The organism is Mucilaginibacter sp. (assembly GCF_028288185.1).
Taxonomy (GTDB): Bacteria; Bacteroidota; Bacteroidia; order Sphingobacteriales; family Sphingobacteriaceae; genus Mucilaginibacter.
Window position 1 is genome coordinate 173015 of record NZ_JAQBOF010000029.1, and the last position, 56168, is coordinate 229182.

The 56168-nt window shown below is 45.2% G+C and carries 62 protein-coding genes and 1 tRNA gene (2 of these 63 running past the window's edge); 28 read left to right on the plus strand and 35 right to left on the minus strand.

Annotation, left to right across the window (positions count from 1 at the left end; all coding sequences use genetic code 11):
* The 7 genes from JWQ34_RS13105 to JWQ34_RS13135 form a co-directional block, all read right to left on the minus strand.
* Positions 1 to 1737: the 5' portion of a pitrilysin family protein gene (locus tag JWQ34_RS13105; protein ID WP_299357746.1), read on the minus strand. It extends 1065 nt beyond the left edge of the window; the window shows 1737 of its 2802 coding nt (coding positions 1-1737); it begins with the start codon at positions 1735 to 1737; its stop codon lies off the left edge, out of view.
* 13 nt (positions 1738 to 1750) lie between these two features.
* Complete coding sequence (locus JWQ34_RS13110; protein ID WP_299357747.1) at positions 1751 to 2434, minus strand: DUF4369 domain-containing protein; 684 nt, start codon at positions 2432 to 2434, stop codon at positions 1751 to 1753.
* Between the two features lie 70 nt (positions 2435 to 2504).
* Positions 2505 to 2954 (minus strand): protein-disulfide reductase DsbD N-terminal domain-containing protein, encoded by a 450-nt coding sequence (locus tag JWQ34_RS13115; RefSeq protein ID WP_299357748.1) that lies wholly within the window; start codon positions 2952 to 2954, stop codon positions 2505 to 2507.
* Positions 2955 to 2964: 10 nt separating this feature from the next.
* Entirely contained in the window at positions 2965 to 4320 is a 1356-nt protein-coding gene (locus JWQ34_RS13120) for a hypothetical protein (RefSeq protein WP_299357749.1), read from the minus strand.
* 62 nt (positions 4321 to 4382) lie between these two features.
* Positions 4383 to 5756, minus strand: coding sequence for a RagB/SusD family nutrient uptake outer membrane protein (locus tag JWQ34_RS13125; RefSeq protein WP_299357750.1), 1374 nt, complete (start codon positions 5754 to 5756; stop codon positions 4383 to 4385).
* A gap of 36 nt (positions 5757 to 5792) precedes the next feature.
* The gene (locus tag JWQ34_RS13130) at positions 5793 to 9260 is read right to left on the minus strand and encodes a SusC/RagA family TonB-linked outer membrane protein (RefSeq protein WP_299357751.1); all 3468 of its coding nucleotides are present in this window, start codon (positions 9258 to 9260) and stop codon (positions 5793 to 5795) included.
* Between the two features lie 261 nt (positions 9261 to 9521).
* A complete protein-coding gene (locus tag JWQ34_RS13135; RefSeq protein ID WP_299357752.1) occupies positions 9522 to 10559 on the minus strand; it encodes a FecR family protein in 1038 nt (345 codons plus the stop codon).
* A 162-nt stretch (positions 10560 to 10721) separates the two neighbouring features.
* On the opposite strand from JWQ34_RS13135, the gene JWQ34_RS13140 reads away from it, so the two are divergent.
* From JWQ34_RS13140 to JWQ34_RS13150, 3 genes are read left to right on the plus strand one after another with little or no spacing between them, the layout of a single operon-like run.
* Positions 10722 to 11948: a hypothetical protein gene (locus tag JWQ34_RS13140; RefSeq protein ID WP_299357753.1), complete on the plus strand. Its 1227-nt coding sequence runs from the start codon at positions 10722 to 10724 to the stop codon at positions 11946 to 11948.
* Between the two features lie 9 nt (positions 11949 to 11957).
* Positions 11958 to 13265, plus strand: coding sequence for a hypothetical protein (locus JWQ34_RS13145; RefSeq protein WP_299357754.1), 1308 nt, complete (start codon positions 11958 to 11960; stop codon positions 13263 to 13265).
* A 20-nt stretch (positions 13266 to 13285) separates the two neighbouring features.
* Positions 13286 to 15214 (plus strand): hypothetical protein, encoded by a 1929-nt coding sequence (locus tag JWQ34_RS13150; RefSeq protein WP_299357755.1) that lies wholly within the window; start codon positions 13286 to 13288, stop codon positions 15212 to 15214.
* Positions 15215 to 15331: 117 nt separating this feature from the next.
* Here JWQ34_RS13150 and JWQ34_RS13155 read toward each other — a convergent pair whose 3' ends face one another.
* The 5 genes from JWQ34_RS13155 to serC form a co-directional block, all read right to left on the minus strand.
* Positions 15332 to 15898 (minus strand): RNA polymerase sigma-70 factor, encoded by a 567-nt coding sequence (locus JWQ34_RS13155; protein ID WP_299357756.1) that lies wholly within the window; start codon positions 15896 to 15898, stop codon positions 15332 to 15334.
* A 62-nt stretch (positions 15899 to 15960) separates the two neighbouring features.
* A complete protein-coding gene (locus tag JWQ34_RS13160) occupies positions 15961 to 16824 on the minus strand; it encodes a sigma-70 family RNA polymerase sigma factor (RefSeq protein ID WP_299357757.1) in 864 nt (287 codons plus the stop codon).
* Entirely contained in the window at positions 16821 to 17813 is a 993-nt protein-coding gene (locus tag JWQ34_RS13165) for an NAD-dependent epimerase/dehydratase family protein (RefSeq protein WP_299357758.1), read from the minus strand. The genes JWQ34_RS13160 and JWQ34_RS13165 overlap by 4 nt, the downstream gene beginning before the upstream one ends.
* Positions 17800 to 18939 (minus strand): DUF1015 family protein, encoded by a 1140-nt coding sequence (locus JWQ34_RS13170; protein ID WP_299357759.1) that lies wholly within the window; start codon positions 18937 to 18939, stop codon positions 17800 to 17802. Before JWQ34_RS13170 ends, JWQ34_RS13165 begins: the two co-directional genes overlap by 14 nt.
* Complete coding sequence (gene serC, locus JWQ34_RS13175; RefSeq protein ID WP_299357760.1) at positions 18926 to 19984, minus strand: 3-phosphoserine/phosphohydroxythreonine transaminase; 1059 nt, start codon at positions 19982 to 19984, stop codon at positions 18926 to 18928. Before serC ends, JWQ34_RS13170 begins: the two co-directional genes overlap by 14 nt.
* Before the next feature lie 283 nt (positions 19985 to 20267).
* Between serC and fbp the strand changes: the two genes are divergently transcribed.
* Both fbp and JWQ34_RS13185 read left to right on the plus strand, forming a co-directional pair.
* On the plus strand, positions 20268 to 21275 hold the full coding sequence (fbp, locus tag JWQ34_RS13180; protein ID WP_299357761.1) for a class 1 fructose-bisphosphatase: 1008 nt from the start codon (positions 20268 to 20270) through the stop codon (positions 21273 to 21275).
* Entirely contained in the window at positions 21265 to 21762 is a 498-nt protein-coding gene (locus tag JWQ34_RS13185) for an Lrp/AsnC family transcriptional regulator (protein WP_299357762.1), read from the plus strand. The genes fbp and JWQ34_RS13185 overlap by 11 nt, the downstream gene beginning before the upstream one ends.
* On the opposite strand, the gene JWQ34_RS13190 is transcribed toward JWQ34_RS13185, so the two are convergent.
* Positions 21731 to 23095, minus strand: a complete 1365-nt coding sequence (locus tag JWQ34_RS13190; protein WP_299357763.1) for an aspartate kinase — start codon at positions 23093 to 23095, stop codon at positions 21731 to 21733. The genes JWQ34_RS13185 and JWQ34_RS13190 overlap by 32 nt on opposite strands.
* Positions 23096 to 23239: 144 nt before the next feature.
* On the opposite strand from JWQ34_RS13190, the gene JWQ34_RS13195 reads away from it, so the two are divergent.
* From JWQ34_RS13195 to traJ, 9 genes are read left to right on the plus strand one after another with little or no spacing between them, the layout of a single operon-like run.
* Complete coding sequence (locus tag JWQ34_RS13195) at positions 23240 to 23740, plus strand: hypothetical protein (protein ID WP_299357764.1); 501 nt, start codon at positions 23240 to 23242, stop codon at positions 23738 to 23740.
* A gap of 1 nt (position 23741) precedes the next feature.
* Complete coding sequence (locus tag JWQ34_RS13200; RefSeq protein ID WP_299357765.1) at positions 23742 to 24035, plus strand: DUF4134 domain-containing protein; 294 nt, start codon at positions 23742 to 23744, stop codon at positions 24033 to 24035.
* A complete protein-coding gene (locus tag JWQ34_RS13205; protein WP_299357767.1) occupies positions 24032 to 24340 on the plus strand; it encodes a DUF4133 domain-containing protein in 309 nt (102 codons plus the stop codon). Before JWQ34_RS13200 ends, JWQ34_RS13205 begins: the two co-directional genes overlap by 4 nt.
* Entirely contained in the window at positions 24327 to 26762 is a 2436-nt protein-coding gene (locus JWQ34_RS13210) for a TraG family conjugative transposon ATPase (protein ID WP_299357769.1), read from the plus strand. Before JWQ34_RS13205 ends, JWQ34_RS13210 begins: the two co-directional genes overlap by 14 nt.
* Complete coding sequence (locus tag JWQ34_RS13215; RefSeq protein WP_299357770.1) at positions 26759 to 27046, plus strand: hypothetical protein; 288 nt, start codon at positions 26759 to 26761, stop codon at positions 27044 to 27046. Before JWQ34_RS13210 ends, JWQ34_RS13215 begins: the two co-directional genes overlap by 4 nt.
* Entirely contained in the window at positions 27043 to 27693 is a 651-nt protein-coding gene (locus tag JWQ34_RS13220; protein WP_299357771.1) for a conjugal transfer protein TraI, read from the plus strand. Before JWQ34_RS13215 ends, JWQ34_RS13220 begins: the two co-directional genes overlap by 4 nt.
* Positions 27680 to 28273 carry a hypothetical protein gene (locus tag JWQ34_RS13225; protein ID WP_299357772.1) on the plus strand — a complete coding sequence of 198 codons (594 nt, stop codon included), beginning with the start codon at positions 27680 to 27682 and terminating at the stop codon, positions 28271 to 28273. Before JWQ34_RS13220 ends, JWQ34_RS13225 begins: the two co-directional genes overlap by 14 nt.
* Positions 28260 to 28883, plus strand: coding sequence for a TerB family tellurite resistance protein (locus JWQ34_RS13230; RefSeq protein WP_299357773.1), 624 nt, complete (start codon positions 28260 to 28262; stop codon positions 28881 to 28883). The genes JWQ34_RS13225 and JWQ34_RS13230 overlap by 14 nt, the downstream gene beginning before the upstream one ends.
* Positions 28880 to 30004, plus strand: a complete 1125-nt coding sequence (gene traJ / locus JWQ34_RS13235; RefSeq protein ID WP_299357774.1) for a conjugative transposon protein TraJ — start codon at positions 28880 to 28882, stop codon at positions 30002 to 30004. The genes JWQ34_RS13230 and traJ overlap by 4 nt, the downstream gene beginning before the upstream one ends.
* On the opposite strand, the gene JWQ34_RS13240 is transcribed toward traJ, so the two are convergent.
* A complete protein-coding gene (locus tag JWQ34_RS13240; protein ID WP_299357827.1) occupies positions 29985 to 30149 on the minus strand; it encodes a hypothetical protein in 165 nt (54 codons plus the stop codon). The genes traJ and JWQ34_RS13240 overlap by 20 nt on opposite strands.
* On the opposite strand from JWQ34_RS13240, the gene traK reads away from it, so the two are divergent.
* The 5 genes from traK (at position 30069) to JWQ34_RS13265 (ending at position 34078) form a co-directional block, all read left to right on the plus strand.
* On the plus strand, positions 30069 to 30623 hold the full coding sequence (gene traK / locus JWQ34_RS13245) for a conjugative transposon protein TraK (protein ID WP_299357826.1): 555 nt from the start codon (positions 30069 to 30071) through the stop codon (positions 30621 to 30623). The genes JWQ34_RS13240 and traK overlap by 81 nt on opposite strands.
* Positions 30624 to 30755: 132 nt before the next feature.
* Positions 30756 to 31778, plus strand: a complete 1023-nt coding sequence (gene traM / locus JWQ34_RS13250) for a conjugative transposon protein TraM (protein ID WP_299357775.1) — start codon at positions 30756 to 30758, stop codon at positions 31776 to 31778.
* 1 nt (position 31779) lies between these two features.
* Positions 31780 to 32922, plus strand: a complete 1143-nt coding sequence (locus tag JWQ34_RS13255) for a hypothetical protein (RefSeq protein WP_299357776.1) — start codon at positions 31780 to 31782, stop codon at positions 32920 to 32922.
* A 12-nt stretch (positions 32923 to 32934) separates the two neighbouring features.
* Positions 32935 to 33210 (plus strand): helix-turn-helix domain-containing protein, encoded by a 276-nt coding sequence (locus tag JWQ34_RS13260; RefSeq protein ID WP_299357777.1) that lies wholly within the window; start codon positions 32935 to 32937, stop codon positions 33208 to 33210.
* Positions 33211 to 33325: 115 nt separating this feature from the next.
* On the plus strand, positions 33326 to 34078 hold the full coding sequence (locus tag JWQ34_RS13265; RefSeq protein WP_299357778.1) for a DNA/RNA non-specific endonuclease: 753 nt from the start codon (positions 33326 to 33328) through the stop codon (positions 34076 to 34078).
* A 47-nt stretch (positions 34079 to 34125) separates the two neighbouring features.
* Here the strand turns inward: JWQ34_RS13265 and JWQ34_RS13270 are convergent, their stop codons facing one another.
* The 6 genes from JWQ34_RS13270 to JWQ34_RS13295 all read right to left on the minus strand — a co-directional run bounded on the left by JWQ34_RS13270 (position 34126) and on the right by JWQ34_RS13295 (position 35902).
* Complete coding sequence (locus tag JWQ34_RS13270) at positions 34126 to 34359, minus strand: hypothetical protein (RefSeq protein ID WP_299357779.1); 234 nt, start codon at positions 34357 to 34359, stop codon at positions 34126 to 34128.
* 30 nt (positions 34360 to 34389) lie between these two features.
* On the minus strand, positions 34390 to 34575 hold the full coding sequence (locus tag JWQ34_RS13275; RefSeq protein WP_299357780.1) for a DUF3606 domain-containing protein: 186 nt from the start codon (positions 34573 to 34575) through the stop codon (positions 34390 to 34392).
* The gene (locus JWQ34_RS13280) at positions 34575 to 34736 is read right to left on the minus strand and encodes a hypothetical protein (protein ID WP_299357781.1); all 162 of its coding nucleotides are present in this window, start codon (positions 34734 to 34736) and stop codon (positions 34575 to 34577) included. The genes JWQ34_RS13275 and JWQ34_RS13280 overlap by 1 nt, the downstream gene beginning before the upstream one ends.
* A gap of 81 nt (positions 34737 to 34817) precedes the next feature.
* Positions 34818 to 35051 carry a hypothetical protein gene (locus JWQ34_RS13285; protein WP_299357782.1) on the minus strand — a complete coding sequence of 78 codons (234 nt, stop codon included), beginning with the start codon at positions 35049 to 35051 and terminating at the stop codon, positions 34818 to 34820.
* 9 nt (positions 35052 to 35060) lie between these two features.
* Positions 35061 to 35669 carry an alpha-ketoglutarate-dependent dioxygenase AlkB gene (locus JWQ34_RS13290; protein ID WP_299357783.1) on the minus strand — a complete coding sequence of 203 codons (609 nt, stop codon included), beginning with the start codon at positions 35667 to 35669 and terminating at the stop codon, positions 35061 to 35063.
* Positions 35657 to 35902 carry a hypothetical protein gene (locus JWQ34_RS13295; RefSeq protein ID WP_299357784.1) on the minus strand — a complete coding sequence of 82 codons (246 nt, stop codon included), beginning with the start codon at positions 35900 to 35902 and terminating at the stop codon, positions 35657 to 35659. Before JWQ34_RS13295 ends, JWQ34_RS13290 begins: the two co-directional genes overlap by 13 nt.
* Positions 35903 to 35961: 59 nt before the next feature.
* Between JWQ34_RS13295 and JWQ34_RS13300 the strand changes: the two genes are divergently transcribed.
* The 3 genes from JWQ34_RS13300 to JWQ34_RS13310 are packed head-to-tail and all read left to right on the plus strand — an operon-like array spanning position 35962 to position 41383.
* Positions 35962 to 36684 (plus strand): Error-prone repair protein ImuA, encoded by a 723-nt coding sequence (locus JWQ34_RS13300; protein WP_299357785.1) that lies wholly within the window; start codon positions 35962 to 35964, stop codon positions 36682 to 36684.
* Between the two features lie 3 nt (positions 36685 to 36687).
* A complete protein-coding gene (locus JWQ34_RS13305) occupies positions 36688 to 38184 on the plus strand; it encodes a DNA polymerase Y family protein (protein WP_299357786.1) in 1497 nt (498 codons plus the stop codon).
* 1 nt (position 38185) lies between these two features.
* Positions 38186 to 41383, plus strand: a complete 3198-nt coding sequence (locus JWQ34_RS13310; RefSeq protein WP_299357787.1) for an error-prone DNA polymerase — start codon at positions 38186 to 38188, stop codon at positions 41381 to 41383.
* On the opposite strand, the gene JWQ34_RS13315 is transcribed toward JWQ34_RS13310, so the two are convergent.
* The 15 genes from JWQ34_RS13315 to JWQ34_RS13385 form a co-directional block, all read right to left on the minus strand.
* Complete coding sequence (locus JWQ34_RS13315) at positions 41384 to 41650, minus strand: DNA-binding protein (protein ID WP_299357788.1); 267 nt, start codon at positions 41648 to 41650, stop codon at positions 41384 to 41386.
* Between the two features lie 3 nt (positions 41651 to 41653).
* Positions 41654 to 43543 (minus strand): conjugal transfer protein MobC, encoded by a 1890-nt coding sequence (gene mobC / locus JWQ34_RS13320; protein WP_299357789.1) that lies wholly within the window; start codon positions 43541 to 43543, stop codon positions 41654 to 41656.
* Positions 43544 to 43547: 4 nt separating this feature from the next.
* Positions 43548 to 44756 carry a relaxase/mobilization nuclease domain-containing protein gene (locus JWQ34_RS13325; RefSeq protein ID WP_299357790.1) on the minus strand — a complete coding sequence of 403 codons (1209 nt, stop codon included), beginning with the start codon at positions 44754 to 44756 and terminating at the stop codon, positions 43548 to 43550.
* Positions 44723 to 45133: a plasmid mobilization relaxosome protein MobC gene (locus JWQ34_RS13330; RefSeq protein WP_299357791.1), complete on the minus strand. Its 411-nt coding sequence runs from the start codon at positions 45131 to 45133 to the stop codon at positions 44723 to 44725. Before JWQ34_RS13330 ends, JWQ34_RS13325 begins: the two co-directional genes overlap by 34 nt.
* 146 nt (positions 45134 to 45279) lie before the next feature.
* Positions 45280 to 45549, minus strand: a complete 270-nt coding sequence (locus JWQ34_RS13335; protein ID WP_299357792.1) for a hypothetical protein — start codon at positions 45547 to 45549, stop codon at positions 45280 to 45282.
* Positions 45550 to 45595: 46 nt separating this feature from the next.
* The gene (locus tag JWQ34_RS13340; protein WP_299357793.1) at positions 45596 to 46201 is read right to left on the minus strand and encodes a ParA family protein; all 606 of its coding nucleotides are present in this window, start codon (positions 46199 to 46201) and stop codon (positions 45596 to 45598) included.
* Between the two features lie 40 nt (positions 46202 to 46241).
* Entirely contained in the window at positions 46242 to 46547 is a 306-nt protein-coding gene (locus JWQ34_RS13345) for a hypothetical protein (protein WP_299357795.1), read from the minus strand.
* A complete protein-coding gene (locus JWQ34_RS13350) occupies positions 46537 to 46836 on the minus strand; it encodes a helix-turn-helix domain-containing protein (RefSeq protein WP_299357797.1) in 300 nt (99 codons plus the stop codon). Before JWQ34_RS13350 ends, JWQ34_RS13345 begins: the two co-directional genes overlap by 11 nt.
* Positions 46826 to 47056, minus strand: a complete 231-nt coding sequence (locus JWQ34_RS13355) for a helix-turn-helix domain-containing protein (RefSeq protein WP_299357798.1) — start codon at positions 47054 to 47056, stop codon at positions 46826 to 46828. The genes JWQ34_RS13350 and JWQ34_RS13355 overlap by 11 nt, the downstream gene beginning before the upstream one ends.
* Before the next feature lie 226 nt (positions 47057 to 47282).
* The gene (locus tag JWQ34_RS13360) at positions 47283 to 47801 is read right to left on the minus strand and encodes an ORF6N domain-containing protein (RefSeq protein ID WP_299357799.1); all 519 of its coding nucleotides are present in this window, start codon (positions 47799 to 47801) and stop codon (positions 47283 to 47285) included.
* Complete coding sequence (locus JWQ34_RS13365; protein ID WP_299357800.1) at positions 47785 to 48099, minus strand: hypothetical protein; 315 nt, start codon at positions 48097 to 48099, stop codon at positions 47785 to 47787. The genes JWQ34_RS13360 and JWQ34_RS13365 overlap by 17 nt, the downstream gene beginning before the upstream one ends.
* A gap of 7 nt (positions 48100 to 48106) precedes the next feature.
* Positions 48107 to 48364, minus strand: coding sequence for a helix-turn-helix domain-containing protein (locus JWQ34_RS13370; RefSeq protein WP_299357801.1), 258 nt, complete (start codon positions 48362 to 48364; stop codon positions 48107 to 48109).
* Positions 48365 to 48482: 118 nt separating this feature from the next.
* Positions 48483 to 49757 (minus strand): site-specific integrase, encoded by a 1275-nt coding sequence (locus JWQ34_RS13375; RefSeq protein ID WP_299357802.1) that lies wholly within the window; start codon positions 49755 to 49757, stop codon positions 48483 to 48485.
* A gap of 251 nt (positions 49758 to 50008) precedes the next feature.
* Positions 50009 to 50095 (minus strand) — tRNA-Ser (locus JWQ34_RS13380).
* Between the two features lie 75 nt (positions 50096 to 50170).
* Entirely contained in the window at positions 50171 to 52234 is a 2064-nt protein-coding gene (locus JWQ34_RS13385) for an HDIG domain-containing metalloprotein (protein ID WP_299357803.1), read from the minus strand.
* 115 nt (positions 52235 to 52349) lie between these two features.
* On the opposite strand from JWQ34_RS13385, the gene JWQ34_RS13390 reads away from it, so the two are divergent.
* From JWQ34_RS13390 to JWQ34_RS13415, 6 genes are all read left to right on the plus strand, one after another.
* Complete coding sequence (locus tag JWQ34_RS13390) at positions 52350 to 53207, plus strand: SPFH domain-containing protein (RefSeq protein ID WP_299357804.1); 858 nt, start codon at positions 52350 to 52352, stop codon at positions 53205 to 53207.
* Positions 53208 to 53211: 4 nt separating this feature from the next.
* A complete protein-coding gene (locus JWQ34_RS13395; protein WP_299357805.1) occupies positions 53212 to 53724 on the plus strand; it encodes a hypothetical protein in 513 nt (170 codons plus the stop codon).
* Positions 53725 to 53727: 3 nt separating this feature from the next.
* Positions 53728 to 54264 carry a hypothetical protein gene (locus JWQ34_RS13400; protein ID WP_299357806.1) on the plus strand — a complete coding sequence of 179 codons (537 nt, stop codon included), beginning with the start codon at positions 53728 to 53730 and terminating at the stop codon, positions 54262 to 54264.
* Between the two features lie 2 nt (positions 54265 to 54266).
* Positions 54267 to 54440, plus strand: coding sequence for an Arc family DNA binding domain-containing protein (locus tag JWQ34_RS13405; protein WP_299357807.1), 174 nt, complete (start codon positions 54267 to 54269; stop codon positions 54438 to 54440).
* Between the two features lie 68 nt (positions 54441 to 54508).
* On the plus strand, positions 54509 to 55687 hold the full coding sequence (locus JWQ34_RS13410) for an acetyl-CoA C-acyltransferase (protein WP_299357809.1): 1179 nt from the start codon (positions 54509 to 54511) through the stop codon (positions 55685 to 55687).
* 28 nt (positions 55688 to 55715) lie between these two features.
* Positions 55716 to 56168, plus strand: the beginning of a protein-coding gene (locus JWQ34_RS13415; RefSeq protein WP_299357810.1) for a hypothetical protein. It continues 504 nt past the right edge of the window; 453 of the gene's 957 nt are visible here — the first part of the coding sequence; it begins with the start codon at positions 55716 to 55718; its stop codon lies beyond the right edge, outside the window.

Here is a 56168-nt window from a genome sequence, read left to right on the forward strand (position 1 = left end):
GTTATAGTTACCTGCCCCGTTGGCTGAAATCAGCGCGCTGGCATTTGCCGCTGATTGAAATTCGCTATCAGGATATAGGGAGTTTCCGCCGGGAGCAAATGCACTAAAAATGATTTCGTTGTTTTTGAAATCCGTGGGTTTCAGAATAACTTTCAGGCCGTTGCTTAACGTTAAGGTGGTTAAACCCAACTTAGGATCATATTCTTGCTTAACGACTTTACCGGGAATTGGTTGGTGTGCCAGAAGCGGCAGGTTGCTCATCTGGTCATCATAAGGCTTCAATAGTTCCTGTTCAATAGACTTCAACCAACTATTGACCGTTGCTTCATTGGGTAGGGTGCCCGTGTCTTTTTCCGGGGCCAGAAAGATAATATCGCGGTCAATGGCCGTAATATATTGACCCGCTAAACCATTCACTTCTTTCAAGGTAATTTGCGGTAAGGCTTCTTTCACCAGTTCAAATTCTTTGCCTATCCCAGGAGCAGCGATTTCCTTTAGAAAATGCTCCTGGTATTCTTTCACATAGCTTTCCGAATTGGTCTTATCCTTTTCTTTCAGCGCCGTTTCCATACGATTGAGGTAAGCCGATTTCGCCCGGTCCAGTTCAGTAGCCGTAAAGCCAAATTGTTTTACCCTTTCAACTTCCCGCCAGATGGCCTTGAATCCTTTTTCAAGTTCACCTGGTTTGGCGGTGACGCTGGCATCAAAACTGGCTAATCCACCAATAAAGCCGCCAATACCCGCATTGCCGCCGATAAACGGTGGATCGGACTGCCGGGTTAGTTCAGCTAAACGCCGGCCTAACATTTGATTGAACAGGCTTTGTACTATAGCGTCCCGGTAATCTGTAGCTGTCTTTAAAGAAGGTAGTGGGTGTTTAATCATAACCTCTGCTACCGTTGAGGTCATTTCTTTATCGGTTACCGCAATAAAATTGTTTTTGCCAGTCAGCGGAACATTATATTTTACGCGTTTCTTTTCAGCTGCCGGGTTCTTTAAATTTCCAAATTGAGTTTTGATGAGCTTTTCCGTAGCCGCCACATCAATATCGCCGACTACGATCAGGGCCTGCAGATCTGGTCGATACCAGTCATGATAAAACTGACGCAGGGCTTCGGGTTTAAAATGATTAAGTACGGTATCCAGGCCAATTGGCAACCGCTCGGCATAACGGGAATGGTTAAGGATCACCGGCCAGTAGGCCAGGCGCATCCGTTCCTGTGCGCCTTTGCCCAAACGTTTTTCTTCGAGTACCACACCGCGTTCCTTGTTGATCTCTATCGGGCCTAAGGTCGCCTCCTGCGCCCAGTCTCGCATGATCTCAAAACCGTTTTTTAGCAACTCGGGCTTATCCGTTGGTAGCGGCAACTGGTACACCGTTTCGTCGAAACTGGTATAGGCGTTTAGGTCCGCGCCAAAACGTACGCCAGACTTTTGCAGGTAATCCACCAGTTCATTTTTAGGAAAATGCTTCGTTCCGTTAAAGCTCATGTGCTCCATAAAGTGGGCCAGCCCGCGTTGGTCTTCATCTTCCAGGATGGACCCAACTTTATTCACCAGGTATAGATATACCCGGTTCTTTGGTTCGGTGTTATGTCGAACGTAATAGGTAAAGCCGTTCGTCAATCTGCCTGTCTTTACGGCAGGATCCAGCGGCAAGTTCTGTGCTGTAACAAAATTGGTTAGCAAGCAGCAGCCGGCAACGATTAAAATAGATTTTTTTCTGGTTACATTCATTTCGGCTATCTGCTTATTTAAGATTTAGTTTGTTTTGGTAAATTATTCCTTCTGGGCTTTCTTTAACCTTCTGACTTAATGAGGCATATAATGCTTTTAATTCATTTAACCTGTCGGCATTGGTCGGATCGCCGTTGCCCATATATTTCAGGGCTTCGATACTGAGCAGCGAAGTGGGATGCGTTTTGATAAATTGCCTGGGGATATCGAAACACTTTTTAACGGCTTCGAATATTAGGGTATGACGCGTTAGGGTGTCGCTTGATCTTTTATTTACCGCATCTGTGTAGTCCCTTTTAAGTTCATTTATAGCTTCGTTTTGAAGATGGACCGGCTTCCATAAATCGTTTTCGTAACTTACGGCTTCGCTGAGCCCGTCGACCGTTGCCTGATAAGGTCCATCGGGATTGGATATGGTTATGGATATATGACCATTCGCTAAAAATAGTGGTTGATAGTCGGAGCGTTTATTGCCGGTGTAATCGATGGTGAGCACGCCTTGCTGTGGGTGATCAATATCTTTATTCCAGGTCATTTGGCCATTTGTCGTGTGTAGGGTGTCGGTATGGTTGCCCATTCTCATATACAATACAGCAGGTGATGTTAAGTCGGTGATCTTTATGCTTATTTTACAGGTAACCGGCTGGGCGAATAAAGCCAGCGGATAAAGTAAGATCAGTGAAAATATTTTTTTCATATTTTATTTTTAGGCAAAGCCGTAGCTAGACTTTCGTTGTAAAAGCTTAATTATCTTTTGCTGGTGTTTATTATTTTACTGGAATATTAAAACTAATCGTTTCCGGTGGCAGGCACTTTTCATCGTTACAAGCCATATACTCCAGCGTTCCTTTGACTATCGTTTGGCCGGCCTTTAACCTAATCTTTTGCTGAAATACAACTTCGTTTTCAAAATAGAAAACATCCATCTCAAACGCTTTTTCGAATTTCTTGACCGGTTCCGGTTCGCTGACATTTCCTTCTCGCATGATGCTGCTGGATCTTGCCAGTTTAAAAGAAGTTTTTAAAGGCCCGCCTTCTTTTTGGTTAACTGAATAGATGTGCCAGCCTGGTGTTATCATCGCTTTAAAAAACAAGACTGCTTCATGGTCGCCTGTTTTTTTTGCCGCATAACTCCATTTCACCGGTACAAGTATTTGCCCGAATGCAGTGGCGCTCCAAATAAGCATGCAAACCGATATTGTGGTCCTTGATCTCATTTCAATTGATTTAGGGTTTATTGATATAGCCGTTTTCGGTGATCACCAGCATTTCCACTTCCCGTTTGGCTTTTTTGACGACCAAGCCATACTTGTTTAGTGCTGAATTTAATTGATCGATATCGCTCAAAACCTGTTTAGTAATCCACACCCGAACTTGTTCAGGCACGGTTACTTCACTGAGAAATGGAGGATTGTTCGGAACACGGCTGGCATACCAGACCAGGTTTCCTATAATGGCATAACCCGCTGGTCGGTTTTTTACGTCATAGATAGAATCTATCGGTACTTCTTTTTTGAATGGAAAATTAGATTTTAAATTGCCGGAAAGTACCCAACAATCGACTTGCCGCTTTTCTAGGCGCCCGTGTACACCCAATGAATAATCCAGTTGGGCCAAAACATTTTTCCGCACCTCATGTTCAGGCACTGTTTGCAAGAATTCTGCATTATAGCAGTAGGTGTTCTCTTTATTCCATACCACCTGATCTGTTGACGGCGGAAGATTATCTCCAGTTAAACGTCCGTTAGAGCTGTATTTGCTTTTATCCTTGACCTCCAGAATTAATTGGCTAATAGGGAAAGTAGTGTAAGCCTTGTCAAAAGCCCATAAATACATAACAACGACGGGCAAATTAACCATGCTGATCCGCACACGATCGCTGGAATCGCCATATATCGGCTTTGGGTTCCATTTTAATAAAAAGGAAGAACTTACCCCATCGATATGGTTGGAAAATGCGCTGTAGGTGATTAAACGTGGCATATCCTTTATCATCGGAAAGTTGGCTTTGTTGAGCACTATTAATGGGGCTTTATCGTCAAAAGCGTCATATTTTACTGGCCAATCGACAGCCTCACCATTAAGCACCTTTTGAATGTTCTCTTTAGTTACATAATGGTGGTCGGTGATGGCAATGACAACACCTTTCTGGTTAATCCATACCTCGTGAGGTGTAAAAGTATGCGGAAAATATTTCGTTAGCTTTTTGTCACCGTACACGTATAGGAAACCTAACGTTTTACCGATAGGATCTTTCTGTAAAAACACATTGACCTTCTCGCGTTCTTCTGAGGTGACGAATATTGGATAAAGGCGTTCACCAAATACGTTCTTCCTTAACGAATCGAGTTTATGAGCGGTTTCCTTGCAAGGCCCGCAATAAACGGTCGCCAGTTCGATGATCACTAATTTCCCTTTAAGGGCTGAAAGTTTAACAGCAGAAGATTTACTATTCAGCATATTTCCGATTATTATTTCGGGACATTTGTCGCCAACTTTTAATGGCTTAATACTTTGTGCCTTAGCAATATTGGCAATTAATAAGCAAAGTATTGCACCGGCAAAACCTAATTTTAGTTTCATAATGATTAATTTTATAGCCCCAACTTCAAAAATTAAAGCCAGGGCGTGAATAGTGAAATCGTTTATCTCGGGTTCTGTTGCATACCTGAAAGTGCGATCTCTGTTGGTGGGATTAGTAAGGCATAACGAAGATCATTCGGCGGTAAAGTATATGTTTGACCATGAACAGTCCGAGTAAGGGTCTTTGCATAATTGGGGTCTTTATTTAACCGTTTAAGATCGGTCCACCTTAAATTATTGCGACGGACAAGTTCCTTTCGTCGCTCTGCCAAAATGATGTCCAACGCGTTTTTTGCATTTGTGGCATTAAGGGGGACAAAAAAGCCGTTTCGCCACCTTTTTAGCAACAGGGTATTTAAGTCACTCATCGCGGCAGATGTATTGCCTGCCCGTGCATAGCTTTCTGCGCGGATCAAATAAACTTCGTCTGTCGCAATTCCACCATAAGCTCCTTGGTTAGCGTTTTCGTCATAGGCGCCTCTAAAACCATAATATCCATTGGGGTTTTTAGCGAAGAAAAGAGACTTCCTTAAATCGTTGGCATCATAAGAATTGTACAAATCAGCATAAATATTACCTCTAGTAAATATATAGAAACCCGTGGCATAAGATGTATTATGGAAAATATCTTCTGCATTAAATCGTTTAAATGGTGTTGCTGTACCTGACGGGTTAAAATTATTATAATCAAGCAATGTGTTGTAGATTTTTAAACATGCATCGGCATGCAATAATGCATTTGGATAGTCATTCATAGACAAATAAATTCTAGCCAAAAGACCGTAGGCTGCCTGTTTTGTTGGTCGAGTCGGAAAAATCGTGCTTGTCGGCAAAATCTCTGCTGCTGTTTTCAAATCAGTTATGACCGCGTCATAATTGGATTGAAGGGAGGGCCTGATAGCTTTGTCATTAAGATTTGACGATATTTTATATGGAATACCCAAATCAGTGCCTGAAGTGGCCTTGTCATATTGTAAACAATAAATACTCATCAATATATAATGCCTGTAGGCGCGATAAAATAAAGCCGACCCCTTCGCTAAGTTATAGGCAGTAATATCTGAAGTTCCCGGCTTTATTTTATTCAGGGTCTCTAAGGCAACGTTACAATTTACTATCGCTGTGTACGACTCTGAAAAATCGTAATCGCCAGTAGTTGCCTGCTTATCCCATGTATACTGAAGCCGTTCAGTAACTGTTCTTATGTCATAATAGGAATCCAGTATTGAATAATCATCGTCCATGGTAATGCCCACGCTAGATATAGAAACTCCCAATAAAAAATAATTATCCATAAGTGCTTGTGCGTCATTTATGGAACTGGAAAGTACAAGCGTTTTATCAGTTTTTGCATCCAAGTATTTTTTGCAAGAGGATATCAAGCAACATAAGGCTATTGTTAAAAGTAATTTGGTATGACGGGTTATCGTTTTCATCGTATGTGGATTTAATAGCGTTAAATAATGAATTACTTAGAAAGTAGTGCGAAGTCCAAATGATATCGTTCGCGGCACGGGGTAGCCGTTGACTGCATCAGGATCTATTCCCTCTTTATTCGCTTTCCAAATAATGCCTAAATTATTGGCATATATATAAACGGTCAACTTTTTGAGGGTGTAAGTTCCAAACTTGATCGAGTTAATATCGTAGCCGAAATTGATGTCCTGTAAGCGGATGAAATTACCGTTAAGGACTGTAGCTGTCGAAAGAGCATAGAAACGGTCACGGTTATTATTTGCCGGATAAGTCATCGATGGGATAGTCGTTATTAATTCATCGCCTGGTTTTTGCCAACGTTGCAGGAAGTCAGCGTTTCCATTCCAGGAGTTAAATAAGTCATAGTAATTGATCGTAGTTTTTCTAAAGTTAAAGCCAAATCTGCCAAGAACATTAGCTGACAATGTAAAACCCTGCCACGAAAAAGTGTTCATGATATTTCCGAAATACGGAGCACGACGAGTACCTTGCTCAACCAGATTATCGATCGACGTCGGGTTAGTTAGTTTTGTGTAATCTTTGCTGACCTGGCCATTAACATACCCTTGTGGATCTCCCGTAGCTGGGTCCAACCCTGCAAACTTATAGCTAAAGATCGTATAAGGATCATAGCCTACCTGGGGGTTAATACTGCCTCCACCGCCCACTAAGGAACCGAACGATGTTCTTGGCAGCAAATATTTAGTCACTTTGCTGGTAACATAATTCGCGTTGATCTGAGTAAGCCAGCGAAACTGATGATCAAGCCATTTTATATTTAATTGGAGATCAATCCCCTTGCTGGAAAGATTAGCCACATTCTGTGTTAATTGTGTAAAACCGCTAATATAATCTACCGGAGCTGATGCTATCAAGTCCACGGCGTTTTTATGAAAATATTCAAAACTGCCGCTTACCGTATTATTTTTAAATCCAAAATCTAAACCAACATTTAGTTGTCCAACTTTTTCCCAACGCAGATCCGGATTGCTGGGATATCTCACACCTGCGTAATTAAGGTTTGTTGCAGATGCACCCGTTGAATATCCAATTACTGATAAAGCAGAGAGCGAATTGACAACATTACCCTGGAAGCCGTAGCTGGCACGCAGCACCAAATCGGGTAACCATTTAAATTTATAAAAGGGTTCATCTGACAACTTCCATTTTACACCAGTAGACCAAAGAGGTACGCCGCGTCGGTTTGTATTAGCCCCAAAAAGATTTGATTCGTCTTTTTTGATGCTGCCGGAGATGGTATATCGGTTTTTGTAGGTATAAGCAGCATTGGCATAGTAAGACACAAAGCGATTTAGTACGTCTGAGTATCCAGCCCCAGTTGGAATACCTGAAGCACCACCAATGTCATCAAAGAAAGGGTAATAATCAGGATTGTAATTTACATTCGTAAAAGTCAATAAGTCATCATTGTACCCATAAATTGTAGACGGTGAATTTGAAATTACATGAGTTTGATTTATTTCCATACCAGCAATTGCCGTCAGTTCATGGACGCCGTTCCAGTTTTTATTAAAACTTAGAATAGGGCGGACATTATTAGTAGTTAGGTTATTATTAGTTTGCTCGAGGATACCCCCCAAAGGAATTGGATAAATAAAATCAGTTCCTGATCCTCGTTGCGTGTACTGATTAATTAAGTTCCTTGCATAGTATGATTGTGGGCCGCGAATTTGTTGATACTGAAAAATATTCTTTTCAAACTGATAGGCGAGGCCGAAGCTTAAAGCTTTGGTGAGCGCATATTGCAGTTTTATATTCATTAAAATGTCGTTTGTTTGGGCATTGTTATGAGAATTAGCATTTTCATCAAGTGGTCGGTAAGTCCAGTTAAGTAACTTTCCAGCACCGGCGGTATCTGTAAAAGCCTTATCATAGTTTTTAGGCAAAGCGAGGTGATTGCCATTGGCATCGGTGAGCATGGCATAAGGATAATACCCTCCTTTTCCTCCGCCAGCATAAAAATTACTTAGGTTATTAGCATTTTGATTGTAAGACAGATGCGTATAATCCATACCCACCTGTACATCCAGATTCTTGGTAGGTTTTAAATTCGTATAACTATGTATGGTTTGTTTGTTGTAGTCATTGCCGATTGCCGGGCTGAGGTGTCGATCATATCCAACTGATAAATAATAGTTTACGCTTTGAGTGCCGCCGGTCAATGCCAAATTATACTGTTGCGTTACCGCCTTTCGATAAAAATATTGTTCTTGTTGGGCTCGGTTGTCAAGGGTACGCATTGAATCGATCTTCGATTTAGCCAACGCGGAACTAATTAACCCAGCGTCCTGATCAGCTAATAGCCGGACAACAGGTGAAATGACCCGATGGTCATACGACGTAAGGTCCGAGCCATAAAAGCCCTTACCATATAAAAACTGCTCGACATTGATAAAATCTTTGGAGTTGAGAAAGTTCCGGTTATAAAAAAGGTCCGGTTTGTTTTGGATGGTGATGTTCGTGGTTAAAGTAGCCTGGAACGGTTGGTTATATTTGCCTTTTTTGGTGGTTATCACTATTACGCCGTTGCCTGCTTTTGCGCCCCATATGGAGGCAGCCGCGGCATCTTTTAGTATCGTAATGTTCTCAACATCATTAGGATTGATATTATTAATGTCGCCGGCATAGGGGAAATTGTCCACTACGATAAGCGGTGTCGTACCGCCATTGATCGTGCTTAAACCACGAATAAATATATTATTCGCTGATTGGCTTTCGCTTGCATCAGTGAAGTATAAGCTATTAGCGATACCATTCAAACGGCTTAGCACATCTGTTGAGACTTCGCGGTTATATAACTTGTTGTCAATCAGAACAAAGGATCCGGTGGCGCGCTCCTTCGATAGGGTTTGATAACCTGTGCTGACTACTACTTCTGTTAATTTATTGGTGCTTGCGCGCATCGTTATGTCCAAGTAGGACATATTCGGTACAACTTTGGTATTGAAAGTCCGGTATCCGATATAGGTAATAGTCAATTCATCACCCGAATTGGCATCCAGACTGAACTCACCTTTTTCATTGGTGAGGTAATTCTTGTCATTGTTGACCTTAATAGTAGCGCCGATCAATGGAGTTCCGAGAGAGTCGGTTACCCGGCCTGATACCGTTACTGGGATCGCGGCCTCTGTTTTTTCGATACTTTTCTTTTCCTTAAGCTTTAAAACAATCGTTTTGTTGACGATCGCATAATCAAATGGCTGATTAGCAAAACAGTTTTTCAGCGCTGCATCCAACGGGACATTTTTTACGGTGATGTCCACCGGCTGCGCTTGTTGTAACCAGTCCTGGTTATAAAAGAATGAATAGCCGGTTTGTCGTTTGATCTCGTTGATCACTTTTTCAAGCGGGGCTTTGTGTTCCGATAAGGTGACATTCTGCGCCAGCGTAGTCGCGCTGACCTGAATACAAAATGCCAGTAAGATAAACGCAGTGATCTTCATACAAAGAAGCGTTTTATGGGTGAACAATAGTTTGCAGGGGCTTTTTCTTATGAAAAGCGTCCCTTTTTTGCAAAGAGCGTTTAATTGCATAGTTTTGCAATGATTAGGGTTAAAGAATTAATACAGTTCGTCAAAATTGTCTGGTTCGGCCTAAGTCATTACCGGTCCCGATTAGTAGTCGGTCCCGGTTTTTTTATGGCCATTACTTTCCATCCCTGGTGCAGTAATTTACTCTTATGTAATTATCTTCTCATAGGCGCTTTATTGATAAACAATGATTTTCTTGCCGTCAACCGAGAATTGCACCCCGCTGTAGGCTAATATTTTTAATACGTCTGATAGTTTGGAACTGCGCGGCATATCCCCGCCAAAGTGGTATGGTTTGCCGGAACCTTGGTAAATAACTTCCAGGTCATACCATCGGCCGAGTTGCTTCATCACGATCGGCAGCGTGGTGTTATTGGTAAACATAAACAGGTCATTCTTCCAGGCGACCACTTCCTGCGTATTCACATTATTTAAGATATTCAGTCTGCCGTCAACTTGTACGGCCTGTTGTCCCGGTCTTAATAGTTTACCGGCTATTTTAATACTGCCCTCCAATAAGGTGGTTTTTAGCCCAGGCTCATCATCAAAAGCGTTTACATTAAAATGCGTACCGATATCCTCAATCGTCTGGCCTTTCGCCGTCACAAAGAATGGCTTATTTGCATTGTGCACGACTTCAAAGTAAACCTGACCGGTTACTTCGACCTTTCGGTCTTTGCCGCTAAACGCCGTCGGGTAACGGATAGAAGAAGCCGCATCCAAAATAGCCAAAGTACCATCAGCTAAAACCAGCGAGTGCTTACCACCACCGCGTGGAACGGTATAAGTATTATAAGTTAATGTCTGATCGTTGTTACTGGCCGCATAGACGATACCGCCATTAGCAGTTTTAGAAATACTGGTCGATCCTTGCTGTGCGATCATGCCGTTCTTAGCTGCGCTTACCACGATCTGCTGACCATTGCCTAAAGTCAGGATCGCTTTATTGCCGGGTAAGGCGTCATTCTTAAAGGTGCCTGGTTTAAGTAAAGCGACTTGTTCAGTCTTAGGCTGATGTAAAATGAAATAACCGCCAACCGAGCAGGCAATAATAATCGAAGCCGCCGCCGCGATGCGAGGCCATAACGGGCGCACCTTAGTGCCCTGTGCGGCTTTTATCGCCTGCCACATGGCCACACGACCCTGCGCCAGGTCATCATCGGATAACCCGGACGCGCCTTCCTCGTTCAAGCCATGCAGCCAGCGCTGCACCGCCGCTTCCTCAGCCGGCGAAGCCGTCCCAGCCTTGACCTTATCCAGTAATACGGTAATGTCTTTTTTCTCCATTTCAGAACAAAGACGATTCTGAAAAGGGCATTAGGTACAAAGGGTGAAAAAATATTTTTACCTTGTGTTTTCTTAAACTCTTATCACATGAAATTATATACCGGAAACTATTTTGATGCATTTGCCGATGAGTACAGAAAGGGAATATTGAATGATATTAATTCACAGAGCGACGCTTACATTTTAAATGTCAATATAGATGATTATACCACCCATCTATTTCAAACATACCAGTTGGATGTGCCAGAATTCCATTTTGAAAAAGTATACGCTGATTCGGAAGAACAGGACATTTATGGTTCCAGATTTCCTCATGAATTTTTTATCACAGACCGGAATCAGACCTTCAGAAAAGAAGCCATAATTTACCATATACCCTATACAGGCAACATCAACTTATTACAACTGCGGCCGAATCCGTTTAGTTTAATGTCCTATGATGCCAATTTCAACGAACAACAGAAATGTCTGCTCATCGAAGTTATCAATTTTTATAACGATCCTGTTCGTATCAAACAGCGTTATGACGAGTCGGTTCGTGATCTTTCGAGCAATTATGGCAACATTCAGGCAAACTGCAAAACCTTCAATGAAGGCCTAACGAGCTATATTAAATACACCATAGACAACCGCAAACAGCAACTGCTCCAAAAAAGTAATCTGCTGGCCTCTTTAGGCGTACCTATCAAAAAGAAAGATAACATACCGCAAACTTTTGCGGTGCCCAATCCTAAACTAAAGGAAAAAATTATCGTTAAGCCTGTAGTTCATGAAAAGAATTTCAAACCGGAACCCGCGTTAGATGATGATAACTACCGAAAGATATTAAAGATCATTAATGATGTCGGCAAAAACTTTGAACGCTTGCCTTCAACTTATACTGGTAAAAGTGAAGAAGATATTCGGGATCATATCTTGCTCATCCTTGACCCCAATTTCGAACTTGGCAGCGCCGGCGGCGAGACATTCAATAAAGTTGGCAAAACGGATGTCTCGCTCCGGTATGATAGTTCGGTGGTATTTGTTGCGGAATGTAAGTACTGGAAAGGCGAAAAGGTGTTTTTGCAGACCATTGATCAATTACTGAGTTACCTGACCTGGCGCAACTCGAAGGTTGCCGTAATCAATTTTGTTCAGAACAAAGAATTTTCTGACGTACTGACTACCATAGCAAAGGCCGCGCCAACGCACCCAAATTTTGTCAAAGCGCTGCCGCCAACCGATGAGACCTGGTTCAATTACAAATTCCACCTTAACGGTGACCGCAATCGGGAGATCGACCTTGCCGTAATTTCCTTTCATTTGCCTAAATAGCTATTGAAGATGGCCAAACGAAAAATCGACTACGAGATCGGCTTGCTTAATTTGATCTATGGGCTTTTAAATGAGTTGGGTATCGCTTTACCCAAAGATTTTATGGACAGTCTTGCCATTAAAACTGATAAGATTACTTTTGAGCTAACCACGGATGTTGATGCCAAACTGATTGTTAAAGCCCTGCGTAATGGCTTAAAATGGAGATACCTTAAATTCGAACTGGATGTTAAGATCAATGGAAAACGCTATCATACCAGTTACCCGAATCCATGGGAAATGTTTACTGAATGGCTCTATTGGGAAGCGGCCAAACACCCGCTAGTGTATGCATTGTTTATTGCATTGGTGCCTTTTTATATTACCATTATTTATTTTCTATGCATTAAACAATTGCCCCCTGATTTTAATAAACACGTCCAAAGTGTGAGCGATGCTTTCCTGAATATTTGTATCCTACTATCTAGTTTGATCGTCACGTTCCTGGTCACTAAAGCCATCGCCATCCGTCAAGAGAAATCAGGCAGAATAGGCAAAGTACGTGCGCTGTCCCGGCAAATTTCTGCTTTTCGCGAGGTATGTGATAGTCTTATCGGCGACTGGAGTTTATGGCCCGATAGCAAATTTCTAAGTTATGGCCTAAGTCTAAAGAAAACTATTTGCTATGCGGAGATCGCTGACATGGACTGGGACAACGATGAATTGGTCGAACGCTTTAGCAAATGGGTATTAAAGTCTGATTATGGCGAGATTATTCCAAAACTCTACCTTCAATTAGTGGCCTGGAGCAATGACAGCAACCGATACTTGCGGGACGATGATCATATTTATTCGCTACGAGAGTTGGAACGATGGACCTGGTTCATCGAGAACAACCTGATCTGGTATGTATTCGATAATGAGAAACAAGATTATGAAAAGGCGTTTCATTTCACTAATAGCTATTATGGCGGCGAAGTAAAAGCTGCCGCTAAAAAATTTGATCCGGATAAATATGCGAAGTCAGCCTATTATCCCCAATTATTATTGGATATCTCCTCGGATGTGCAGCATAACGTCTTACCAGAACTGTATAAGATCGTCAGCAAAAATGAGGAAGGGCTACCCTTTGTCTTTTCCTATTTCCTTGTCTGCTTCTCGGTCATAATTTTAGCGGGCGTGGTTTTGAAATCACTTTCAGATATCATGTTTGCCCAACCTGCCGCCGATCTAATTTCTTTGCAACTGGTGATGGCCGTGCTCATTCATATCTTTATATGTCTGCCGCTGATTCTAAAAGAGGAGATCAGCCTGCATCCTAAACATGATTATTTATAACCACCAGCTAAATTTTATTTATGGATAGACACTTGGGCCCATCACAGAATTACTTGTTAACCAATGCAACGTTGCATCATATTTTGGAGGGAGATATTTCACACCGCCAAGACAAAGTTGCAGGCAAGACTGTTCTGACAACGATCCTGGCTGGCGGCTTGCATACCTGGAAGGCTTGGGAACAGTTTTTGCAACATCGTCCTGATATAAAACACGGTTTGTTCTTTAATGACGCCGCAGGTGAGGATTGGTATTTTGTACGGGAAATGAGCAATGGGGTCATGTTGTTAAAGTTACCACGAAGTGCTTTCCAAAGTAATGCGGCAAGACTAACACGCATGGCCGAAGATTATCATAAATCCGGTTATCTCTGGAAAACACTATTTCCAAAAGGCTATAATGAAACTGCCGTTGTCCAAGCTATAGTAGATGCATTAGAAAACCAGGATACGGAAGAAACTACGCCAGATTATATTATCGGCTATACCAAAAGCCCCGATCCATTCAAAGTACTCAAAATAAGGATTCAACTCAGAGGCAATGAAATACTTTCGGCGTTCCCAACCTGGGGGCAACCCATGACTGGTAACGCCGGGAAGCCCTATTCGCCAGCTGAAGCGTTACGCCTAATTATTGCCGGGTCGACGGTATTGACACAGGCAGACCGCATACGCTTGGAGAATTTGCAGTTCGGCTTCAATCGGCAATCCTTTCAAGAATTATTCACCAATACTCCGGGATTCATCCTTGCAAGGCCGCGCACCGACTTAACCCAAAAACGAGTATATCAACGGCAGCAACGCTTCAAAGAACTGGGTAAGATTGCGGCCTCACTTTCAGCCGGCGAAATGGATCAAGTATATAAGCTGGCCATGTCAGACACTTATTTGAGGTACACTTTTCCAATCCTTCGCAATTTATATGGTACGGAATACATCGAAGTTACCCGGACACTGCGTAACAAAAATGCCGTATCAATTTATCAAAATTTACAAGAATTTATTATCGTCTTGCGTAACCGGGATAAGGCCGATCATACCAAACGGGCTTATGAAGTAATTAAAAAATATTTGAAAGTACGTTTCATTTATACTGGTGGTCTCGACCAGTGGGAAATTAAACGGCTTTCTGCCATCATATTAGAAACCATTATCGACTATAACGATCCTCAAGTCAGTAAGGAATTCATAGAGTTGCTAAGCGTGTCACCAGTGCGCCTCGCCATATTTACGGACTTTAATCCTTTTCCGCTTTTTGATCCCGATCCGATGCTGGTCGGCCTAACCGGCATACCTAAACCTATGTTTATGAACCACTTTTATGAATACGTGGTTCAGCAATTGGGCGCGAATTATACCTTAAATTTCAATGAAGAATTTAATTTGGAAACCGCGCGAAAAGCGCAAGACCACGTTGGTCCCTACGGCAAGGAACTAGCGCAAAACCAAGTACTGTTTAGTCTGGCTAGTGATTTTGGTATATTCTCTGAACAATTTGGCCAGCTTTGCGCCACCTTAGAAATTAATGCTGAAACGATTGTGTTGATTGGTTTAATCCTTACCTCTTACGCCAGGTGTACTGCGGTAAATATTCAACGAATTATTTTAAAATATCGCCATATTTTGGGGCCGCATCCCGATGATCTCACTTTTGGAACACCGGAGCATATCCGACTTGTGCACGCGCGCCATGAATACCAGTTCCTGGATCAACTTTTTGATCAGATGCTTATTCAGATCGAAAAACTATACCGAAACGCCGGTTTCATTAGTGAAGCGGACGAACTTAATGACAAATACGGCCACTTGGTTAAATTAGCCACAGAACTACCTGCTCCTAAAGCAGTTCCTGACGGACTTTCAGGCTCTGCCACAACTGATGATTTTGAAGATGAAGAGCCCCCTAAACCAGGTGAAGACCGGCCTTACCTCGTTAAACGCTCAAACTAACGATACTCACTTAAACGCATATAAACGCTTCTAAACGGGTAAAATAAAGGAGTTTGATGGGAACTGCTGAATTTTGTGCGCGTACAGCGCGGTTTCCGTTGTGCACTATTCCTTGAATTAATGAAAAATATAAAGCAGGTAAACCAGGATACCGAGTTTGACACGCAAGTGATGAAGCGCGCGCTTCATTTGCGTGTTAACGGTATGTTCCGAGATACCCAGTTGCTCCGCAATTTCCTTACTGGAAAGGTATTGTTTACGCTTGAGAATATAAATTTCCCGCATCTTAGGCGGCATAGCGGCAATTTCCTTTTCTATAAGCGCGATTAACTCATTCTCCCGCAACAAAAAGTCAGTTTCGGCGCTATCAACCTTCACGTACCGGTTCGCATACGCCGTCCTGATTGTCCGGTGTTTAAAAATATCCAGCACTCGGTTCAGCACCAATTTATATAAATACCCCTGTAAAGTCGTTTTGAGTTCGAAATCTGCGCGTTTGTTCCACAGCGCAATAAAAACCTCCTGCACTACATCCTGCGCCTCCAGCTTATCCTGCAACTTTCGGAAGGCATAACTATATAACAGCGCATCATACCGCAGGTACAATTCCTCAAAAGCAGTTTCCTGGTCCTGTTTTACCAAGTCCAGCAATTCCTGATCAGAAAGGGTCTCCAGCGCTGCCATAGCATTAATCGTCTGACGAATTTACCGAAATAATTACAGCAAAGGAAATAACCCAATGTAAATTAGCTGTTAAGCTTTGCCAATTCCTGCGCGGCGGGTTCCAGCCGCAGTTTTTCGAGCGCCCGTTTTCGGATATAATGCACACTCGGGATGCTCATGCCGATCAACTCCGCAATAGTAGCCGGCGTCTGTTCCATTTCGCCACAAAGGCCATAGGTCAGTTTGAGCACCTCGCTTTCCTGTTCGGTTAAACGAGTTAATAGTTCTTCCAGTTCCTGCGCGATCATTAATTTCTGTATCAACTGATCCGCTGGTGCATCGGTGCAAGCCGTCCGGTCCAATGGACCGTAAGCCTCATTGTCCAAATTATAGGTAGCATCATAAGAAGTGGTATTCGGCGCAAAATACAAAGCATCGGCTACATGCACCGGGTTTTCTTTCATAAAACCGGCCAGTTCCTCCGTCGTCGGTTGCCGTTCCTGCTGCTGCTCCCAACAGGCCGCCGCCTTATTGGTCTTGGTCAATACATTCACCAGGTTTTGCGGCAAGCGGATTATCCGCGATTGTTCGCTGATCGCCGCCAGCATACTTTGCCTGATCCACCATACGGCGTACGAAATAAATTTAAAACCCCGGCTTTCGTCGAATTTCAATGCTGCCTGGATCAAGCCCAAATTTCCCTCGCTGATCAAATCCGCCAAAGGCAAACCCTGGTGCTGGTACTTCTTTGCCACGGAAACCACAAAACGCAGGTTCGTGCAAACCAGCCTATCCAGCGCAACCTTATCGCCTGCTTTGATGCGCCGCGCCAGCGCTACCTCTTCTTCCTGGGTCAGTAGCCCAAGCTTCCCGACCTCGTTAAAATAAGCGGCTACCGAGCGTGTTTCCTCGTTGGTGATACTTTGACCGATCTGCAATTCCCTCATGGTTCATCCAGCCGCGTGAATACATAATTATCATCACAAAACTTCACCGTTTGTTTAGGGTTCAAATTCGCCAGCATATCAGCGACCATAGTTTCCAGGGTATAGGCTGGTTGCCAGCCCCATTCCTCCCGCGCCTGTGTATCCCTGATACTGGCCGGCCAGCTATCGGCGATTACCTGCCGGTGATCCGGTTCATAAGCCATCGTAAAGCCGGGAATATGCCGCCTGATCGCCGCGGCGATATCGCAAGGTGCAAAGCTCATACCCGCCAGATTATAGGACGTCCGGATCTTGATACTTTCTTCGGGTGCCTCCATCAGCTTCAGCGTCGCGCGCACTGCGTCTTCCATATACAGCATCGGGAGGCAGGTATCTTCTTTCAGAAAACAGGTATAATGGTTTTGTTGGATGGCCTGGTGAAAGATGTCGATGGCATAATCCGTTGTGCCGCCGCCAGGCTTGGCTGCGTGCGAGATCAGGCCGGGATAACGCAGGCTGCGTACATCCACGCCGAATTTTTCAAAATAATAGCTGCACCAGGACTCGCCGGCCCTTTTGCTGATCCCATACATAGTCGTGGGTTCGATCCGCGTATTTTGCGGGCAATTATACCGTGGCGAACCCGGGCCGAATACGGCGATGCTCGACGGCCAGAAAACTTTGTCCAGGTGCTGCGCCGCGGCGATCTTCAGTACATTGATCAGGCCCTGCATATTGAGTTCCCAGGCCAGGTGAATATTTTGTTCGCCCGTTGCCGAAAGAATGGCGGCCAATAAATAGACCTGCGTAACCTGTTCCTTACGTACCAGGTCCGCCATCGCGCCGAAATTCAGCACATCAAGCTGCACATAGGGACCGCTGGTATTATCCTGCGGTTTCTGATCCGCTGCAATAACTTGCTCGGTACCGAATTTTTGTCGTAAGGCGACGGTTAACTCGGTACCGAGCTGCCCGCAGGCGCCGATCACCAAAATTTTAGTAAGCTTCATAAGCTAAAGGTTCGTGTTGATAGAGGATTAAACCATAAGGCACTTTGGGGTCGATCCAGGTCGACTTCGGCGGCAGGATCTCGCCAGCACGGGCGACCGCCAGCAGTTCGGTAACGGCCATAGGGTAAAGCGTAAAAGCGACCGAGCAGGGATGTTCCGCTATAAACGCCAATAGCGCCGTCATCGCCTGCCCGCCGCCGATACATTTTAAACGCGGGTCCGCCTTAGGGTCGCTGATCCCAAAAAAAGGCCACAACACGCGGTCCTGTAAGATCGCCGCGTCGACACCGCCTTCCTTGGCTGTTAACTCATAACAAGCGCCACCAATCAGCATGCCGAACTGGTGTTTTTTTGTAGGCCTGACCAATTCTTTGGTGGACCGAATAGCGAAATTCCAGGACAATTGCTGGAGTAACCTGGCCGTATCTACCGGCGCTGCCAATATAACTGCCCGATGATAATCCCGGCTCCGTAACTCGGTAGCGGACATATATAAAGTAGACAGGCTATCATAGACCGGTTTGCCAAAACTCTTAATGTCGCCGCTTAATTCAGCAGCCGATTCCAGCCGGTGATGACCGTCTGCCACATAGACCGGGCCAAGCCGGGCGAAAGCGTCGATCAATGGCTGGCAATCTTCCACTCGCCAAAGACGGTGATTGCCTTGTTCATCTATCAAGCTACTGAAAGCTGGTTCACATTTGAAGGTGCTGATCATTTGGTCAATTTCCGCATCGGGTACATAGGTCAGTAAAACCGGGCTGCCTTCCAGCCGGGTATGTGCGCGATAATTTTTCAGGCGGCGGACACTGTCCTTCAGCGTCAGTTCATGCCGTTTGATCCGGCCGCTCCGGTAATCTTCTAAGGCCGTCAGCGCCCAGATACCCGTCTGGCGATAGGCAGGGTGTTCCATTTCATAGATATAGATCGCCGGTGTTTCCTCTTTTAACAGTTGGCCGCTCTTCAGCAGTTCCCGCAACGTCTCTTGAATATCCGAGTAGGCTGCGATTTGTCCTTCCGGCGTTTCGGGACGCGCCCGCGCGCCCGCTTCCAGCAAGTCTTTTAACTGCCCGGTTAGCTCCGCATGAGCGGGCCGTATCGCCCTAAAAGGTTTAATGGTTGCCATAGGTGCTCATACAATTCACCAAAGCCTGCACGCTCGCATACGGCAAAGCATTATATAAAGAGGCCCTAAAGCCGCCAACGGTGCGGTAACCCCGGATACCGACCATGCCCTGCGCCGCCGCATAAGCTAAAAAGTCCGCTTCCCGGCTTTCGTCCTGCATCCGGAATGTCACATTCATTACCGAGCGATGCGGCCTTTCGGCCAACCCATAAAACAGCGGGTTGCGGTCAATTTCATCATATAACAACTGGGCCTTGGCCTGGTTCTCCAGGCAGGCGAATTTCACCCCGCCGCGGTCTTTCAGCCAGCGCAAATTCAGCATCGCTGCATAGATCGAAAAAACCGGCGGCGTATTATACAGCGAACCATTGTCCCGGTAGACCCGGTAATCCAGCATCGAGGGTACCGCGTGGTTGACCCTGTCTAAAAAACTGTTTTTGGCAATCACTAGCGTCATACCGGCGGGCCCCATATTCTTTTGCGCGCCGGCATAGATCAAAGCGAATTGGCGAACATCCACCTTCCGGCTAAATATATCCGAAGACATATCGCAAATGACCGGCACGCCCGTTTCCGGGAAGGCAAACATCTCGGTGCCTTCAATGGTGTTATTGCTCGTACAATGGAAATAAGCCGAGTCTGCCGGTATCGTGTAGTCCGTTGGTATATACGTGTGCCCCGAAGCGACTATCTGGACGTCGCCAAATAAGCGCGCTTCTTTAATGGCCTTTTCGCCGAAATAACCGCCATCCAAATAAGCGGCGGTTTTACCGCTGCCTTGGAGGAAATTCATCGCCACCATGCAAAATTGCATACTGGCCCCGCCCTGTAGAAACAGCACGCTATAATCCTCCGGAACGTCCAGTAGTTCGCGCACCAGGTTTTCAGTTTCTTTAACGACCTCCTCGAATTCCGGCGAGCGGTGCGAGATTTCTAAAACGGATAAGCCGGCCTTGTCCCAGCGTTTAACGGCTAAGGCGGCCTGGTCCAAAACGGGTTGCGGCAGAATGCAGGGTCCTGCACCAAAATTGTGTTTTTGTAGCATGGTTGATAGTCTTTGGTGAAGTAAAGGTTGGCGGTTATGGTCAGAAAAACTACACACTAACCCATATTTAGAAAAAACACCCATGAAAACAGATTTTCATGGGTGTTTCGACTTTTTGACCTTCAAAATCGCCCTGGTCATAGCAAATTTGCGCTTTCACAACCATGCATTTATACACTAAGTCCACCAAAATGAAATGCCTAAAGTTGCTTATTCCGTTCATTTCACTTTACTTTGGTCAAAACAAGAAGTTAATAAATTATGTATTTTATACACTAAGCCTATGCCGGAATTTAAAACTTTAGGACAATTTATCATTGAGAAACAGGCCGACTTCCCTTATGCCAAGGGCGAGCTTTCCCGGTTGCTGCGCGACATCGGTATCGCCGCCAAGATCGTTAACCGGGAAGTGAACAAGGCCGGCCTGATGGATATCCTCGGGCAGGCCGGCAGCACCAATATCCAGGGCGAGAGCCAGCAAAAACTGGATGTCTACGCCAACGAGCAATTCATTTCCGCACTCCGTTGCGGCGGTGAATGCTGTGTCGTTGCCTCTGAAGAAAATGAGGATTTTATCCGGATCGATGACCAGGCAAACTATGTGGTTGCCATCGATCCGCTGGACGGCTCTTCCAATATTGATGTGAATGTGGCGGTCGGCACCATCTTTTCGATCTATCGCCGCAAATCCACCGGCGCAGCCATACTCAGCGATGTGCTGCAAAACGGCACCGAGCAAGTAGCCGCCGGTTATATTATTTATGGCTCCTCCACCATGCTGGTTTATACCACCGGCAAGGGCGTCAACGGCTTTACACTCGATCCTTCCATCGGTGAATTCTGTTTATCGCATCCCAACCTACAAATACCCAAAGACGGCACCATTTATTCCATCAATGAAGGCAATTACGTACATTTCCCGACCGGGGTCAAACAATATATCAAGTACTGCCAGGTCGAAGACCCAGCCACCGGCCGTCCCTATACCTCCCGTTATATCGGTTCCATGGTAGCGGATGTCCACCGCAACCTCATTAAGGGCGGCATCTTTATTTACCCGGTAACCGCTGCCGCGCCCAACGGCAAACTGCGCCTGGTCTATGAATGCAACCCGATGGCCTTTGTCATCGAGCAGGCCGGCGGCAGAGCTACCAACGGCAAAGACCGCATCCTGGAATTGGGTGTGGCGGAATTACACCAGCGTTCGCCTATCTTTATCGGCTCAGAAAAAATGGTATTGCAGGCCGAAGCCGGCCTACTCACTTTTAATGATAATCAATATGATCAATAACCAACTCGACCCGACCGATATCGGCCTGCTAAGCCTGCTGCAGAACGATGCGCGCCTGACCCATAAAGAATTAGGCGAGCGCCTGCATAAAACCGTGACCCCGATCCACCTCCGCGTGCGCAAACTCGAAGAAGAAGGGTATATCAAACGTTACTCGGCCATCGTCGACCCCAAAAAGATCGGGCGCGGCCTGATCGCCTATACCCAGGTGCAGTTAAAACAGCATTCCCAGGAAAGCCTGCAAAACTTCCAGCTCGAAGTTGTCAAACTGACCGAGATCATGGAGTGCTATCATATGACCGGGGCCTTTGATTTCCTGTTGAAGGTAGCCATCAAAGATATGGATGAGTATAACCTGCTGGTTATGAACAAACTGTCCAAACTGCCTGATGTCGGCATGATGCAGAGCTTCTTTGTGATGTCAGAAGCCAAGAATGAAACCGCCTATGACCTGGCTAGCCTACTGCCTGGTTCAAAGCCACAATAGCCGTTTTAAATTGCTCACGGGCGATCAAAAACTGAATATTGACCTTTCCCTTGGCTACACCGGTACTAATAATATTAATATCTGCCTTAGCCAAAGCCGTAGCGGCCTTGGCTAACAACCCTGGCTGATCCATATTCGTCCCTAATAGACATACCATCGCTACCGGCTCATAGCTCACTTTTTCAAAAGATCGCTGCAAATCGCCGATCAATTCCTGTTTGAAATCACTTTCCCAGATCACAATGGTAATACTATTCGCACTGGTCGTTTTAAACGTATAGCTGATACCGTGATTGAAAAACAACTGCATGATCTGCAGATCACTGCCCACATTACCTGTCATCAATGGGTCGTAAATATCAATGAGCAATTGTTGGTCAGTACCGGTAATGACCTCTACCCTTTTGATCTTCGACACATAGTCTTTGGTGATCAGCGTTCCCGGATGTTCCGGCTCAAACGTATTCTTGATCCGCAGGTGAATACCTGCCATTTCCAATGGCTTCGCCGCCTTAGGATGAATCGCCTCCATCCCCACATCCGCCAGTTGGTCAGCAATATCATAATTCGTATTACCCACTGGTTTCACATTATCCAACCCGACCAAACCTGGGTCTGCCGTACTTAAATGGTACTCTTTATGAATAATTGCCTCCTGAGGCTTTAATATCTCTGCAATTTTGGAGAAGGTTACTTCCGAATAGCCGCGGTCAAACTCCCGCATGATGCCTTCAGTACCTTTCGCGTAACCGGTAGCGATGCAAATCGTTTGGCTCAAATCTATAGCCTCAAATGCGTCTTTAATACGTTCGCTAATGGTTAATGGCCGACTATCGCTCGAACCCGCCAAGTCAATTAAATCTACTTTGAGCCCTTTAGCTTGCAAAATACTTGCTAATACATAAGCCGAATGGCCCTCCCCGATCGAAGCCAAAATCTCCCTTGCAGCTAACAGTATACCTTCATTCAGATAACCCGAAGCCAGCATGGTTACCGCGCTATCTAAATAAACCAACGCCTGTCCGATCATACCTTCGACTACTTCGTTGGCCTCGGCAATATCCAGGCCCAGGTACTCATATTGTTTATTGAGTTCCTTCAAATAGGTTGTCACTTCATTCAACGCCGTGCGAAAATCTTCACCATTAGCTAAACGATGGTAAACACCCGGGGCTTTGGTCTTCTTATTCTCCAGCAATAAATTGGTAACACCAGAAAACGCGGATACTACGAATACCCGGCCGGTTAGCTGGTTATCATAGTAAATAATATTATCGATCACTTCTTTCAGGGCGCTCATGGAAGTGCCGCCGATCTTTTCAACAGTTAGCATGAGGCGAAACTAAATAATTCCGCGCAAAAAACTTCCACCCTTACCGAACCTAAACGACCACAAAACTTCGCCCACCTTGCCGCCTACGGTGGAAATATCTATTTGGCCGCTCCGCAATTTTGGACTCACCAAATACAAAAACTTATGCTACATGCGATCTCCTGGCAGCAATATATGACTGCCGTACTCTTACTCACCGCCGCCTGGTACACCTACGTCGGCCTTACTTATTATCGGCCTGAATTGCGCAACTTATTGCCTAAGAAAGCGGCAGATACCATGCCACTTGTTGCCTTGGCTCCTATGCGTGCCGTCATCGGTGGCATCCAGCCCGATGCCGGTACGGCAAGCGCCGATCCCGATGAGCTCATCTTTAGCCCGGGCGAGCCCGACGACATCAGTGAAGCCACGCTGCCCAAAGGCCCGTCAGATGACCTCTTAGCGGAAGCAATCACCTTGGCCGGCGCATCCGGGACAAAAGCCGATTTCCTGTCGCTCTTGCAGGTACTATTGGATAAGTATGAAATCTACCGCGACGAGATCAGCTTACCGGCTTTTACAGCGGAACTACTAACCCAACAATTACCTTTTGAATTATTTGAACACGACCTGGACCTGCACTGGCCAGCCGAAAATTATGCGTAATATGAAAAAGACCCTCTTAGTTATCAGCCTGATTTTAATTTCAGGTATCTGCCTGGCCCAAGACGGGAACGCGGGCATCAACGAAGCGACCACCCAGGTCAAAAGTTACTTTTCCACCGGCACCAATTTGATGTATGCCATCGGCGCCATTGTCGGCCTGGTCGGCGCGATCAAAGTGTATAAAAAATGGAACGATGGCGAACATGACACCGGTAAAGTTGCCAGTAGCTGGTTTGGCAGCTGCATCTTTTTAGTGGTCGTTGCAACCGTACTTAAATCCTTCTTTGGCGTATGAGTTACAGCATCAACAAACGCATCAATAAACCCATCGAGTTTAAGGGCCTCAAAGCGCAATACATTGGCTATTTAGGTGGTGGCTTAGTCTGCCTGCTGGTATTATTCGCCGTTCTCTATTTAATTGGCCTGGCGATCTATTGCTGCATCCTGATCATTGCCGGTTTAGGCAGCCTGTTATTTTATAAGGTATTTGGGCTGAGCCATAAATATGGTCAGCATGGCCTGATGAAAAGAAATGCGAGGCTCTATCTGCCTGATTATTTAAAATTCAAATCCAGAAAGGTATTTTATGAAAAGCGCTGAACAGGTCTATCCTATTTATAAGACCGAGCATGATACGATGCTCTCAGGTCAAGGCGAGTTGACCATCGGCTACCGTGTCAACCTGCCGGAGTTATTTACGCTATCGAACGAAGAATATATCGCCTTTCACCAGACCTGGGTCAAAGCGATCAAGCTATTGCCCAGACATTGCATTTTTCATAAACAAGATTGGTTCGTTGAAGATAACTATAAAGCCAAATTTAGTGACCAGACGTTTTTGGGCCATGCCAGCGAACGTTTCTTTAATGAACGGCCATACCTGGCGCATCATTGCCATCTGTTTATTACGAAACGGCCCTTGAACTATAAGCCGGTGACCAGCGCGGTGAGCGGCTTAATGCGCAAACGCCTGGTGCCCCAGCAAACTATTTCACCGGAACTGTTCCGTGATTTTGAAGATAGCTGCGGGCAATTTAAACGGGTATTGGAAGATAGTAATTTATTGTCGCTTGTACGACTAAGCGATGATGAATTAGCCGGAACCTTCCAGCAGCCCGGTGTGTTGGAACAATACAGCTTTTTGCTCAGTGAGGCGGATGCTCCGGTATTAAAAGACATCCATTTTAAAGATGAATTACGGATCGGCGATCATCATTGCCAGTTGTATAGTTTGGCGGATGCTGATGACCTGCCGGCATTTTGCGGGCCGCGCATTACATACGATAAATATAGTACCGACAAAACCAAGTTCAGCACCGGCTTTGCCAGTCCCATCGGGGCGCTGCTGGACTGCAATCATATTTATAACCAATATATTTTCATTGAGGATAGCGCCAAGACCTTAAAAAAACTCGAAGCCAAGAAGCTGCGGCTGCAATCGCTTTCGGCCTACTCCCGCGAAAACGCAATCGGCCGGGATGCCACCCAGGAGTTCCTGAACGAGGCGATCAGCCAGCAGCGGCTTCCCGTTAAAGCGCATTTTAATATTTTAGCCTGGGGTGAACCCAAAGATATCCGAAACAAAGTCAGTTCCGCACTCGCCCAGCTTGACGCCCAGCCCCGCCAGGAAACGGACGGCGCACCGCAGCTTTGGTGGGCCGGCCTGCCGGGTAATGAAGGCAACTTCCCGATGAATGACACGTTTGATACCTTCGCGGAACAAGCGGCCTGCTTTTTAAATTTAGAAACGAATTATCGTTCTTCTTTGTCACCCATGGGCATCCGACTCGGTGACCGTCTGTCCGGCAAGCCGCTTCATGTTGACCTATCGGACGAACCAATGAAAAACGGCATTACGACCAACCGTAATAAATTTATTTTAGGTCCATCCGGCAGTGGCAAGAGCTTTTTCACGAATCATTTATTGCGTTCTTATTTCGAACAGGGCGCACATATTGTGTTAGTTGATGTAGGTCACTCCTATCAGGGCCTCTGTGATTTTGTTGGCGGCTACTACTTTACCTATTCCGAAACCAATCCTATCAGTTTTAACCCGTTTTATGTAGGTAATGGCGATATGCTCGATACCGAAAAACGGGAAAGTATCAAAGCCATGATATTGGCACTCTGGAAAAAAGAAGATGAAGGCGTACAGCGAAGTGAATACGTGGCGCTCTCCGATGCGCTATTCCACTACTACGAAAACAAACCAGATTTCGCCTGCTTCGATTCTTTTTATGAATTTCTGAAGGGCGATTTTTATGCGACCATGAGAGTGTCAAAAGTAAAAGACGCACATTTTGATATTGATAACTTGTTATTTGTTCTCCGCCCCTATTACAAGGGTGGTGAATACGACTATTTGCTGAACGCTAAAGAAAATCTTAACCTTTTAGACCGGCGTTTCATTGTATTTGAACTGGATAACATCAAGGATCACCCTATTTTGTTTAGCGTAACGACCCTGATGATTATGTCGACGTTCGTTAGTAAGATGCGCAAGTTACCGAAGGATGTGCGCAAAATGATCCTGATCGAAGAAGCCTGGAAGGCTATCGCAAGAGAAGGTATGGCCGAATACATTAAGTATCTCTTCAAAACCGTCCGCAAATATTTTGGTGAAGCGTTGGTAGTGACCCAAGACATTGAAGACATTATTTCTTCACCCGTTGTCAAACAAGCTATCATCAATAACAGTGACTGTAAAATCTTATTGGATCAGCGCAAATACCAGAATGACTTCCCGAAGATTCAACAATTGCTCGGTATTACCGACAAGGAAACCGCGCTCATCATGAGTATGAACCGCGCCAATGACGAACGCTACAAATACAAAGAGGTATTCATTTCGCTAAACGGTCAGTTATCAAGAGTTTACCGAACCGAGGTCAGTCGCGAGGAATACTGGACCTATACGACGGAATCCAGCGAAAAAGCAAAAGTCCAGGCTTATACCAAAAAATACGGCGATATCCGCAAGGCTATTGCTATGATCGTTAACGAAGAAAAACAAGCCGCATGAAAAAACTAATTTTTATCGCACTGTTTTTTGCTGCCTGCAAAAGCGGCAGCCGCACTTATGTCAATCATACCGAGGGGCAATACTCTATTGCCGATGATACGCTGATTATCCTTGACACCCTCATTATTAACCGCATGGGTTATCAAAAAGTCCGAAACGGACAGACTTTACCCAAAGAATATAAAGTGAAGCAATGGGGACAGCATAGTCCCGATGCGCCCGTCATCCGCATTGACGGCAAACATGCCTTTTTGAATAACACCATTTATACCCAAGTGCCATGAAGAAGTGGGTCATCATACTGGCATTCTGCGGCGTAACCGGAACGGTTCACGCTCAGTTTATTGTGGGTACCGTGGTCAAAAAGGTCATCAAAGCGATTGACCTGAAGATACAACGCTTACAGAACGAAACGATCTGGCTGCAAAACGCGCAGAAACAGATCGAGAACCAGTTATCTAAGGTCAGGCTGGGCCAGATCGCAGGCTGGACCGGGGAACAGCAAACACTATACAGCGGCTATTATAACGAGTTATGGAAGATCAAATCCTATATCAGCGATTACCAGCGTATCAAAAACCTTGCAGTAAAACAAGCGGCGCTGGTCAGCCAGTATCAACAGGCCTGGGCACTGTTCCGAGGTGACAAGCACTTTTCCGCCGACGAACTTAACTATATGCAACAGGTTTATACTGGCATTTTGGATGCTAGCTTGAAAAACCTCGATGAGATCATGCAGGTGGCCAGCGCGGGACGTACGCAAATGAACGATGCGGACCGGTTGGAATTGATTAATAAAGCCGGTGACCATTTGGATGAGAACTACAATGATCTGAAACAGTTCAATACGCAAAACCAGGTGCTGAGCCTGCGGCGCGCGGCAGATTTAAATGAATTACAAACCTTAAAGAATTATTATGGCATCCGTTAAAATAACTATCGTCCTATTGTTCAGCTTGAGTTGTGCCCAGGCACAAACTTTCGCGGAATGGTTCTCGCAGGGCAAGACCCAAAAGAAATACCTATTGGCGCAGATCGAAGCCTTGCAGGTTTATGGCGGTTACCTAAAAAAAGGTTATGGCGTTGCTAAAGGCGGCTTGGGTTCTATTACCAGTTATGCCAGCGATGAGTTCAAACTGCATACGGCTTATTATGACCGGCTGAAAATGGCTGACCCGAGCCTGAAAAACAATGCCCAGGTCAAAGAGATCATTAGCTGGCAACAGGATATCATCAAATTGACCAGCAACTGGAATGAAGTTCAACCTACTAAAAACGCCTTACTCAAAGACTGTGAAGCGCAATTAACGGAATTGAGTAAAGTAATTTCCAGTAAAACTGAAATGACTGAAGCGGAACGCCTGCAGCAAATTGAAGCAATCCATGCGGCGATGTTATCCAATTTGCATTTCGCCAGCAACTTCAGCACGCAGCTTAAACGCTATGCGATACAAAAACAACAAGAGATCAATAGTACAAACACCTTAAAAGAACTCTATGAAAATCGTTAAAACATTGCTTTTGGGCGTGTTCATGTGCTTTCACATTCAAGTTCACGCTCAGGCACAAGAGATCGAGCAATTGATGCTTGACATTGAAAAATTGACCCAGTTCAAAAGCATCCTGGCAGATATGAAAGCCGGCTACCAGATCTATGAGCAGGGTTATGGCAGTATTTCCAGTTTGTCCAAAGGCAACTTCGACCTGCATAATGTATACCTGACGGGCTTAATGGCGGTCAGTCCTTCCGTTCGGAATTATGGCCGGGTCGCGGAGATCATCAGTCAACAAGCCAGTTTGGTTAGCGAATACAAACGGGCGAACAACAACTTCCGGCAAAGCGGGAGCTTCAGCGCCGATGAACTCAGCTATATGAGCAATGTTTATAGCCGCCTCATTAACCAAAGCTTGGATAATCTCGACGAACTGAATACTATCCTGACCGCTAACAAATTAAGGATGTCTGACGCTGACCGCATCAAAGCGATTGACCGGCTTTATGTGACCAGCTCCGACCAATTGGGTTTCCTGCGCAGTTTTAACCGGCAAAGCATGGTGTTGTCGCTTCAGCGCGCAAAAGACAGCAATGATCTGAACACTTTAAAAAAATTGCACAAATGATAGTGCTGCAATCTACCGGTTTGGCTTCCGATATCGGCGGCCTGCAAGGAACGCTCAACGGCGTCTATAATGAAATGCTGCCTTTATGCAGCCAATTGATCGGCGTGGGCCGCGGTATCGCCGGTTTTGGTGCCCTGCTCTTTATCAGTTCCCGCGTCTGGCGGCAAATCGCCGCTGCCGAGCCGATCGACTTTTATCCGCTATTGCGGCCATTTAGTATTGGCCTGGCCATTTTGTTATTTCCGACGCTGATCGCGGTGATGAACGGGGTCTTGAACCCCACCGTAACCGCTACCGGCGGCATGGTCAAAAATTCGGACGCAGCCATTCAAAAACTCCTGGCGGCCAAGCAAGCCGCCATTGAAAAAACGGACGCCTGGCAGATGTATGTCGGTTCCGATGGCGATGGCGACCGGGACAAATGGTACAAATACACCCACCCTGATGATCCGAATGGCAGCAAGGAAGGCGTATTCGCCGGTATCGGTAATGACATGAAGTTCGCCATGGCTAAAGCCAGTTATAATTTCCGCAATACGGTGAAGCAATGGATGAGTGAGGTATTACAGGTCGTCTTTGAAGCTGCGGCGCTGTGTATCAATACGATCCGCACATTCTACCTTATCGTATTGGCAATACTCGGCCCGCTCGTACTCGGCCTATCGGTATTCGATGGTTTTCAATTTACGCTCAATACCTGGTTAGCCAAATACGTTAATGTATTTCTCTGGCTACCCGTGGCTAACATCTTCGGCGCGATCATCGGCAAAGTACAGGAAAACATGCTCAAGCTGGATATCCAGCAAGTGAACCAGGCGGGCGACACTTTCTTTAGTTCAACTGATACGGCTTACCTCATCTTTTTATTGATCGGCATTGTCGGCTACTTCACGGTTCCCGCCGTAGCCGGTTATATTATTAACCCCGGTGGCGGCAATAGTTTGGTGAATAAAGTCAGCACGCTGGCTTCAAGCGCGGTTATTTCGGCGGCTACTGCATTCAATGTATCATCGAATCGCCCAACCTCAGCAACTGCGGCTGCCCCTGTGCCGGCCGCTTCCAGCAGCGATTACCAAAAACAGAAACTGGATTACGAACCCGCTAAACAAAATAAAAATTAACATCATGTTCACCCATCTCCGAAACATCGAAACGGCTTTCCAGCATATCAAGCGATTCAGCTATTTGCTGATCCTGGCCTGCACGTTCATCTGTGGCTTTGCCCTTTACAAAAGCTACCAGTTCGCGGCCAATACTAATAGCCACGTCTACATTTTAGCCAATGGCAAAGCCCTTGAAGCGTTCGCTGCCGACCGAAAAGATAACATTCCGGTCGAGGCCCGCGACCATATCCGTATGTTTCATCACTATTTCTTTACGCTCGACCCTGATGAAAAAGTGATCGACGCCAATATCGGCAAGGCATTGTATTTGGCCGACGAATCAGCCCGTAACCAGTACAATGGTCTTAAAGAAAAAAGCTATTATAACAATTTGATCTCGGGCAATATCAGTCAACAGATACAGGTCGACAGTGTTTGGCTGGACATGAACCAGTATCCTTATGAATTTAAATGCTGGGCTATTCAAAAGTTGACGCGCTCGACTTCAGCGGTTAACAAATTACTCATTACCCACGGCTACCTGCGTAATGTGAGCCGAAGCGATAACAATCCCCACGGCTTCCTGATCGAGCGTTGGGAAACACTGGCTAACCGTGATACGACACTTGGCCCATGAAAAAACAAAAAAAGCTATTGATCATCATCGCAACCATCTATGCATCATTGTTATGCTGGTCGCTCAATTATAATTCAATAAGTGTGAAACCCGGCCAGGTACCTCAGTACATCGGCCATAATCTTCAAGACCATGGAAAAACAACGCAAATTCTACCTCGTCATCCCGCTCCTGGTGATACCCTTCCTGACAATGGCGTTCTGGGCGCTCGGCGGTGGCCAAACCAAAGCCAATCAGCCGACAGCAGCCAAAGGCATCGACATGACCCTGCCCGAAGCACAATTCAAAAAAGACCAGGTGTCCGGTAAGTTGGCCGTTTACCAGGCCTCCATGCGGGATTCCGCCCAAAACGGCGTCAGCCCCTCCTTCCTGAAAGCGATGGGCCTGCATGCCGACTCGGCAAAAATCAACCAGTTGAACGCCCCGCCCGATGCCGATCAAAGCGCGGAGCGTATCCAGGCTAAGCTGGCGCAACTGAATAAGCAAATCAATCAGCCACAAACACCAGCTTACGATCCGCAAACGGAAGCGACCGAACAGAAAATTCGGCAACTCCATCAGATGATGAAGTCAGCCAAAAGTAGCCGGAGCGAGGAAGATCCGGAAATGGCGCAGCTCAGCAAAATGCTGACGCAAATCCAGCAGATCCAAAACCCAGGTTCCGTTAAAACCGAAACCAAACCCGCAGATACCAGCCCATTCAAAGCTATACCTGCGATCATCGACGGCAAACAAAAAGTCATGGACGGAGGAGCTGTTAAACTCAGATTAACCGATAGCGTAACGCTTAAAAACCAGCTATTGCCTAAGGGTCAACAAATCTTTGGTGTTTGTTCGGTGACCAACCAGCGCCTGCTCCTGACCATTCAAAATATCCGGTTAGACAAGCAGATCATACCGGTCAGCCTGACCGTCTTTAGCCTCGATGGAATGCCGGGGATACCCGCGCCGGAAGCTGAATTAGGCGGCGCGGCCGGTAATGGTGCCGATAATGCCGTACAAGCCATGCAGTTTATGAGTATGGACGCCTCGCTCGGTGCGCAAGCTGCCGCCGGCGGCATTAATGCGGCGAAGGGACTGTTCAGCAAAAAAGTGAAGAAGATCAAAGTTAAACTCAGCGACCAGTTTCCCATACTGCTGAAAATCAATAAATAATATGGATCAGGCCGTTAATTTTTATGAGTTAAAAACGCAACTAGCTGACCTCGGCTTTGCCGATCCGGACATTGTTGACCGGCTCCGTGAACGCATCGTTGGCAGCACACGAGATTTTCGGTTGCTGCACCGCGAAAATCTAAACGGGTTGGTTGCGGAATATTCCTTTGACATCCAACGGCATGAGCCGGATGGCCCATTGCAATTTGACCACCTGGAGGCGGCCATATACCGACCGGGAAAAGAGGAATATTTCTATGCCATCTTTTCACCGGATATCACCCGGGACGAGGTCGACCAAATCCTTCAGCAGGGTATCAAAGGCCCGTTTGTCGAAGAAAACCTGCCGGATTATTTCGACCGCGCTAAAATTTCAAACATTTTAAATCAAAATAACATGAACACACAGAATTTAAGTTACCTGCAAAAACAATTGCTGAACCTTGGCTTTGGCGAAGGGATGAACAAAGAACTCGAGAAGAACATCGAGGCGAAGACGCCCGAGTTTACGCTCAACAGCACGAACGACTACAATAAACAAAATGTCGATTACAAACTGCATTTCAAAGCCGGCGAAAAGGACGAGATGTACTTTTTTAATAAGTACGATGCCTCGCTGCAAGGCAAGGACATGGCGCAGACCTTTTATATCAATAAAGGCAGCGGTATCACTGCAAAAGAAGCGTATAATTTAATGGAAGGCCGTGCTGTCCACAAAGAACTGGAGAACAAAGAAGGTGAAAAATACAAAGCCTGGGTGGTGATCGACAAAGACAACATGACCGAGAACGGCAATCACAAACTCAACACGTTTAGCGACGGTTGGAATTATAAACCCGAACGCGCGATTGATAAAATGGCGATCGTGGGTATCGATGAGCCCGGCAACCGCGACAAACTGATGAAGTCATTAGAAAAAGGCAACCGCCACCAGGTGGAAGCGCTGCGCGACGGCAAACCGGTCAAGCTTTTTATCGAAGCCAATCCCACGGAACACCGGGTGAACCTGACCAATTATAAGGGTGAAGCCCAGCAACTGGAACATTATAAAAAGCCGGAAGCCAAACAGGAACAGAAAAAGGCCGAAACCCAGACTCAGGAAACTTCAAAAAAAAAATCTAAGGGAAAGAAAATGAGTGTTTAACCTAAAGTGCCTATGGAACCGTTTGGCTTTGACCAACTCCCGGAAGTTATCCGCCAGCTTTTTGAGAAGGTGGAGCACATCGAGTTCCTGTTGCGGGAGCTACAGGTAAGACCGGAAGAAGATACGGTGATGAACATCACCGAAGCCGCTGCGTTTTTGAAGACCAGCCCTGGAGCCTTGTACACCAAGGTCAGCCGTGGCGAGATTCCCTTCAGCAAACCCGGTAGGCGGCTGTACTTCGACAAGGACGAACTCAGAAAATGGGTAAAGCTGGGCGGAAAACATTAATTTAGCGCCATCTTTTGGCGGTTCGATCCGCCTTGTGATAAGGTTTAGGTTGAAAGTCCCCGGCAGCGAGTGTTTGGGGACTTTTATTTATCTTTAGGGACCTTAGCATTTCCTGATGAAACAGATAATAATTCTCTTATCGCTTGGCGTTTTTGCCACCACGCTTAGCGCGCAAACGATCAATGCCGCTTATGTCAAAGCGCTTTACCAGCAATACCCCACCTTAAAATCAGATTTCTGCCCGGCTTGTAAACTTTGGGTCAATCCCTATTATAAATCCATCGCGGATACGGCGAAGCATATGCCGCTGGTCACTTATTATGTTTATACCAAAGCCCATCGGCTGGAACAGGAAAATGCCCAGGTGCCGCGGACCGGTATTTATGCCGCCTGGCATTCGGCTTATGGTCAGCCTGATGAAACCAAAGTATATAAGCAGGCCAATGTGGAATCACCAGCTATGATCGCTAAGGGACATTGCCAGGCCTGGATCTTACTGGCTTATGATATTAACGGCGCTATTTTATCCGACACCTATACTTTTAACGCCGGGATGGAATACCAGGGGCAGAACATCGGCACGGAGATCGCGACCGAAGAACTATGCCGTAAACTGACCGATCAAACGGACAGCGTTCGCATCTGGTGCGGTACCTACGGTAATCAACGGACCTATACTAAAAACAAGGTTACGGTTACGATGCCCAGCCATTACTATAAGATCATTAAATATAATAATGAGTTGCTTTGTTACTGGATGCCTAACTTGCCAACCGAAAAACGGGCATTGTTGCCCAAGCGCAAAGTGAGCCATGAACAATTGGTGGCCAATCTGGGCTTCGACCCGATGGCGATTTTTAAAGAATAAACTAATAAATAAAAAATGTCCTTTGATCTCAGCAGTCCCTTCAGTACTTAACGGGCGTTAAAACGAATATGTGCCAGATAAGGCCCTAATTGACGGGTGTCCTCGAAAGCCCGCCAGCGCAATATCTTATTAGCCAAAGGATCATAATACAACTCCCCGTAAAAACAGCCGACACGGTACAACTGCACCATGAGGCCGTTTTCCTCCCTGTCGGCCAAAAATTCGCCCTGCAAAATGACGCCCGCTTTCTCAGCGTCATCCAGCGCGTCGTATTCTTCCATCGTCAGCATACCCAAATTTAAGCAACTTATTTAAACATTTGCCGGCTTCTTCAATTGTCTTTTGACCGCTTCAAAGGAATCTCCGGCTTCCGCCACGGCCGCCAGTAATTTAACTTTTGTGGTATTGAGTTCCTGCGTCCAGTATTCAACCGCATAGTCATCACTGGTATCTACGCTGCGCGTATCAGCGACCAGGCCTTTTCTTTTAACTTCCATTAAATTTTATGGGGATCGCCCAGCGGGTTATTGGCCTGTCTTAATAAAGCTTCCTCACTGGCCGAAGCTGGTTCTGTTGGGATTTTATCGGGAACCGGCGTGTTCGTCCCGTCATTTAAAGGTACCGGAACTAGCCGTTTCCTTTTTACTTTCTTTTCCATGTCGTTATAAGCTCAAATAGTGAGTTTTGTTTGCGCTAAATAATGCTTCGTCATAGTACTATTATTTAAAAACAACTAGAACTAATTACTTTCGCTAAGCTTAGCGAGTTTTTCCGCTACAATGCTTAACAAATGTGTATCCACTGGCTGGGTCGCTAAGGCGCGGTAACCGCCTTCTTCATCCGGTTCAAAAGTCACCGTGGTTTCGCCGATCAGCACCGCGATACGGTGGGTATAGCCCCAACGCTCGAAACGTGCTTTTAAGTCCTGTTCCTCGCCCTGATAAATTATGGGTAAATTAAATGGCTCGTTCATATTAAAATATCAGATAACAACTCTAAAAGTTAGATTGATGCGGGCCTTCATTGGTTTAATTGATTTAGCGATACGATGTTCCCAATGTTCCTGTAAGCCGGCTTTCATTAGCAGGAACGAACCATGCTCCAGTTTAACCGAGTAATGTTCGCTATGATTTGCTTTGTTCCGGATGTCAAAACTGCGCACCTGCCCAAAACTCACTGAAGCGATAACGGGATTTTTACCCAGTACACTTTCCCGATCACTATGCCAGGCCACCGAATCATTGCCATCGCGATAATAATTAAGTAATACACTATTAAAAGTAATGCCCGCCAACGGCTCAACCAATGATTTAATATACAAGAGTTCGGGTGTCCATGGATTTGGATTAGAAATCTTACCCGATACCGAATAATCGGTACCTATATCCCCATGCCAGGAAGTTAAACGCGGCGTCAGGTATTCCTTATCCCACATCTTCTGCGTACTTTGCTTCCACGGCGATTCCGCGATAAATTTAGCCAGCAATGCATCGCTTTCAACGGCGTTGATAAAGCTAGGGCGGTATTCCAATAACGCTGTAGGTAATCCCTTGCTTTGTCCTGCTTCCGCGAAAAAACTCAACTGCTCCATAAAACCTCTATATTATGCTGAATGAACTTGCCCAACTGCTCCTGTTCTGCGACGGTCAAGACCTCACCGTCATAGATCCAGTAACCCTGGTCATCAAACAAGATCCGGCCCAAATAATCCATTTCATAAGCCGAATACAAATCATAAACTAGCGCTGCATCCTTGCAATCCATATCCGGAATAACACTTACGACTTCATCAGGGCCGCTTTTTCTTTTTAACCAGGCGTTCATCAAAACAAATGTAAAAATAATTTACGAAATGCTAAAAATATTAGCATAACTTTGTTGTCATGGCCGTTGCGAATAGAGAACTGATCGAGAAGCTGCAAAAGAATATTTTGCAATGGGAAGGCTATAAGCCGCCCTCATCGGGTACACGGGGCGTTTTAGGTTTGGGGCCCTTAGAATCAGCTTTCCCTAATGGCGTGTTTCCGCAGCATAGTGTACATGAACTGGTTTGCTCCAGTAGTGAGCAGGCAGCGGCTTCGGGGGGATTGGTAACCGGTATTTTATCTACGCTACTACAAAAAGGCGGTGTTTGTGTGTGGATCGGGCGCGCAAGGCGGCTATTCGCGCCTGCGCTGGCAGCTTTTGGAGTTGCTCCGCACCAGGTGATATTTATCAGTTTACATAAAGATAAAGACACCCTGTGGGTGATGGAGGAAGCGCTAAAATGTTCGGGCCTTACCGCTGTGGTTTGTGAGTTGAGGGAAATGGATTTCAAGCAATCGCGGCGTTTTCAGTTAGCGGTTGAAAATAGCAGAGTAACAGGCTTTGTGTTGCGGAACGCTAAGGATAAATTGAGTTCGACGGCCTGCGCGGCCCGTTGGCAGGTAAAGTCTTTGCCAAGTACCGAAATGAACGGTTTGCCCGGATTAGGATTTTTAAGATGGCAGGTGGATTTACTCAAAGTGCGGAATGGACATACGGGAAGCTGGACTTTAGAATGGCAGGACGGGTATTTTGTTCCGACTGAAGAAATAACGATTAGCGAAGAAAGGCAGGTAGGTTGAGCGATGCAGAAACGTTTTATGGCGATCTGGTTCCGGCACCTGCTGACGGACGGGCTGGCGCGGCGGCGGCCCGAACTGAAAGACCTGCCTTTTGTATTGGCTGCACCGGTTAAAAACCGTATCGTCATTACCGCTGCAAGTGCGGCAGCAGAACGAGAGGGAGCGTTTGTTAATATGGCGGTGGCCGATGCACGGGCGGCGGTTCCTGAACTGTTGGCTATTGATGACGTGCCCGGCCAAGCTGCAAAACTATTGCGGTTGATCGGTTTGGGTTGTATTCGTTATACGCCTATAGTGGCGCTGAACTTGCCGGATGGGCTGATGCTGGATATTTCCGGTTGTACGCATTTATGGGGTGGTGAGCGGGAATACCTAAAAGAAATTGTTCTGAAATTAAGGGCGGCGGGCTTTGATGCCCGTGCGGCGATTGCGGATACACCGGGCACGGCCTGGGCTGTGGCCCGCTTTGCCCAAAAACGACCCATCATTGCCTCGGGTGCTCAGGCTATTGCAATTGCAGGATTGCCGCCAGCGGCTTTACGACTGGAACCGGATATTTTAGACAAACTGCAAAAACTGGGCTTTCGGAATATCGGACCGCTACTGGATATTGCGCCGCAAAGCCTGCGGCGGCGTTTTGGCACCGGTCTACTCTTACGTATTGACCAGGCATTAGGCCGTGTAGAAGAATATCTTGAAGCCTTAGTGCCGCTCGTACCGTATACGGAACGCCTGCCGTCCTTAGAGCCTATCCGAACCGTACCGGGTATTGAGATCGCTATTGAAAAATTACTTGAAATGCTTTGCCTGCGCCTGCAGGCCGATGGCTTAGGTGTTCGCAAAGCCGTATTAAAATGTCATAGGATTGATGGCCGTAAAGTACAGGTTGGCATTACCACGACCAAAGGGTCGCATAGCGTTTCGCACCTCCTGCGTTTGTTTAAACTACAAATTGACAAGATCGAACCGGCATTGGGCATTGAACTATTTGTCATGGAGGCTTCGCGTACCGAAGAAATGGATGTGGTGCAGGAACAGCTTTGGGCGGAGTCCAAAGGATTAGGTGATACCTCGCTTGCCGAGTTGCTGGATCGTATCGCGGGTAAAGTGGGTGCTGCTGCGATCCAACGTTTTTTACCTGCCGAGCATCACTGGCCGGAACGCTCCATTAAACTGGCTGGTTCACTGACCGAACAGCCGCAAACCGCCTGGCCGGAATTGCCGCGGCCGATGCGCTTGTTAAATGAACCCGAAAGTATTGAAGTAATGGCGTTAGTGCCTGATCATCCGCCCAAATTATTTGTGCATAAAGGTAAGCGGCATACGATTGCCAAAGCCGATGGCCCGGAACGTATCGGGCGGGAGTGGTGGCAGGACAGCGGACAACACCGGGATTATTATGTAGTGGAAGATAGCGAAGGCTGCCGTTACTGGGTGTTCCGTTCGGGGCATTACGATGGTGGTGATGCGCAATGGTATTTGCACGGTTATTTTGCCTGATATGAAATACACGGAGTTACAAGCCACCTCTAATTTTAGCTTCCTGCGCGGCGGCTCGCATCCCCACGAACTTGCGGAGCAGGCAGCGGCATTGGGTTATTCCGCTATTGCGGTAACCGACCGCAATTCTTTTGCCGGAATCGTTCGTGCGCACATGGCCGCTAAAGCTGCGGGCATTCAGTTTATCCCGGCCTGTCGTTTGGACTTAATGGATGGCACCAGTTTGTTAGCCTACCCTACTGATATTGAAGCTTACGGGCGATTATCGGCATTACTGACTTTGGGTAACAGGCGCACCGAAAAAGGAAAATGTGAACTTTATAAAAAAGATGTTTATGACTATGCGGAGGGCATTTTGTTTGTCTCCGTTGCGCCCGAAAAATTAAATAGCCGGTTTGAATTTAGTGCTGATTTTTTAGGTGACCTAAAAGAGTACCGACATCATTTTGGGAAAGCTTTATATGTAGCCGCTTCTTTTAATTACCAGGGCCAGGATGCCAAGCGGCTGTTCCGGTTGGCCGAAACTGGTGTTCCTTTGGTTGCTACGGGTGATGTTCATTACCACCAGCCCTCACGCCGGGAATTGCAGGATGTATTAACCTGCATCCGCGAGAAATGTACCATACATATTGCAGGTTATCATTTGCACCCCAACGTCGAACGTCATTTAAAAGAGCTGTCAGAAATTGAACGCTTATTTAGAAAATACCCCCAGGCTATCGCCAATACACAAGCGATCGCGGAGGCTTGTACGTTTTCATTGGATGAACTCAAATATTTAGAGCCGGAAGAAGTATTGGTTGACGGCCTGACCACACAAGAGCGGTTAACGCAACTGACCTGGGCCGGCGCGAAAGTTTGGTTTGGCAACCCGGTGCCGGAAAAGCAACGGAAACAGATCGAATTTGAACTGGCTTTTATCGAAAAACGCAGGCTGGCCTGGTATTTCCTGCGGGTTTACCATTATACCCAAAAAGCAGAAGAATTGGGCATCCTACACCAGGGACGCGGTTCAGCAGCGAACTCTACCGTTTGTTTTTGTTTAGGTATCACTGCCGTTAACCCCGCTAAATCGCGTTTGCTGTTTTCCCGTTTCATGTCGGACGCGCGGGATGAATGGCCCGATATCGACGTGGATTTTGAGCATGAACGCCGGGAAGAAATTATCCAGTTTATTTATAATGATTACGGCCGTGACCGCGCCGCTATTGTCGCTACTGTAATGCAGGAACAACACAAGGGTGCTATCCGTGATGTGGGCAAAGCGATGGGCTTGTCGGAAGATACCATTAAACGGATCGGCGGAACGATCTGGAGTTTCCGCGAAGAAGGCTTTGATGAAAACCACTTGCGCGAACAGGGCTTGAACCCTAAAGACCCACTGATATTGAAAGTATTACAACTAACGAGTGAACTCATCGGTTTCCCGCGCCAGCTTGGTCAACACACCGGAGGTTTTGTGATCACCGAAGGCCAGCTATCTGATCTATGCCCGGTGATGAATGCCACCATGGAAAACCGGACGCAGGTGGAATGGAACAAAGATGACCTGGAAGATCTGAAGATCCTGAAAGTAGATGTATTGGGCTTGGGTATGCTGACCATGATCCGCAAGGCTTTTGACCTGGCTTGGGAACATTACGGACGCAAACTAACCTTGGCTAATGTGCCGCAGGATGACGAATTAGTTTATGATATGATCTGTAAAGCCGATACGATCGGGGTGTTCCAGATCGAGAGCCGGGCGCAAATGTCCATGCTCCCGCGGCTGAAGCCCCGCTGTTTTTATGACCTGGTGATCGAGGTGGCGATTGTCCGGCCCGGTCCGATACAAGGCGATATGGTACACCCCTATTTGCGGCGGCGTGATGGACTGGAAGCCCCGGAATATCCTAAAGAAGAACTAAAGGAAATACTGAGCCGTACGCTTGGTGTCCCGCTGTTTCAAGAACAAGCGATGGAGATCGCCATCGTGGCTGCTGGTTTTACACCGGGCGAAGCTGACCAGTTGCGCCGGAGCATGGCTTCCTTTAAGGCCAATGGCAAGCTGCATATGTACGAAAAGAAAATGGTCGATGGTATGATGGCGCGGGGTTATGAAGAAGACTTTTCGCGGCGGGTGTTTAAACAGTTGCAGGGCTTTGAGGGTTATGGTTTTCCGGAGAGCCATGCCGCTTCATTTGCATTACTCGTTTATATCTCCTCCTGGCTCAAATGCCATTACCCGGATATTTTCTGCGCCGCACTGCTGAACAGCCAGCCTATGGGCTTTTACCAACCTGCACAAATTGTACAAGACGCACGCAACCATGATGTACAGGTCTTACCCCCTGATGTGAACTATTCCGAATGGGATAATACGCTGGAAAAAAAGGGCGGAAAATATTACGCGGTTCGTTTAGGTTTTAGACAAGTTAAAGGCTTGCGGGAAGAAGATATGCTCACGTTGGTGACGATGCGCGATAAAGGATACATTCATGTGGATCAACTGCGTACCGTAGGCGTACCTGAAGCGGCTTTGGAAAAATTAGCGGATGCCGATGCCTTCCGTTCCATGGGCACTGACCGCCGGATGGCGCTTTGGGAGGTTTCGGCTTTGGCTGACCGGCCTATTGGTTTATTTGACGGGCAGGTTTCCGAAACGGTGCTGGAAGATACGGTACCCTTGCCGCTGATGACCCGTGGTGAGCATGTAGTACAGGATTATGTATCGACCGGGCTTTCGCTCAAGGATCATCCCGTTGGCTTAGTACGACCCCAATTGAACCGTTTACGAAATGTCCGGGTCAGCGACCTGGCAAAATATAAGGACGGCGACTTTGTGCGCCTGGCGGGCCTCATTACCGTGCGCCAGCGCCCCGGTACCGCCAAAGGCGTTTTATTTATGACCCTGGAAGATGAAACAGGGTCGGCTAATCTCGTGGTCTGGCAACAACTGTTTGACAAGTACCGCAAAGAGATCGTGCAATCCAAACTACTGATGGTATCGGGCAAATTACAGATCGCCAATGGGGTCACGCACTTGGTCGTTCGTCAATGTTTTAATATGAGCGCCTTGTTGCGCAGCCTGACTCAAACCGATTTGCCGCAAACTTTAATGCGCGGCGATGAAACCACCCAACCCGTAAATTATGACGGGCGGTCAGGTCCGGCGGTTTCCGCCGAAGGAGCTTTCCACAAAGGGCGGAATTTTCATTGATCAGAAGGTCTCACAGGCATAGCGTTCTAAAAATTCCAATGCCGAGGCTTTTTCGTAAAGGATGATCCTGGTGCCGTATTGACTATATCTTATTTCACCGGTATCCCGTAATATTTGCAGGGTGCTTTTGCTTTTGATATGGAGCAATTTCATTACCTCCTCACCGGAGATCCAAAGCTTATCCTGGACTTGTTTTTCCTGCAAGCGCTTAACGACCGTTTCTATCAGTTCGTAAAACGCATTTTCTTCCATACAGATCACATTCATATACTAATTCATTACAATGCTTTCGACTAAATTTTTGACATCCGCCTTGATCCGCTGGTAGTTTATCAGCACTTCGTTTGCGCTGACGTTTCGCGCGGCGGGTATATCCTGGTAGGTTGCTTCCTCTTGTTTAATAGCTTGATGGTCATTTTGTATTTGGCAATGAAAGGTTTTGAGCTCGATCTTATTGGTGGGGTCATCGGCGACCATACCGACAAACTCACCGGAGGATAGCCCGGCTATTTTGGATGCGGGTATAGCATAATCTAATTGTGTGGATTTGCTGACCGAAGTGTCACTGCTATTGATAGAGACGCTTTCTTTGACCTGGTTGATCTTACCAAAACGCTCCGATAATTGTTTAGCCGTATCGCCGGTAACCTGCCCGCAAATAATATTACCGACGATATTCATGATGACCTCTGCCTGGTCACGTCCGTAATCCTTTTTGAGCTGGCTGTTATCCTGCACCGCCAATGTTACTGCTACTTTATTGGAACGTGCCGTGGCGATCAGGTTATCAATGCCATTAAAATAAATGGTTGGAAACTCGTCAAAGATCAGGCTGCATTTTTGCTGATTTTTCCTGTTCACTAATTTATTGATGCGGTTAACATAGAGTGATAACACCGCCCCGTAAACCTGAGATTTTTGCGGATTATTGGCCAGGCAGACTACTTTGGGATTAAGAGGATTATTGATGTCCAGCGAAAAATCGTTGCCACTTAATACGTAATAAAGCTGCGGCGAAGACAATCGGGCTAAGCTTATTTTAGCACTGGCAATCTGTCCTTCCAATTGTTCGTAGGCTTCATTCTTCCAGGCCGAGATGAAAGGATTGATCAAAACTTCAATTTCCGGTTCACTGGTCAATACGGCGAACAGGTCTTTATAATCTACCAATGAAAGTTCAATTACATGCGGCAATGTGCAATAGCGTCCGCCCTCATATTTTTTTAGGAACCAGATCAGCGCGGTAACGAAATTAATGGGCGATTCCACGAAGAAATCGCCTTGTTTTTTGATCCATTCCCGGTTCAGGCCGAGCATGACCGTCCGGCTGGATTCGATGGCATCGGTGATGTCAGTCATGGTTTGCGGCTCCAGCGGGTTGCTGCGGTGCATAATTTTTTCGAAGTTGATCACATAGAAAGACCTGCCGCCATGTTTTAACAAAGCATTATAAGCGATCTTGCTGAGGTCATCATATTTGAAGTCATAGATCAGCATACTGAAGCCCTTGGCAATATGCTGGGTGATGATATGCCGGATAACGAAATACGACTTACCCGCGCCCGGGCTGCCGCCGACCAGTGTGCCGCGAAAGGGGTTGATCACATTGATCCAACTGCTCCGCTCCTTCCCTTTTAACTGGTACTTCGCCGGCAGGTTAATGGAATATTCATTTTCGAGCTGGCGTTCTTCCTGTGGAAAGGTTTCGTTCTCTTTATTGAAGATATCACCGCCTAATTTGAGTTTTAACATCCTAAAGAGTAAGCCACCGCCGGTCATAAACAATAAGAAGCCAAATGATGTCGCACCGATGTATAACCAGCCAGACAGGTAGCTGCTGAAGAAATAAATGAGTAAGCCAGTAGTACAATAGGTCACAATAGTTTTGGGCCTGATCTTATCATCCCGCTTTCCTTTGGAACCGATAAGTGACACAATGAGTAAAGCCAGCGCGCTGAGTTTGGCCATTATGGTTGTTTTAAAAATCGCCATTTTAGACAACGGCAATAGAACGTGATCTACGATTTTGTGTGTAAGTCTGAGTTGCTGAAAGGCAGGATAGCAACTGAGATAAAAGTGAATAAGGAGCACCGAGATGCTTAATAGTCGCGTAAAATCGATGATCTTTCTCAGGGCTTGTTCGTTTTCTCCGGTTTGCATTGTGTTATAGATTTAATCCTTTGCGTTTCTTTTTGCTTTCGCGCTTGATTTTATTCAAAGCACCCATATCTTCCTGGTCAGGTGCCAGTAAGATATCGAGCAGGTCATTACCTTTTTCCGTTTCCACATTGTTGGTCGTTGTATTTTGGTTGTAAGCGGCCGTTTGCGGATCTGGCAGGAGTTTGGCACTGAGCAGGTTGGCACTATAGGCTTTGCCCAGGTCACTGCCGTTAAACACGGTTTTGTTTTGCTGGTCAATAAAAGTCACACCATAGATTCGGCCCTCGTCATTCTGCCGGAGAATGACTTTGATCTGCTGCTCGGCCAATGCTTTGATAAAACTGCGTTTGGTTTGCGGCTTAGCCAGTACTTCATCAATCTTTAGGATTAGGCCGGCTTTGTGGGGTTTACGCAATTGCTCGTTGAGCTTGAATTTTTCTTCAAGCGTTTTTAGCGTGGGCTTGCCGTAGATGCTGCTGGCTTTGATCTGGACACCGGTTTTGTTGCCCTGTTTATCCAGTATCCAATAGACCAAGCCAGCACGGGCATACATCCGCGAATCTTTGGAACCCCGGTCAGCTTGAATATTGTATTGCTGCAAAACGGCATTCAATTCAGGTACGCTGGTAAATTTATAAGCACGTAAGGTAAAACCCAGGATATTAGTGATCACCCGTTTGGTTTCGGCCTGGCCATAGTCAGCCGCTTCGACATCGGCTTTTAAATTCGGTTTTTGCTTGGGCTGTTCTTCGGCTTTGACCAGTTTGTATTTGATCTCAATGGCCTTGCGGGCTTTCTCCGATTGGTTTTGCCCCAAATAATGCAGGCTGATCCGCTCGCCGTCGCGCTTAATATTGGTGGTGACGATATGGATATGCGGGTGCCCGGCATCGCTGTGACGGTAAACCAGGTAAGGTTGGTTTTCAAAACCGATGCCTACCATGTAATCTCTGGTAATAGCCTGTAGAGTTTCGATCGGCAGCGTTTCGCCGTTAGGAAAATTGAGCGAGATATGCACGGTATTGGTCTTGGTGCGTTCGTTTCTTTGCGCCAGGTCGGTCAGCCGCAACAGCTTATCATAAAAGTTGAGATCGGGCAAATCTTTATGGTACCCCACCGCGTCGATCAATTGCGCTTTGCCCTGTTTCACTTTGTTCTCGTTATAATTGAGCGCGCCTATCAGGCTTTTGCCGCTCTTAATTTTTGCGACCATATTTCGGCGTATTGGTTCATGCGTTCCTTGATGTGGTTGATGGATGGTTCAACCTTACTGGTGACGACGCTCAGCAAATTGGCCCATAACCGGCCATCGGCATTGCCATGCGCGGCATTGATCTGGTAGACAGCCTGGTTCAAATTATTACCGATGGCGTTTAACTCTCGCCTTAACAAAATGAGTTCTTCCAGCACATCATCCATGGCTTTATCCCGGTAGCTGACCGTGATGCTTTTTTCAAGCAATACCTTCCGACTGTACTCGCTGAGCTTGCGGAATAAGGTTTTTTTGAAACGCTTCTCAATCAGTTGAAACTCGGCCGGTTTAAAGCGGACGATCAATCGGCGGCTGCGGTTTTCTTCCTGTTTTTCCATGGGCGGTGTCTTTGAAAAATGCGACTTCGGAGCGTTTTTACGGCTGGCCAGGTCATCCCCGGGAGCCGGGGCAAGATGCGTTTGTATGACAAACGTACATCTTGCTGACTGCTGCGAAGCGGGCGGTTTTATCCTGCTGTTGGTGTCTATTCGGTATTTTTAGTGTTTGGTTGTTTACTTTTTAGATAAAGTTTAAGCGCCTGGATATTTAATTCTTTTAACGATTGCTCGTGTTCGATGCAAAAGGTTTTGAGCTGTTTTAACAGCGTCTTGGGTATCCAGTTATTGAACTGTACTTCCGTGCTTTTATCGGGTGCCAGTGGCTTGACAGGCTGCACTTTTTGTATGGGCGGCTGTGTTGGCGCAGTCTTGAGTTTGTTGGCCAGGCCGCCAAGTTTATCTTGATAATTGGTCATAGCTTTATAGATTATTAGATTTATATATTGATAGATTTATAGTTTTCTATATTGCTATCAGGTTGACGATTTCTTCGGCCAACGAAGTTATCTCCGCAATAGCTTTTTGGTCGCCGGTTTGTAGAATGCCGCCAGTCATGGAAGAACGCGCGATACTCACCCGGTCGTGAATGCGGGTGTTTAGCATGGGCGCATCCATGACCTCCAGTAAGCCCAGCGTTTCCTTGGTGATGCCGGAGCGCGGTTTGATCATATTTAAAACCACACCGCAACGAATGTTAAATTCCCTTTGTTGTACCTCTCTGACCATCGCCAGCGTTGATCGAATGGCCATGACATCAAAGAACCCGGCTTTGGTTGGAATCAAAATAAAGTCTGAGTAAAAAAACAATTCCGGTAACCGATCAGATAGGTACGGCGGTGTATCCACAATGATGAGGTCTTCCTCCAGTTCCTGCAAGTATTCGACCTTATTGGGCATGAGGATAGGCAAACCCGGGAAATCGTCCCGGATATGAAATAGACTGCCTTGCAAGTCGGTATCTACGATAGCGACGCTGAGTTCGCCCCGGAAACATAAAGCCAGGTTTAAGGCGAGGGTGCTTTTGCCGACGCCGCCTTTTTGGTGCGCGATGGTGATGATCTTTGCCATGATTAGAAAATTAGAAGTATAGATTTATAGAATTATAGAATTATAGATGATTAGATTTTAACCGTTTTTGCAGTTTGAGTTCCTGGTGATAATTGAAGATCCAGTCCGCAGCCAGTACCTTCCAGTTTTTATAGGACGCACCGCGCGGGCCTGTCCAGTTGATACTTTCATACCACCGGAAAAAGGACGCCGCTTGTGAGGCCGCTTCCTTCTGGTCAAAATAGATCTCGACCAGGATATAGTCCGGCGGCATTTCCCAGCCAAAGCCTTGCTGGTTGGACCGCACCGGCTTCTTTTCTTTCTTGGGCCGAGGTTGAAACCGTTTGGCTTTTCTTTTAGGTATCATGGAGTTGATCGGATTGCATGAGGTCTTCGATTTCCTTCAGGTTATAATAAGTGATCCCGCCGAGTTTGGTGAACGGGATGATACCCCGGTCACGCAGGTAGGCTAACTTACCATCAGATAAGCGCAATAGCTTTTTGACCTCGGCTGCTTTTAACCATTGCCTGGTTGACCGCCCTGCGTTCTCTAAAAGCATTTTCTTGATTTCCGCGATCAGTTCTTCGCCAAATGCAGCAAGGTCCTGTAGGGTGATCAGCTCGTCGCGCCTTGGGGCTTGTGATTTACGATCCATAAGTATTTTTATTGGTAGCCATCATTTGGATGATATCCTGGTAATCATAATAGACTGCACCGCCGATCCTGATGAAGGGCAAGGTGCCGTCATCCCGCAGGGCTTGCAGGAAACCGTGGGATAGGCCGAGTATCTTTTTTACGTCGGTCGATTTCAGCCAGCGTTTGGCGGGCATATTACCAAAGGCTTCTTGCAAAAGGCCCCTGAATTCTCTGGTCAATTCTGTTTTGAGTTGGGCGATGTCGTTTTGCGTCGCCAGTGTGTTGTTGTCCATGACCCAAAATTGAGGAGATTGGTAAATTGGATTTACACACCTGTGGCTAAGGGAGGTGATATTTATTAGAAATCTATAGCTCTAATTTTATAGATTTCTATACATCTAAGAATTGTTTGAGGTCACCAATTGTGACCTCAAACGAAAGGGGTCACAAATTGTGACCCCTTAACTATCCTTTTAACTTAAACCCGACCGGCTCCCTGGGTTCGTTCTTTTGCCGGATGAGCTGTTTGAGCGTCTGGAATATCGCCTGAATATCATCATCGTGCTGGATGAGCAGTTTTTCCAGTTGTTCAAATTTGAGCAACAGGTCTTTTTGGGTGATCAGCATTTCACGGAACTTCACAAAAACCTCGATGATCTTGATGCTCATATTGATAGCCTGCGGGCTTTTGATGATATTCGCTAACATCAGGATACCATATTCACTAAACACAAGGGGCAAGGCACCACCCAGGTACTGCCGGGAAGGTATCACATTTTGCGATACCATACTGTCCGCCTCCGTTTCGGTAAGCTGGAACATGAAATGCTCCGGGAAACGCTCTAAGTTTCGTTTGACCTGTTGCCGCAAACGTTTAGGTATGGTTCCGTATAGCTCCGCCAGATCCCGGTCCAACATCACCTTGATGCCTCTGATCAAATAAATTTTATCGGCGATTTCCTGATTGCTAATGAGTGTTTCCATTATTCTTTGTGTCTGTATTAATTAAATAGATCAGGCTGCCCTGGTAATAATTATAAGACGGGATATAGCCAATATGCCCCATTCCACTCAAGTCTTTGATGCATTTATGATAAGTAGCTATAGAACTAATATGCGCTAATGCCATCAGGTCCTTTCGATATACCGGGAATGGTTCACAAAAATTATTTTGTTTCCAGCTCCAAAATAAAGCCAGGTAAAGGCTGATGTGGGTGGGCAATACCTCCGTATTTTTGGCCGCCTGGATCATAAAGCGGGCCAATGCATTGAGTTGTTTCATAGGTTGTTTAGTTACCGGCCAGCATTTTTTCAATGTCGTCGTTATTATAATACATAATGCCTCCTACCCGTGTAAACTTGATAATGCCGTTTACTCTTAGACTGGTGAGCGTATTGGGTGATATATTCAGCATTTTCCGAACTTGTGAGCTTCTCAACCATTTTCGGGATTGGTCGGTGGTATGCCCCATCATTTTCTTAATCGTTTCCAACAGCCGGCTTTCAAATTCGACCAGGTCCTCTTTAGTGATAATTTCTGCTGCCATAGTATTAAATGTTTAATCCACAAAAGTCCCCGCACGAAATTCATGCGGGGTTCAAATTTGCTCAGCTTGACTTAAATAATTTCAACCCTTATGGCGAGGTGGGTGCTTTTTAGCTGATTTAAACTATTCTCATTTTTGGTCTTTCCTCATTCAAAATGGGCGAATCAGCCATAAACTTATCATTAGTCAGCCTTTTATCGAGTTCAGCCATATCCTCATTGACCTTGATAGCCAAAACTTTGGCATAGTGTTGAGTTTGGCGCAAACTCTTATGTCCCATCATTTTGCTGATTGTTTCCATCGGAACGTTATTGGCTAATGTGATGGTGGTCGCAAATGTATTACGCGCCATCTTTGAGCTGAGTTCGATTTCTATGTCACATTTGTCCGCTAGGTCTTTGAGGTAAGTATTATATTTCTGATTGCTTAGCACCGGCAACAGCATATCCCTGACTACGCAATATTCGTCGTCTTCATATTTCTTTAAGATGCCTTTGGCTATAGGTAATAAGGGAATAACAGCCGGAGTTCCTGTTTTCTGCCGGTTTTTGTAGATACGCAGTTCGCCGTCATTGGTAAATACTTCTGAACGCTTGAGCTGTTTCATATCTATAAAAGCTAAACCTGTAAAACAGGAGAAAATGAACATATCTCTTACTTTGCTCAAACGAGGGCTAGTGATCTTTTTGTTCGCAATAGCCTGAACCTGCTCTTTAGTCAAATAAACGGTATCGACTTCTTCCCTGGTCATTTCAAACTTGGCGAACGGGTCGGCGATCAACCAACCGTTGTCGACACAGTCCAGCACTATCTTTTTCATGTTGGCGATGTTTTTCAGCGCCGAATTATGATTTAAGTCTTTGACCGTCCTGAACCAGTTATATAGCTTTTTAATGAATTCAAGGTCGAGGGATAAAATATTAATATCGTCTATTTTGTACTGCGACTTCAGGAATTTGGCAAGGTGTTTATGGGAAGTCTCAAAATTAGTATAGGTGCCTTTCGCAACACCTTTACCGATCATTGCTTTCAGTCCGTCGTTGTGTGATTTGAAAAGTGTCATCAGCATCCATTGGCGTTGGTCTTCGCCCGAGATAATGTTTCTGATGGCTAATGCAGTAACTATCTTGCCCCGATCTATTAAATGTGTGCGCGCGTCATAAGCTTTATTTTGCAGCACATCCAAATAAGTATTCAGCGCTTTGACATCTTCCTTATTACCAATTGCACGGTTAGCTTTGCCGTTCCATTTTTCAGGTTCGCAAAGTCGCTTGGTAGACATCTCTTTTTGGACACCATCAACGGTGATCCGCAGGTAGATTAATACAGGTCCTTCTGCATAATCTTTCGGTTTTTTAAGGTAAAACAGTAAACCTAAGCTCTTTTCCAGCATAATCACTCACGATTTTAAATGAATAAATATCGAAATGAGTACCCCGAATGTCAAGATGTTCATTCATTGAACTTCTTGTTAGTCAGTGAGTTATGCAGTTTCCAGTGAGTAAATTTTCAGGAGTGATTTTACTCACCGAATCACTCACTAAAGTTATGCGTTTTGTCGTTTTTTTTGGTTTTCCGTTAAACTAAAAAAACCTGTAAATCAACGATTTACAGGTTTTTGATAGTTTTTGACTCACTAATTTGCGGTGAGGGAGGGATTCGAACCCTCGGTACAGTTTCCCGTACGTCAGTTTAGCAAACTGATCCTTTCGGCCTCTCAGGCACCTCACCGTATTGTTGTTTTCAGTAAAACCCCTTTTTCAGGGACTGCAAATATAGCAATTAGGCTAAGCCATCAAAAAAAAATTAATAATCTATTCGCACATGGTAAATACTCATCAGCATTCGCTTAAAAATTGTCTTAATGGTTTCAATATCCTTCAATGTTATATTACTGTCTTTCAATTGGTTTTGATCTAATTTATATTTTACAATACGGTCCACCAACGCGCTAATTGATTTTTCATCAGGCTCTTTTAATGAGCGCGAAGCGGCCTCAACCGAGTCTGCAAGCATCAAAACACCGGCTTCTTTTGAGAACGGAATAGGCCCCGGGTACCTAAAAGTGTTCTCATTGATGATTTTTTCAGGGAAATTTTTCAGAAAAGATTGATAAAAATAATCAACCCTGGTATTACCATGGTGGGTGCGTATAAAATCAATTATTATTTCAGGAATATTTTCTTTCTGGGCCATTTCAATACCCTTGTATACGTGCCTGATAATAATTTGTGCGCTTTCTTCATAAGGCAATTTGTCATGCGGGTTAAAGCCCGAACTTTGGTTCTCCACAAAAAACAGTGGGTTTTCCATTTTACCTATATCATGATACAATGCCCCCGCTCTAACCAATAATGCATTGCCTCCAATAGCATATATAGCATTCTCGGCCAAATTAGCTACCTGTAAAGAGTGCTGAAAAGTGCCCGGTGCCGAAAACGCCATTTCGCGCAATAATGGCGCATTGGTGTTAGTAAGCTCTATTAATGTTATGTCTGATGTTATGGCAAATATCTTCTCGAACAAATAAATCAATGGGTAAGCAAGCAAGGTTAACAAAACACTTACTGCAAATGGGATAAAGTTTCTCCAGTCAATATCAATCAAACTGCCCTCTCTAATTAAAGAGATGCCTAAGAAAGAAACAAAATAAGTAAAGGTTATAATAACCGCTGATATAAGGAACTGTTCGCGCCGCACCAGGTTCTTGATACTATAAATAGATACCATGCCCGCAGTAATTTCAAAATAGGCAAACTCAAAACTATTAGGCACAAAGAAACCGGCTATAAGCACTACTAATAAATGTATGTTGAGCGCCAAACGGGTATCAAACAAAATGCGGATGATAATGGGCACTATGCAATAAGGTATATAATACAAATTAGGCAACTCTAACTTTATCGCCATTGATAAAGTGAATAGCATAGCCGTAATTACCAGCAATATTAAACTCACCAGCCTGTTATCAGCATAAATATCCTTCCTGAAAAGATAAAGGAATATCATGAGCAACGCTATTGTAATTGATACAAGTAAAAACTGACCTGCCAATACCAGCCTGGGGTTACCATTTATTCGGGCATTATCCTCAAACGCTTTTTTGTACGATTGTAGTTTTTGAAACACTTCCTCATTTACTACCGACCCTTTTGATATAATAACCTCACCCTTTTGTACCATACCACGGGTTAATGATAAACCCTCCAGTACTTCAGTTTCCAGCCTTGCCGTTAGCTTATCATCATATATAATGTTGTTTTGAATATGGTTTTGCAGCAAATCCAGCAAAAAGGTTTTATTAATATCCGGGCGCCTGTTTAATATCCGGCTGCAATACGTAAGTGCACCTTCGCGGGTAAATAATTCTGATGTACTTTTTTCGGTGGATATGTTGTTTTGGAGTATGGTAATGGTATACCCCTGGGTTTGCTGATATTTAGGATTTAATGTAAATACACCTTTATCGTAAACATCTTTTAATAGCTCAATTCCGGCTAAAATATATTTGGGTTTCAGCCGGTCATCAATGCCTGAGTTATGCCATTTTATTTCCAGATCGTTTTTAAAACCACCCATTTGTTGTTGGGCGACATCATTATTTAACTGGTATAATTGGGTGGTACTTGATAACGCGTTGCGGCGGTCATTCTGAATTTCGGCCTGCGTTTTTAATATCGCAAAATTATAAGGCGATACCAGGTCCTTCTGGTTCCATATCCTCCCTCTTTCTATTTCATAGCTAAACTTAGCCTGCTTAGGCAGCGAATAAACAATTAAGCAAATACTCACCGCCATCATTAAAAACTTAACGTTGCGTGCGTATTTGCGTAACAAAGCCTTTTGGCGCGAAGAAGAAAGTGTAGCCATTTATTAAGTTAAGCGTGGGCAAAAATAATATATTTTATGCGATATGTTTTTTTTATTGCTTTTGTCAAATCAATTATGATATCTTTGTGATATCATTTTAAAATCAAAACCAATCATGAATACTGAAAAAATCATTAACCCGCCATCAGGTTATTTAACCTTTGCGTTATTTCTGCTTTTATTAGCACTTACCGGCTTTTTTATTTACGAACATAATGCATTGCCGGCTATAGTAATTTTTATAGTTGACTTTGTATTGATCTTACCCGGACTGGTAATTGTTAACCCCAACGAATCAAAAGTGCTTACACTTTTTGGTAAATATGTTGGTACGGTTAAACAGGATGGCTTTTTTTGGGTAAACCCCTTTACAGTAAAAAAGAAGGTGTCGTTAAAAGCTTTTAACTTAAATGGTCAGCAGCTTAAAGTAAATGATAGTGTGGGTAACCCAATAGAGATTGCCGCTGTTATTGTATGGCAAATAAAAAATACAGCCAGCGCTATATTTGCGGTTGAAAATTACCTGCAATATGTAAATATACAAAGCGAGGCTGCTGTAAGGCATTTAGCTAACTCTTTCCCTTATGATAATATTGAAGACGAAAACGCCGGCATTACTTTAAGGGGCGGTGCCGACCAAGTTAGTATATTGTTAGAGAAAGAATTAAATGAGCGATTAGACCGTGCAGGCATTGAAGTATTAGAAGCCCGAATATCACACCTGGCTTACGCGCCGGAGATTGCACATACCATGTTACAACGTCAACAGGCATCGGCAATAATATCTGCGCGCAGGTTAATTGTTGAGGGCGCGGTAGGTATGGTTGAGATGGCGTTACAAAGGCTATCAGAAAAAAATATTGTAAACCTTGATGAAGAACGCAAAGCTGCCATGGTAAGCAACCTATTGGTTGTTCTATGTGGCGACAGAAGTGTGAACCCGGTTGTTAACACAGGCACCTTATATCATTAAGAGTATGTATCAGGAAATAAATACTACTACAACCAATGAGCTATCCTTATTAAGGCATGGCTGGTGGAGCCCTAAATATGAGCTGACCGATGGACTAAACCAATATGGTCAACTAAGTTATGACGGCATTTCTAAACGTAATGCCGAAGTTAGGACTGCTACTTGTAGCCTCTATTTTAATTTTGAAGAATTTTTTAGCAGAACCATTTTAATAACCGATAATAGCGGTGCCGTAATTGGCAAATGTACCCGCGAATTATTTAGCAGAGCAAGAGTATTAACGCTTGGAAGTGGTTTTACTGCCCGCTTTTACAATCCTTCACTATTTTCGCGTGAGTATGTGTGGGAATCGGTAGGATATGGTAAGATCATGAGTTTAAAAAACCATTTTCCGTTTACTTTAACTACCGATATACATTTGTATCCAACAAATACACCTGTGGCGGTAATACCTAAATTAATATTTTTAGGCGCACATTTAATTATTTTAAGACGGCGCAAAAGGGCGGTTCATTAAGTTATGATAAACAACTATGTAAAAATTGATCCTTCGCGATCTATAGACTTACAGGTGATACGTAAAGGCTTTTTTAAGCCGGTATACACCTTAACCGATGGACAGTTTGAATATGGGACATTAAGTTGCAGGGATATTTGGCAGCGCGAGAAAAGTATAATCACCAGTGACGGAGAATGGATAATAAGGTGTATAGGCTTTTTGGGCAAAGAAACACTTGTTATAGATGCTTTAAAAAGTGAGGTAGTTGGTAAGATCACGAGAAATGGATGGGGGACAAAAACCGCTATTGAAATGAATAACGGTTTTAATGCGCTACTAAAATGTGGTAAAGGCTTTTTTTCAAGGACACTGAATTGGACAAATGACCAATATGGCGACTGCATTCAAATTAAAACCACTTGCAAATGCACCAGGCCATTTATGGTAAGTATTGCTCCGGAATTAGCCAAAACAAAATTTCCGATGGCCTTAATAACTCTTATTGGGGTTAATTTAGTTTTATTGAGACAAGCACAAGCAGCAGCAATAGCTACTTAATTATGGCCGAAAAGAAAGCATTTATACTTAGGGTAAACCCTGATATGTTGAAGGAAATAGAAACCTGGGCCGCTGATGAGTTTAGAAGTACCAACGGCCAGATAGAATATTTACTACAACAAGCTCTACTTACGCGTAAAAAAACCAAGAAAAAGAAAGAAGATGATAATGACTAACAATTACTATGCAAGCATAGTAATTGTTCAAATAAATTAAATAAATTTGCGCTACTAAAATCAAACCGATGAGAGAAGTAGTTATAGTAGCGGCAACACGTACCCCTATTGGCAGTTTTGGCGGTAGTTTGGCATCGCTTACAGCAACGCAATTGGGTAGTATAGTTATTAAATCGGCAGTTAAAAAATCCGGTTTAAAGCCAGAACATATTCAGGAAGTTTTTATGGGGAATGTTTTGTCGGCCAATTTGGGTCAGGCGCCGGCTACCCAGGCGTCAATATATGCTGGTCTGCCCTATCTTCCGGCTACTACAGTAAATAAAGTTTGCGCATCAGGCATGAAAGCAATTATGCTGGCAGCCCAAAGTATTGCTGCCGGGCAAAATGATATTGTGTTGGCTGGTGGTATGGAAAGTATGAGCAATGTACCTTACTATTTAACTAAAGCCCGTACAGGATATAAATTAGGGAACGATCTGTTAATAGATGGCTTGGTAGAAGATGGCCTCTGGGATGTTTATAATGATTATCACATGGGGTCAGCCGCCGAGCTTTGCGCGGTTGAATGTAATATAAGCCGCGAAGACCAGGACGCATATGCTATAGAATCATACAACCGGGCCATCAACGCGCAAAACAACGGCAAGTTTGTTAATGAGATTACTCCTGTCGAATTAAAAAACAGAAAAGGCGAGATAACTTTATTTAGTGATGATGAAGAACCGGTAACTGTAAAATTTGATAAGATCCACTCATTAAAACCCGTATTTAAAAAAGATGGTACAGTTACCGCTGCAAATGCGTCAACTTTAAATGATGGTGCCGCGGCAGTAATTTTGATGAGTAAAGAAAAGGCTGACGAGCTAGGCATTAAGCCGATAGCTAAAGTAATAGCTTATGCTGATGCCCAACAAGCGCCCGAATGGTTTACTACGGCTCCATCAAAAGCAATTCCGCTAGCACTGCAACGGGCTGGTTTAGCTGCTAATGCTGTTGACTATTACGAGATCAACGAAGCATTTTCTGTAGTATCTATTGCCAATAATCAAAAATTAAATTTAGACCCAGCCCGTGTAAACGTTAACGGCGGTGCAGTATCTCTCGGGCACCCGCTAGGTGCTTCGGGAGCACGTATTGTAGTTACTTTATTAAGCGTGTTGGAGCAAAATAAAGGTAAATATGGCGTTGCCGGAATTTGTAATGGCGGCGGCGGTGCCAGCGCAATTGTTATTGAAAATTTACGTTAAGGATAAAAACCTATATATTTACGGATAAGTGAACATTAATATTTTGATGGTGGTACGAAGCTTCGTCTTAACTATATTTTCTATATCCTTTTTTTTACAGGCTTTCGCGCAACATGCCGATGATAGCGGAAATCTAAAACAATTAAACTTTTATCAGGATAGTCTGAAGCATTTGGGTAACACTTTCATTAATAATGACAATGACCTTATCCGCAAAAACGCCAATTATCTGTTTATAAAAACTTTGGTTGCAGCGTTAAAAACTCCTAATTCGTTTGCTTTTCCGTTCGATTCCATAAAAACCATAACTCTAACTAATTCACCCGATAACAAATTTAGGATATTTAGCTGGCACGTAGCCCATGATGACGGCAGCTACCGTTTTTATGGTGCGATACAGGTTAATACCGGCGGCCCTTTAAAGTTATATGGTTTGGAAGATTATTCTCCGCTAATAAAAAACCCTGAAGATACAATAGCT

Coding starts and splice junctions, on each gene's coding strand:
- JWQ34_RS13110 (WP_299357747.1), bottom strand. CDS start 2,434: ATGAAAAAAATATTTTCACTGATCTTACTTTATCCGCTGGCTTTATTC.
- JWQ34_RS13115 (WP_299357748.1), bottom strand. CDS start 2,954: ATGAGATCAAGGACCACAATATCGGTTTGCATGCTTATTTGGAGCGCC.
- JWQ34_RS13120 (WP_299357749.1), bottom strand. CDS start 4,320: ATGAAACTAAAATTAGGTTTTGCCGGTGCAATACTTTGCTTATTAATT.
- JWQ34_RS13125 (WP_299357750.1), bottom strand. CDS start 5,756: ATGAAAACGATAACCCGTCATACCAAATTACTTTTAACAATAGCCTTA.
- JWQ34_RS13130 (WP_299357751.1), bottom strand. CDS start 9,260: ATGAAGATCACTGCGTTTATCTTACTGGCATTTTGTATTCAGGTCAGC.
- JWQ34_RS13140 (WP_299357753.1), top strand. CDS start 10,722: ATGAAATTATATACCGGAAACTATTTTGATGCATTTGCCGATGAGTAC.
- JWQ34_RS13145 (WP_299357754.1), top strand. CDS start 11,958: ATGGCCAAACGAAAAATCGACTACGAGATCGGCTTGCTTAATTTGATC.
- JWQ34_RS13150 (WP_299357755.1), top strand. CDS start 13,286: ATGGATAGACACTTGGGCCCATCACAGAATTACTTGTTAACCAATGCA.
- JWQ34_RS13155 (WP_299357756.1), bottom strand. CDS start 15,898: ATGGCAGCGCTGGAGACCCTTTCTGATCAGGAATTGCTGGACTTGGTA.
- JWQ34_RS13160 (WP_299357757.1), bottom strand. CDS start 16,824: ATGAGGGAATTGCAGATCGGTCAAAGTATCACCAACGAGGAAACACGC.
- JWQ34_RS13165 (WP_299357758.1), bottom strand. CDS start 17,813: ATGAAGCTTACTAAAATTTTGGTGATCGGCGCCTGCGGGCAGCTCGGT.
- JWQ34_RS13170 (WP_299357759.1), bottom strand. CDS start 18,939: ATGGCAACCATTAAACCTTTTAGGGCGATACGGCCCGCTCATGCGGAG.
- serC (WP_299357760.1), bottom strand. CDS start 19,984: ATGCTACAAAAACACAATTTTGGTGCAGGACCCTGCATTCTGCCGCAA.
- fbp (WP_299357761.1), top strand. CDS start 20,268: ATGCCGGAATTTAAAACTTTAGGACAATTTATCATTGAGAAACAGGCC.
- JWQ34_RS13185 (WP_299357762.1), top strand. CDS start 21,265: ATGATCAATAACCAACTCGACCCGACCGATATCGGCCTGCTAAGCCTG.
- JWQ34_RS13190 (WP_299357763.1), bottom strand. CDS start 23,095: ATGCTAACTGTTGAAAAGATCGGCGGCACTTCCATGAGCGCCCTGAAA.
- JWQ34_RS13195 (WP_299357764.1), top strand. CDS start 23,240: ATGCTACATGCGATCTCCTGGCAGCAATATATGACTGCCGTACTCTTA.
- JWQ34_RS13200 (WP_299357765.1), top strand. CDS start 23,742: ATGAAAAAGACCCTCTTAGTTATCAGCCTGATTTTAATTTCAGGTATC.
- JWQ34_RS13205 (WP_299357767.1), top strand. CDS start 24,032: ATGAGTTACAGCATCAACAAACGCATCAATAAACCCATCGAGTTTAAG.
- JWQ34_RS13210 (WP_299357769.1), top strand. CDS start 24,327: ATGAAAAGCGCTGAACAGGTCTATCCTATTTATAAGACCGAGCATGAT.
- JWQ34_RS13215 (WP_299357770.1), top strand. CDS start 26,759: ATGAAAAAACTAATTTTTATCGCACTGTTTTTTGCTGCCTGCAAAAGC.
- JWQ34_RS13220 (WP_299357771.1), top strand. CDS start 27,043: ATGAAGAAGTGGGTCATCATACTGGCATTCTGCGGCGTAACCGGAACG.
- JWQ34_RS13225 (WP_299357772.1), top strand. CDS start 27,680: ATGGCATCCGTTAAAATAACTATCGTCCTATTGTTCAGCTTGAGTTGT.
- JWQ34_RS13230 (WP_299357773.1), top strand. CDS start 28,260: ATGAAAATCGTTAAAACATTGCTTTTGGGCGTGTTCATGTGCTTTCAC.
- traJ (WP_299357774.1), top strand. CDS start 28,880: ATGATAGTGCTGCAATCTACCGGTTTGGCTTCCGATATCGGCGGCCTG.
- traM (WP_299357775.1), top strand. CDS start 30,756: ATGGAAAAACAACGCAAATTCTACCTCGTCATCCCGCTCCTGGTGATA.
- JWQ34_RS13255 (WP_299357776.1), top strand. CDS start 31,780: ATGGATCAGGCCGTTAATTTTTATGAGTTAAAAACGCAACTAGCTGAC.
- JWQ34_RS13260 (WP_299357777.1), top strand. CDS start 32,935: ATGGAACCGTTTGGCTTTGACCAACTCCCGGAAGTTATCCGCCAGCTT.
- JWQ34_RS13265 (WP_299357778.1), top strand. CDS start 33,326: ATGAAACAGATAATAATTCTCTTATCGCTTGGCGTTTTTGCCACCACG.
- JWQ34_RS13270 (WP_299357779.1), bottom strand. CDS start 34,359: ATGGAAGAATACGACGCGCTGGATGACGCTGAGAAAGCGGGCGTCATT.
- JWQ34_RS13275 (WP_299357780.1), bottom strand. CDS start 34,575: ATGGAAGTTAAAAGAAAAGGCCTGGTCGCTGATACGCGCAGCGTAGAT.
- JWQ34_RS13280 (WP_299357781.1), bottom strand. CDS start 34,736: ATGGAAAAGAAAGTAAAAAGGAAACGGCTAGTTCCGGTACCTTTAAAT.
- JWQ34_RS13285 (WP_299357782.1), bottom strand. CDS start 35,051: ATGAACGAGCCATTTAATTTACCCATAATTTATCAGGGCGAGGAACAG.
- JWQ34_RS13290 (WP_299357783.1), bottom strand. CDS start 35,669: ATGGAGCAGTTGAGTTTTTTCGCGGAAGCAGGACAAAGCAAGGGATTA.
- JWQ34_RS13295 (WP_299357784.1), bottom strand. CDS start 35,902: ATGAACGCCTGGTTAAAAAGAAAAAGCGGCCCTGATGAAGTCGTAAGT.
- JWQ34_RS13300 (WP_299357785.1), top strand. CDS start 35,962: ATGGCCGTTGCGAATAGAGAACTGATCGAGAAGCTGCAAAAGAATATT.
- JWQ34_RS13305 (WP_299357786.1), top strand. CDS start 36,688: ATGCAGAAACGTTTTATGGCGATCTGGTTCCGGCACCTGCTGACGGAC.
- JWQ34_RS13310 (WP_299357787.1), top strand. CDS start 38,186: ATGAAATACACGGAGTTACAAGCCACCTCTAATTTTAGCTTCCTGCGC.
- JWQ34_RS13315 (WP_299357788.1), bottom strand. CDS start 41,650: ATGAATGTGATCTGTATGGAAGAAAATGCGTTTTACGAACTGATAGAA.
- mobC (WP_299357789.1), bottom strand. CDS start 43,543: ATGCAAACCGGAGAAAACGAACAAGCCCTGAGAAAGATCATCGATTTT.
- JWQ34_RS13325 (WP_299357790.1), bottom strand. CDS start 44,756: ATGGTCGCAAAAATTAAGAGCGGCAAAAGCCTGATAGGCGCGCTCAAT.
- JWQ34_RS13330 (WP_299357791.1), bottom strand. CDS start 45,133: ATGGAAAAACAGGAAGAAAACCGCAGCCGCCGATTGATCGTCCGCTTT.
- JWQ34_RS13335 (WP_299357792.1), bottom strand. CDS start 45,549: ATGACCAATTATCAAGATAAACTTGGCGGCCTGGCCAACAAACTCAAG.
- JWQ34_RS13340 (WP_299357793.1), bottom strand. CDS start 46,201: ATGGCAAAGATCATCACCATCGCGCACCAAAAAGGCGGCGTCGGCAAA.
- JWQ34_RS13345 (WP_299357795.1), bottom strand. CDS start 46,547: ATGATACCTAAAAGAAAAGCCAAACGGTTTCAACCTCGGCCCAAGAAA.
- JWQ34_RS13350 (WP_299357797.1), bottom strand. CDS start 46,836: ATGGATCGTAAATCACAAGCCCCAAGGCGCGACGAGCTGATCACCCTA.
- JWQ34_RS13360 (WP_299357799.1), bottom strand. CDS start 47,801: ATGGAAACACTCATTAGCAATCAGGAAATCGCCGATAAAATTTATTTG.
- JWQ34_RS13365 (WP_299357800.1), bottom strand. CDS start 48,099: ATGAAACAACTCAATGCATTGGCCCGCTTTATGATCCAGGCGGCCAAA.
- JWQ34_RS13370 (WP_299357801.1), bottom strand. CDS start 48,364: ATGGCAGCAGAAATTATCACTAAAGAGGACCTGGTCGAATTTGAAAGC.
- JWQ34_RS13375 (WP_299357802.1), bottom strand. CDS start 49,757: ATGCTGGAAAAGAGCTTAGGTTTACTGTTTTACCTTAAAAAACCGAAA.
- JWQ34_RS13385 (WP_299357803.1), bottom strand. CDS start 52,234: ATGGCTACACTTTCTTCTTCGCGCCAAAAGGCTTTGTTACGCAAATAC.
- JWQ34_RS13390 (WP_299357804.1), top strand. CDS start 52,350: ATGAATACTGAAAAAATCATTAACCCGCCATCAGGTTATTTAACCTTT.
- JWQ34_RS13395 (WP_299357805.1), top strand. CDS start 53,212: ATGTATCAGGAAATAAATACTACTACAACCAATGAGCTATCCTTATTA.
- JWQ34_RS13400 (WP_299357806.1), top strand. CDS start 53,728: ATGATAAACAACTATGTAAAAATTGATCCTTCGCGATCTATAGACTTA.
- JWQ34_RS13405 (WP_299357807.1), top strand. CDS start 54,267: ATGGCCGAAAAGAAAGCATTTATACTTAGGGTAAACCCTGATATGTTG.
- JWQ34_RS13410 (WP_299357809.1), top strand. CDS start 54,509: ATGAGAGAAGTAGTTATAGTAGCGGCAACACGTACCCCTATTGGCAGT.